44 protein-coding genes are annotated in these 42,383 nt (G+C 66.2%); 28 read left to right on the plus strand and 16 right to left on the minus strand.

What is annotated here, in order from left to right; translation table 11 throughout:
* Positions 1 to 11: 11 nt before the first annotated feature.
* Positions 12 to 626 (minus strand): hypothetical protein, encoded by a 615-nt coding sequence (locus KBY70_RS12570; protein ID WP_254988723.1) that lies wholly within the window; start codon positions 624 to 626, stop codon positions 12 to 14.
* A 249-nt stretch (positions 627 to 875) separates the two neighbouring features.
* Between KBY70_RS12570 and KBY70_RS12575 the strand changes: the two genes are divergently transcribed.
* The gene (locus tag KBY70_RS12575) at positions 876 to 1,127 is read left to right on the plus strand and encodes a helix-turn-helix domain-containing protein (protein ID WP_254988724.1); all 252 of its coding nucleotides are present in this window, start codon (positions 876 to 878) and stop codon (positions 1,125 to 1,127) included.
* 36 nt (positions 1,128 to 1,163) lie between these two features.
* Here the strand turns inward: KBY70_RS12575 and KBY70_RS12580 are convergent, their stop codons facing one another.
* A complete protein-coding gene (locus tag KBY70_RS12580; RefSeq protein WP_254988725.1) occupies positions 1,164 to 1,610 on the minus strand; it encodes a hypothetical protein in 447 nt (148 codons plus the stop codon).
* Positions 1,611 to 2,446: 836 nt separating this feature from the next.
* Here KBY70_RS12580 and KBY70_RS12585 point away from each other — a divergent pair.
* Entirely contained in the window at positions 2,447 to 2,662 is a 216-nt protein-coding gene (locus KBY70_RS12585; protein WP_254988726.1) for a hypothetical protein, read from the plus strand.
* A gap of 820 nt (positions 2,663 to 3,482) precedes the next feature.
* Here the strand turns inward: KBY70_RS12585 and argJ are convergent.
* Positions 3,483 to 4,724: a bifunctional glutamate N-acetyltransferase/amino-acid acetyltransferase ArgJ gene (gene argJ, locus KBY70_RS12595; RefSeq protein ID WP_409996065.1), complete on the minus strand. Its 1,242-nt coding sequence runs from the start codon at positions 4,722 to 4,724 to the stop codon at positions 3,483 to 3,485.
* Between the two features lie 3 nt (positions 4,725 to 4,727).
* Here argJ and coaE point away from each other — a divergent pair, with 3 nt between their 5' ends.
* Positions 4,728 to 5,297 (plus strand): dephospho-CoA kinase, encoded by a 570-nt coding sequence (gene coaE / locus KBY70_RS12600; protein WP_254988729.1) that lies wholly within the window; start codon positions 4,728 to 4,730, stop codon positions 5,295 to 5,297.
* On the opposite strand, the gene gatB is transcribed toward coaE, so the two are convergent.
* Positions 5,287 to 6,795 (minus strand): Asp-tRNA(Asn)/Glu-tRNA(Gln) amidotransferase subunit GatB, encoded by a 1,509-nt coding sequence (gatB, locus tag KBY70_RS12605; RefSeq protein WP_254988730.1) that lies wholly within the window; start codon positions 6,793 to 6,795, stop codon positions 5,287 to 5,289. The genes coaE and gatB overlap by 11 nt on opposite strands.
* Before the next feature lie 135 nt (positions 6,796 to 6,930).
* Between gatB and KBY70_RS12610 the strand changes: the two genes are divergently transcribed.
* From KBY70_RS12610 to KBY70_RS12620, 3 genes are read left to right on the plus strand one after another with little or no spacing between them, the layout of a single operon-like run.
* Positions 6,931 to 7,185, plus strand: coding sequence for a type II toxin-antitoxin system Phd/YefM family antitoxin (locus KBY70_RS12610; RefSeq protein ID WP_094561241.1), 255 nt, complete (start codon positions 6,931 to 6,933; stop codon positions 7,183 to 7,185).
* Positions 7,182 to 7,595, plus strand: coding sequence for a type II toxin-antitoxin system VapC family toxin (locus tag KBY70_RS12615; protein WP_094561242.1), 414 nt, complete (start codon positions 7,182 to 7,184; stop codon positions 7,593 to 7,595). Before KBY70_RS12610 ends, KBY70_RS12615 begins: the two co-directional genes overlap by 4 nt.
* Positions 7,592 to 8,701: an FAD-dependent oxidoreductase gene (locus KBY70_RS12620; protein WP_254988731.1), complete on the plus strand. Its 1,110-nt coding sequence runs from the start codon at positions 7,592 to 7,594 to the stop codon at positions 8,699 to 8,701. Before KBY70_RS12615 ends, KBY70_RS12620 begins: the two co-directional genes overlap by 4 nt.
* Before the next feature lie 13 nt (positions 8,702 to 8,714).
* On the opposite strand, the gene ndk is transcribed toward KBY70_RS12620, so the two are convergent.
* On the minus strand, positions 8,715 to 9,173 hold the full coding sequence (gene ndk, locus KBY70_RS12625) for a nucleoside-diphosphate kinase (RefSeq protein ID WP_254988753.1): 459 nt from the start codon (positions 9,171 to 9,173) through the stop codon (positions 8,715 to 8,717).
* A gap of 100 nt (positions 9,174 to 9,273) precedes the next feature.
* On the opposite strand from ndk, the gene KBY70_RS12630 reads away from it, so the two are divergent.
* The 3 genes from KBY70_RS12630 to speA are packed head-to-tail and all read left to right on the plus strand — an operon-like array spanning position 9,274 to position 11,893.
* Positions 9,274 to 9,531 carry a type II toxin-antitoxin system Phd/YefM family antitoxin gene (locus KBY70_RS12630; RefSeq protein WP_094561245.1) on the plus strand — a complete coding sequence of 86 codons (258 nt, stop codon included), beginning with the start codon at positions 9,274 to 9,276 and terminating at the stop codon, positions 9,529 to 9,531.
* Entirely contained in the window at positions 9,528 to 9,935 is a 408-nt protein-coding gene (locus tag KBY70_RS12635; protein WP_094561246.1) for a type II toxin-antitoxin system VapC family toxin, read from the plus strand. Before KBY70_RS12630 ends, KBY70_RS12635 begins: the two co-directional genes overlap by 4 nt.
* Positions 9,929 to 11,893 carry a biosynthetic arginine decarboxylase gene (speA, locus tag KBY70_RS12640; protein ID WP_254988754.1) on the plus strand — a complete coding sequence of 655 codons (1,965 nt, stop codon included), beginning with the start codon at positions 9,929 to 9,931 and terminating at the stop codon, positions 11,891 to 11,893. The genes KBY70_RS12635 and speA overlap by 7 nt, the downstream gene beginning before the upstream one ends.
* Here speA and KBY70_RS12645 read toward each other — a convergent pair.
* The 3 genes from KBY70_RS12645 to alaS form a co-directional block, all read right to left on the minus strand.
* Entirely contained in the window at positions 11,890 to 12,486 is a 597-nt protein-coding gene (locus tag KBY70_RS12645) for an SIMPL domain-containing protein (RefSeq protein WP_254988732.1), read from the minus strand. The genes speA and KBY70_RS12645 overlap by 4 nt on opposite strands.
* Positions 12,487 to 12,601: 115 nt before the next feature.
* Positions 12,602 to 12,790 (minus strand): hypothetical protein, encoded by a 189-nt coding sequence (locus KBY70_RS12650; protein WP_094561248.1) that lies wholly within the window; start codon positions 12,788 to 12,790, stop codon positions 12,602 to 12,604.
* An 89-nt stretch (positions 12,791 to 12,879) separates the two neighbouring features.
* On the minus strand, positions 12,880 to 15,564 hold the full coding sequence (gene alaS, locus KBY70_RS12655; protein WP_254988733.1) for an alanine--tRNA ligase: 2,685 nt from the start codon (positions 15,562 to 15,564) through the stop codon (positions 12,880 to 12,882).
* Between the two features lie 62 nt (positions 15,565 to 15,626).
* On the opposite strand from alaS, the gene KBY70_RS12660 reads away from it, so the two are divergent.
* The 13 genes from KBY70_RS12660 (at position 15,627) to KBY70_RS12725 (ending at position 29,467) form a co-directional block, all read left to right on the plus strand.
* Positions 15,627 to 16,070 (plus strand): hypothetical protein, encoded by a 444-nt coding sequence (locus KBY70_RS12660; protein WP_254988734.1) that lies wholly within the window; start codon positions 15,627 to 15,629, stop codon positions 16,068 to 16,070.
* A gap of 10 nt (positions 16,071 to 16,080) precedes the next feature.
* Positions 16,081 to 19,200 (plus strand): DEAD/DEAH box helicase, encoded by a 3,120-nt coding sequence (locus KBY70_RS12665; protein ID WP_254988735.1) that lies wholly within the window; start codon positions 16,081 to 16,083, stop codon positions 19,198 to 19,200.
* A gap of 94 nt (positions 19,201 to 19,294) precedes the next feature.
* Positions 19,295 to 19,576 carry a nucleotidyltransferase domain-containing protein gene (locus tag KBY70_RS12670; RefSeq protein ID WP_254988736.1) on the plus strand — a complete coding sequence of 94 codons (282 nt, stop codon included), beginning with the start codon at positions 19,295 to 19,297 and terminating at the stop codon, positions 19,574 to 19,576.
* Positions 19,573 to 20,481, plus strand: a complete 909-nt coding sequence (locus KBY70_RS12675) for an SWIM zinc finger family protein (RefSeq protein ID WP_254988737.1) — start codon at positions 19,573 to 19,575, stop codon at positions 20,479 to 20,481. The genes KBY70_RS12670 and KBY70_RS12675 overlap by 4 nt, the downstream gene beginning before the upstream one ends.
* The gene (locus KBY70_RS12680) at positions 20,471 to 20,989 is read left to right on the plus strand and encodes an MEKHLA domain-containing protein (RefSeq protein ID WP_254988738.1); all 519 of its coding nucleotides are present in this window, start codon (positions 20,471 to 20,473) and stop codon (positions 20,987 to 20,989) included. Before KBY70_RS12675 ends, KBY70_RS12680 begins: the two co-directional genes overlap by 11 nt.
* Positions 20,990 to 21,124: 135 nt before the next feature.
* The gene (locus KBY70_RS12685) at positions 21,125 to 21,574 is read left to right on the plus strand and encodes an Hsp20/alpha crystallin family protein (protein WP_094561255.1); all 450 of its coding nucleotides are present in this window, start codon (positions 21,125 to 21,127) and stop codon (positions 21,572 to 21,574) included.
* 111 nt (positions 21,575 to 21,685) lie between these two features.
* Positions 21,686 to 23,437: a diflavin flavoprotein gene (locus tag KBY70_RS12690; RefSeq protein WP_254988739.1), complete on the plus strand. Its 1,752-nt coding sequence runs from the start codon at positions 21,686 to 21,688 to the stop codon at positions 23,435 to 23,437.
* Positions 23,437 to 25,269: a diflavin flavoprotein gene (locus KBY70_RS12695; RefSeq protein WP_254988740.1), complete on the plus strand. Its 1,833-nt coding sequence runs from the start codon at positions 23,437 to 23,439 to the stop codon at positions 25,267 to 25,269. The genes KBY70_RS12690 and KBY70_RS12695 overlap by 1 nt, the downstream gene beginning before the upstream one ends.
* Positions 25,270 to 25,376: 107 nt before the next feature.
* The gene (locus KBY70_RS12700) at positions 25,377 to 26,369 is read left to right on the plus strand and encodes an efflux RND transporter periplasmic adaptor subunit (protein ID WP_254988741.1); all 993 of its coding nucleotides are present in this window, start codon (positions 25,377 to 25,379) and stop codon (positions 26,367 to 26,369) included.
* Complete coding sequence (gene devC, locus KBY70_RS12705; protein WP_254988742.1) at positions 26,366 to 27,529, plus strand: ABC transporter permease DevC; 1,164 nt, start codon at positions 26,366 to 26,368, stop codon at positions 27,527 to 27,529. Before KBY70_RS12700 ends, devC begins: the two co-directional genes overlap by 4 nt.
* Positions 27,529 to 28,230, plus strand: a complete 702-nt coding sequence (locus KBY70_RS12710; protein ID WP_254988743.1) for an ATP-binding cassette domain-containing protein — start codon at positions 27,529 to 27,531, stop codon at positions 28,228 to 28,230. The genes devC and KBY70_RS12710 overlap by 1 nt, the downstream gene beginning before the upstream one ends.
* 76 nt (positions 28,231 to 28,306) lie before the next feature.
* A complete protein-coding gene (locus KBY70_RS14420) occupies positions 28,307 to 29,020 on the plus strand; it encodes a rubrerythrin family protein (protein WP_261356135.1) in 714 nt (237 codons plus the stop codon).
* A gap of 225 nt (positions 29,021 to 29,245) precedes the next feature.
* Positions 29,246 to 29,467 carry a hypothetical protein gene (locus KBY70_RS12725; protein WP_254988744.1) on the plus strand — a complete coding sequence of 74 codons (222 nt, stop codon included), beginning with the start codon at positions 29,246 to 29,248 and terminating at the stop codon, positions 29,465 to 29,467.
* 14 nt (positions 29,468 to 29,481) lie between these two features.
* Here the strand turns inward: KBY70_RS12725 and KBY70_RS12730 are convergent, their stop codons facing one another.
* From KBY70_RS12730 to KBY70_RS12745, 4 genes are all read right to left on the minus strand, one after another.
* Entirely contained in the window at positions 29,482 to 29,694 is a 213-nt protein-coding gene (locus KBY70_RS12730; protein ID WP_094561260.1) for a hypothetical protein, read from the minus strand.
* A 108-nt stretch (positions 29,695 to 29,802) separates the two neighbouring features.
* Positions 29,803 to 32,781 carry an aminomethyl-transferring glycine dehydrogenase gene (gcvP, locus tag KBY70_RS12735; RefSeq protein ID WP_254988745.1) on the minus strand — a complete coding sequence of 993 codons (2,979 nt, stop codon included), beginning with the start codon at positions 32,779 to 32,781 and terminating at the stop codon, positions 29,803 to 29,805.
* Positions 32,781 to 33,170, minus strand: a complete 390-nt coding sequence (gene gcvH / locus KBY70_RS12740; protein ID WP_094561262.1) for a glycine cleavage system protein GcvH — start codon at positions 33,168 to 33,170, stop codon at positions 32,781 to 32,783. Before gcvH ends, gcvP begins: the two co-directional genes overlap by 1 nt.
* 109 nt (positions 33,171 to 33,279) lie before the next feature.
* Positions 33,280 to 34,554, minus strand: a complete 1,275-nt coding sequence (locus tag KBY70_RS12745) for an aminotransferase class I/II-fold pyridoxal phosphate-dependent enzyme (protein ID WP_094561263.1) — start codon at positions 34,552 to 34,554, stop codon at positions 33,280 to 33,282.
* Positions 34,555 to 34,800: 246 nt separating this feature from the next.
* On the opposite strand from KBY70_RS12745, the gene KBY70_RS12750 reads away from it, so the two are divergent.
* Entirely contained in the window at positions 34,801 to 35,667 is an 867-nt protein-coding gene (locus KBY70_RS12750) for an acyl-CoA desaturase (protein ID WP_369802053.1), read from the plus strand.
* On the opposite strand, the gene KBY70_RS12755 is transcribed toward KBY70_RS12750, so the two are convergent.
* A complete protein-coding gene (locus tag KBY70_RS12755) occupies positions 35,652 to 36,476 on the minus strand; it encodes a hypothetical protein (protein ID WP_094561264.1) in 825 nt (274 codons plus the stop codon). The genes KBY70_RS12750 and KBY70_RS12755 overlap by 16 nt on opposite strands.
* Before the next feature lie 54 nt (positions 36,477 to 36,530).
* Here KBY70_RS12755 and KBY70_RS12760 point away from each other — a divergent pair, with 54 nt between their 5' ends.
* The 5 genes from KBY70_RS12760 (at position 36,531) to KBY70_RS12785 (ending at position 40,962) form a co-directional block, all read left to right on the plus strand.
* On the plus strand, positions 36,531 to 37,517 hold the full coding sequence (locus tag KBY70_RS12760) for an acyl-CoA desaturase (RefSeq protein WP_254988746.1): 987 nt from the start codon (positions 36,531 to 36,533) through the stop codon (positions 37,515 to 37,517).
* A 36-nt stretch (positions 37,518 to 37,553) separates the two neighbouring features.
* Positions 37,554 to 37,763 carry a type II toxin-antitoxin system HicB family antitoxin gene (locus tag KBY70_RS12765; protein WP_094561266.1) on the plus strand — a complete coding sequence of 70 codons (210 nt, stop codon included), beginning with the start codon at positions 37,554 to 37,556 and terminating at the stop codon, positions 37,761 to 37,763.
* 440 nt (positions 37,764 to 38,203) lie between these two features.
* Positions 38,204 to 38,662, plus strand: a complete 459-nt coding sequence (gene rplI, locus KBY70_RS12775) for a 50S ribosomal protein L9 (protein ID WP_254988748.1) — start codon at positions 38,204 to 38,206, stop codon at positions 38,660 to 38,662.
* A 144-nt stretch (positions 38,663 to 38,806) separates the two neighbouring features.
* The gene (gene dnaB, locus KBY70_RS12780) at positions 38,807 to 40,216 is read left to right on the plus strand and encodes a replicative DNA helicase (protein WP_254988749.1); all 1,410 of its coding nucleotides are present in this window, start codon (positions 38,807 to 38,809) and stop codon (positions 40,214 to 40,216) included.
* Complete coding sequence (locus tag KBY70_RS12785; protein WP_254988750.1) at positions 40,216 to 40,962, plus strand: hypothetical protein; 747 nt, start codon at positions 40,216 to 40,218, stop codon at positions 40,960 to 40,962. Before dnaB ends, KBY70_RS12785 begins: the two co-directional genes overlap by 1 nt.
* Before the next feature lie 24 nt (positions 40,963 to 40,986).
* On the opposite strand, the gene KBY70_RS12790 is transcribed toward KBY70_RS12785, so the two are convergent.
* The 3 genes from KBY70_RS12790 to KBY70_RS12795 form a co-directional block, all read right to left on the minus strand.
* Entirely contained in the window at positions 40,987 to 41,544 is a 558-nt protein-coding gene (locus KBY70_RS12790; protein WP_254988751.1) for an AraC family transcriptional regulator, read from the minus strand.
* 289 nt (positions 41,545 to 41,833) lie between these two features.
* Entirely contained in the window at positions 41,834 to 41,971 is a 138-nt protein-coding gene (locus KBY70_RS14600; RefSeq protein WP_409996066.1) for an integrase core domain-containing protein, read from the minus strand.
* A 23-nt stretch (positions 41,972 to 41,994) separates the two neighbouring features.
* Positions 41,995 to 42,383 (minus strand): DDE-type integrase/transposase/recombinase (locus KBY70_RS12795; RefSeq protein ID WP_254988752.1); only part of this gene is annotated, 389 nt, incomplete at its 5' end.

Raw genomic sequence — 42,383 nt, forward strand, 5'->3', positions numbered from 1 at the left:
TCCAATACGAATCAATTTGCCAAAAATATTGTATTGCTTGAGCACTTATGATCTGCTGCGACGATGCCGAAAGGCATTTTTTTATGGTGATCAGAGGCTGGCAAATCTCGTAAATTTCGAGGTGCCCTTAAAGCGTTGCTTGCAGAGTTCTTTTTGCCTTTTGTTCTGTTGCATGATTCTTGCCCAGCTTTGTTGCTAAAAAACATCAGCAACAGAGACAAAGAAACTGCCGATGGGATCGACAATATTCCCAAATAAGAGCTAATTCCGTATTGGATAATTGGATAAGTGCTGACAGCATCCCACAGTGTTGAGCCTGCCATTAGGCTTGACGTATTTCGACAGCTTTGATCGAATTCCTGGGATGCACATGTTTTGCCCCTGAGGCTTGTCCCACTTGGCCAAAAGAATTCTCTCAGGCGACTACCAATTCCTTCATCCCGTGCGCTAACAGTTCTTCTGTTTGGTGTTTGAAACGCAATCTCTTGAGAGTCGCTATCATACCTTGCTTTTATTTTGTCTGCAGCTTCTCTTATGTAGCGGAGGTCTGGCGAGGTATCAATCCATTTGACAAGCGTGAGCGGAGAGAGTTCTACTACTGAACTGTCCTTGGAAGCCTCAGCCATGATCGTCACATTATTTCAGCACCTTAGCATCTCTAGCTGCCTGAGGCTATCGTTAGATATGTTTTGCTCGCAATTCTGGGATGCTTGACGGGATCTTGTTCATTGCCTTCGTTGCCCTGGTGGGATTTGCCGTGGTTCAGGTAGTGCTCTGGTTTGGTGTCTGACACTCTGCTATCTGTGCTAGGCATTGAGGCATAGGCATTCAAAACTGCTTTGCCTCTGTGGAGTGCTTGAGGTATCGTGCGCCTTATGGCAAAGCAAGTTCGTCTGACCCTCGCCAAGGCAATCGCCAAGGCAAATCTGCGTCGTGCGGAAGCGGGTGAGAAGGCAATCACGATGAACGCTCTGGCGGTTGCGGCAGGGGTGGCAGCAACCACAATCACCCGACTGGCACGGAACGATCAGAAGGCGGCATCCGCCCTGTCTCTGGATCTGGCATCCAAGATTGTGACGGTTCTGGATTGTGGGATTGAGGATCTGTTGGAGGTGGTTGAGGCGTAGTTCTCAATGAAAGAATGAATCAGTCCACCATTTTGCTTACAGCAGATATTTGTCATAGAAGATTCTCCACCCTAATTCTGTTGCCTCCTCGGAGAGTTCTTCTAATAGGTCGATGGTATCGTCAATCTCCAAACCCTGCCTGAACTCTGTGACTCCGCCTACGCAAAGTTCCTTGGGCAAGTCCATCGCGGCAAACTCCTTGGTTAGATGTAACGCAACCTGCTCAACTGCCCAGCAAAGTGCCCTCGGCATCTCTTTCGTCCACCAAACTTCTGTGTAGTCGCCTCGGGAACGCTTTTCTAAGTCGAACGCAATACCGATCTTCTCGCATGTTTGTGCCACTTCTACGAAGTAGAGGAGACTAGTTCTGTTGGCATATTCGGGATCTTCGGCATATGCTCGGTGCCCCTCGTTATGGAAATTGAGCGGACTCTGCTCTCGCATAAGACAACCGCAACTCCTTGTATTGCCAAACTTAACCATCGATACAGTGCTTATTGTTCTATTCCCACAGTCACAAAGAAACTCCCACTGTCTTTTTGCCTTGCCATTAGGGAACCTTGCGCCAACAACTGGTTTGATTGCGACTAGGCGCCCAAAGCGTTGCCCGCATATATCTATTGCGTGCCGTGCCGTAATTGCCTCTGCTATGCCGCACCCGCAACTAGTAGTATTCCCAGAGCGGAGACGATTTCCTTCTACAACTGTCTTTTCCCCGCAGTCGCATTGGCACAACCACATTAGGCGTGAACCGTGATCACCCCCTTTCCCTGCGGGACTGATTATGAGCAACTTCCCGTACCTTGTGCCTGCCACCTCAATTATTGACCGTCGCTCTGACAGTTGCTCTTTATGTAGGCAACCACATGATCTTGTTGTCCCTCTTATCAGAAGTTCCGTGATCACCCACTTTTCGTTTCCACAATCACATTTGCACAACCACGCTGCCGCTTCATTCCTGCTGCCCTTTCTGCGCTCTATCGCAACTAGTCGACCGAAGCGTTGATCTTTTAAATCAAGTGCCTTGGGCATTGAATCCTCTCGATGCTTCTAAACTCCGCACACCCTGGGACTGAGTATCCATCATTCAATTACAGGGTTTCCCGATGGTGCTCCTATCAGGGGGCAGCACCTCCAGCAGCAGATCCCCCAGATCCTCATCGCTTGCTTCGGATGTGCTGATGGTCGCTGAGTCAGTCACTGGGTCTGGTCGCTTCCGCCCATTCTCGCCTGCTGGACTGGGTTTTGCCCGTTATGCGGTGTGTGCATAGTTTCAGCGGATGCCTGTGGGAACACTGTGAGCAGTCGCTCCAGATCCGATGACCACCCTGACCACCGCTGCTCTTGCTACGGAGGTTCTTGAAGGCACCCTGCTGACGCTGGAGCAGATGACCACACGCCTCACCGTGCTCGCCCTGAATGCCTCAAGGAACCAAGAGCAGTCCCCAACAGTGCGGATACTCCTGGGTGACCTGCTGGCGGATATTCAGGCGTGTGAGGAGCAGTTGGGGACTTATGCCGCTATGGACGCCTGACACCTCTTGGTCCGCTGGTGCTGCCTGAACGTCCAGTGGTTGCCCTTTACGACCATTCCGCAATGCTCACAGGTGCTTGTGGGGACTTCTTTGATCCAGTTGGCGGGTCGTTCTCCCACCAGTTCCCGCCTGGATGGGTCTATGTCCCTTCCTTGCTGATAGCGGGTCAGGGCAGGGGCAGTCGTGACAAACCCAGTCTCCAGGCATCGGAACAGCAGGGACTGCCCGCGAAGGTTTTGGAGTTTGCGGGAAGGGACGCTCACTTCCTTGTGCCTGCTCTCGTGTCGATTGTCCCGTGCTCTGCCCGTTTTGCTTGATGGGTCAGTGAGCGAGGACTTGACCTCAACCCCTCGTCGCAACTAGTACAGGTGTTCTTACCTTGCTGCTGTGACCGCCTCTGCCGCTTTGACCCACCCAGAGGAGTGGGATGACCTGGAGTGGGATGTCCTGAAACCATCCCGCACGGGGTCTGTCTGCATCACCTGCCAGCACTTCCGCTACGAGGTTGGCAGGCACTGCGTCACCCTGCTGACCTGTCCGATTCACCAAGGTCTGATTCCTCAGGGGGAGCATCTGACCAAGCGGTGCTCTCAGTGGGTGGCACGGCAGGAGGTGCGGCAGGGGTGGTGTCCTGAGGGTGGGTGAGGTGCCTTGCTTACGGAAAGAATCCGCTTCTGCCAATGGATTTGAGAAAAAAGGATCGACTTGAACGTATCGAGTTTCAGTTGAGCACTGGGAATTACGTCTGTCTCCTCCGTAAGCGTTCCGTAAGCGTCACCCAGTCACCCCTCAGAACCCCTCCAGCGCAACGGGTTTGCCTCTACGTCGTGTAATCGGCGTTGATGCGGACATATTGATCCGATAGGTCGCAGCCCCAGGCCACGCCTGAGCCGGATCCGGCGCCCACCACAAGGCGGATCAGCACCGGGTCGTTGCGGAGGTAGCCGCTGGCGGCGGCGCGATCGAAGGCCAGGGGCTGGCCGGCGGCCATCAGCTGGTGCTCGCCCAGCCACAGGACGACGGCGCCGGGATCAAAGGGCACACCGGCGCGGCCGGCGGCGGCCACGATCCGGCCCCAGTTGGGGTCGTGGCCGTGCACGGCGCACTTCACCAGCGACGAACCGCACACAGTGCGGGCGATGGCGCGGGCGCCGGCGTCATCGGCCGTGCCCTCCACCTGCATCTCGATCAAACAGGTGGCGCCCTCGCCGTCACGGGCGATCGCCTTGGCCAGGTGTTGCGACACCGCCGTCAGGCCGGCCTCCAGCGCCTCGAAGTGCTCGGGGCTTAAGCGCTCGCCGGCTGCAAAGGCCAGGAACGTGTCGTTGGTGCTGGTGTCGCCGTCCACCGTGATCGCATTGAACGAGCGTTCCACCGCCCGCTTCACCATCGCCTGCCACACATCCGCCGGCACGCCGGCATCACAGGTGAGGGTGCCGAGCATCGTGGCCATGGTGGGGTGGATCATCCCCGACCCCTTGGCCATGCCGCCGATGCGCACCGTGCGGCCGCCGAGATCGGCCTCCAGGGCGATCTGCTTGTCAGTCAGATCGGTGGTGAGAATCGCCAGGGCCGCCGCCCCGCCACCCTCCGGGCTGAGGGCCGCCACCAGCGGATCCAGGCCCGCCAGCAGGGTGGGCATCGGGATCGGCACGCCGATCACGCCGGTGGAGCAGATCAGCACGGCCCCGGCGGCCAGCCCCAGGCGCTCGGCCACCGAGGCGGTGGCGGTGAGGCTGTCAGCCAGGCCGTGCTCTCCGGTGCAGGCATTGGCCTGGCCGGAATTGGTGAGCACGGCGCGGGCGTGGCCGCCGCTGATCGCCAGGCGCTCGGCGCAGAGGTCCACGCAGGCCGCCCGCACCAGGGAGGTGGTGAAGGTGCCGGCGCATACGGCGCCCTCGGGGGCCAGCAGCAGGGAGAGGTCGGGCTTGCCGGAGGCCTTCAGCCCCGCCGTGATCCCCGCCGCGAGGAAGCCTCTGGGGGCCGTGATGCCGCCGGGAATGGGGTGCCAGGGGTGGGTCAAGGCGCTGCGGCCACTGGCTGCATCCTGAACCACACTGATGCGATGGCCTCCACCCCCCAGCGCCGCATCGGCCTCACCGGCGGCATCGCCAGTGGCAAAAGCAGCGTTGGCCAGCTGTTGGCGGCGAGGGGGCTGCCGGTGCTGGATGCCGATGTCTATGCCCGCGAGGCGCTGGCACCCGGGAGCCCGGGGGCGCAGGCGGTGCTGGCGCGCTACGGCACGCTCGATCGCGCCGCACTGGGGCGGATCGTGTTTGCCGATGGGGCCGAGCGGCAGTGGCTGGAGCAGCTGGTGCATCCGCTGGTGCGGGCGCGCTTTGCGGCCGAGCTGGAGCGCCTCGCTGCGGCACCGGTGGTGGTGCTGATGATTCCGCTGCTGTTTGAGGCGGGCCTCGAAGCGCTCTGCAGCGAGGTGTGGCTGGTGGACTGCGAGGAGGCCCAGCAGCTGGCACGGCTGATGGCGCGCGATCAGCTCAGCGAAGCTGACGCCCGCGCGCGGATCGCCGCCCAATGGCCCCAGGCGCGCAAACGGGGGCTGGCGGATGTGGTGCTCAACAACCGCGTTGGGCCGCAGCAGCTGGAGCAGGAGGTGGAGCGGGCGCTCAACCCTTGAGCTTCTGGCTGAGGATCTGGTTGGCGAGCTTGGGATCGGCCTTGCCGCCGGTTTGCTTCATCAGCTGGCCGACAAAAAAACCCTGCAGCTTGGTTTTGCCGCCGCGGAAGGCCTCCACCTCCTCGGGGTGGGCCGCCAGCAGCGCCTCCACGATCGCCGTGATCGCCGCCGGGTCGCTGATCATGCCCAGCCCCCGCTGCTCCACGATCGCCTTGGCAGAACCGCCCCGCTCCAGCAGCTCCGGCAGGATCTCCTTGGCGATCTTGCCGCTGATCACACCGCCCTCGATCAGCTGCACCATCTCCGCCAGCTGATCGGGCCGGAGGGGCAACTCCGCGATCGGGAGCTTGTTGGCGTTCACATATGCTGCAATGTCGCCGGTAACCCAATTGGAAACGGCTTTGGCTTCGGCCCCGGCCGCCACGGCCGCCTCGAAGTACTCCGCCATCGGGCGTTCATCGGTGAGCACCCGGGCGTCGTAGATCGACAGCCCCAGCTGATCGGCGTAGCGGTGGCGCTTGGCGGCCGGCAGCTCCGGCAGCTCGGCGCGCCAGGCCTCGCGCTGCGCGGGGCTCACCTCGATCGGGCCCAGATCCGGGTCGGGGAAATAGCGGTAGTCGCTGGCACCCTCCTTGGAGCGCATGCTCTTGGTGAGCTGCTTGCCCTCATCCCAGAGGCGGGTTTCCTGCACCACCGGCTCGCCGGCCTCATAGGCCTTGATCTGGCGCTGAATCTCGAAATCGATCGCCTTCTGGATGGCGGAAAACGAGTTCATGTTCTTGATCTCCACCTTCGTGCCGAAGGGGGCATCAGGGCCACGCCGCACAGAGATGTTCACATCGCAGCGCAGGGAGCCCTCCTGCATGTTGCCGTCGCTCACACCCAGGTAGCGCATGATCCGGCGGATCTCCGAGGCGTATTCCGCGGCTTCGCGGCCGGTGCGCAGATCCGGCTTGCTGACGATCTCAGCCAGGGCCACACCAGCGCGGTTGTAGTCCACCAGCGAATGGGTGGAGCCAGCCAGGCGATCGCTGCCGGCGTGCACCAACTTGCCGGCGTCCTCCTCCATGTGCAGGCGCTCAATGCCGATGCGCTTGAGATAGGTGTCCTTGCCTTTTTCGGCCACCTCCACTTCGATCCAGCCGTCTTCGGCGATCGGCTCGTCGTATTGGGAGATCTGGTAGTTCTTGGGCAGGTCGGGATAGAAATATTGCTTGCGGTCGAATTTGCTGTGTTCAGCGATGTGGAGGTTGAGGGCCAGGCCCGCCTTCACCGCATACTCAAGCACCTTCTGATTCAGCACCGGCAAGGTGCCTGGCAGGCCGCACACCACCGGATCGATGTGGGTGTTGGGGTCGTCGCCGAAGCACGTGGAGGCGCCGCTGAAGATCTTGCTGGCGGTGCCCAGCTGCACGTGGGTCTCCAGGCCGATCACGGCTTCCCAAGGAGCCTGCTGGGATGTGGCTCGTGATGCTGGGGCTGCTGCCGCGCCTGCCATGGCCTGTATCAATGCCTCAGCCGATCCTATGGGGAGCCCCTGGACGCCGGCTTGACGGGGCGAGGGGGCTCCGGGGCGGGTCGTGATTGACGCTGGTTAGCTAAGCTAAAACTAAGTCCAGAAGTTTCTGCGGCCATGGCCTACCCGCCATTCCCCCCTGAGCCAACACCAAGCAACCGGCCCCAGCTGGTGAATGTGCATGAGGCCAAAACCCAGCTCTCGCGCCTTCTGCTCCAGGTGGAGCAGGGCGAGGAGATCTGGATCGCCAGAGCAGGCAAGCCGGTCGCCCGCCTCAGCGCCTGGGTACCAAGCCCCAGCGCCGCCCACGCACCAGGCGCCATGCGCCACGCCATTGCCATCGCCGCCAACTTCGACGCACCGCTGCAATGAAACGCCTGCTGCTCGACACCCAGGTGCTGCTCTGGTGGCTGGCGGACGACCCGCGCCTACCGGCCTGGGCCATCGCCGCCGTGCAGGCGCCGGGGGCCGAGGTGTTCGTGAGCCAGGTGAGCCTCTGGGAACTGGCCCTCAAGCAACGCCAAGGCCGGGTGCAGCTCGACCTGGCCCGCCTGGAGCAGGAGGTGACCCGTCAGCACTTCCACTGGCTGCCCCTGCTCAATGAGCACCTGCTGGCCTTGGCCGAGCTGGATAGCAGCGCCGCCCCCAGCGACCTCTTCGACCAGCTGCTGCTCGTGCAAAGCCGCCAGGAACCACTGCTACTCATCACCGCTGACGCTGCCCTGCGCTCCTGCGGGGCCACGGTGCTGGGGCTGGAGCCAGCGGCGCCAGCCCAGCCATGACTGCAGCCAAGGGGGCAACCATCACGGTGCTGGGGGGCGGCCTGATGGGCCTGGCCCTGGCCCACCAGCTGGCCCGCCGCGACGAGGCGGTGCTGGTGCTGAGCCGCCGCCGCAGTGAAGCCGCGGGCTTCGTGGCAGCGGGGATGCTGGCGCCCCACGCCGAAGGGCTCAGCGGCGACCTGCTGGCCCTGGGCCAGGCGAGCCTGGCGCGCATTCCCGCCTGGGTGGCGCAGATCGAAGCCGACAGCGGCCTGCGCTGCGGCCTGCGGCCCTGCGGCATCGTGGTGCCCTTCCCCAGCGCCGCGGAACGCGACGCCTACCCCACCGCCGCCTGGGGTGAAGCCCTGAATCGCCGCGGCCTGGAACAGGAGGTGCCCGGCATCGGCCCAAGCTGGCAGGCCGGGCTGCTGTTTGCCCAAGACGGCCAGATCGACAACCGCCGCCAGTTGATGCGGGCCCTGGAGCGGGCCTGCGTGGAGCTGGGGGTGACCTTCCAGGAGGGCACCCAGGTGCTGGGCCTCGAGCGCGACGGGGCCGGCACTCTCCAGGCGGTGCACCTACGCAATGCCGAAGGCGACGCCCAGCGGCTGCCGGCCCAGCGGGCGGCGCTCGCCTGCGGCGCCTGGAGCGCCAAGCTATTGCCCGAGCTGCCGGTTGTGCCGGTGAAGGGCCAGATGCTGTCGCTGCAGGGGCCGCGCCAGGCCCTGGGCCGGGTGATTTTTGGCCCAGGCACCTATCTGGTGCCGCGGGAGGACGGACTGCTGGTGGTGGGGGCGACCAGTGAGGCCGAGGCGGGGTTCAGCGAGGGGCTGACGCCTGCGGGCCAGCGCCAGCTGCAGGACGGCATCGCCGACCTGCTGCCCGAAGCAAGTGCCTGGCCGCCGATGGAGCGCTGGTGGGGCTTCCGCCCCTGCACCCCCGACGAGGGGCCGCTGCTGGGGAGAAGTCCGATTGCGGGGCTATGGCTGGCCACCGGCCACCACCGCAACGGCGTGCTGCTAGCCGCCATCACCGCCGAGCTGGTGGCAGCGGCCATCAAGGGCGAAGTGTCGGCTGAAGCACACCGCCAACTGGACGCCTTCAGCTGGCGGCGCTTCTCGCCTTAGCGGCCTGGGCGCCTCAGCCCTCGACGCGCCAGGTCTGATCGGCGGGGGTCCAATCGCTCAGCTCGGAGGGCTGGAACCAGAGGCCGATTTCGAAGGCGGCGGTTTCGGGGGCGTCGGAGCCGTGGATCACGTTGCGGCCGATGTTCACGGCCAGATCGCCGCGGATGGTGCCGGGCTCAGCCTCGAGCGGCTTGGTGGCACCGATCAGTTTGCGGGCGCTGGCGATCACGCCGTCGCCCTCCCACACCATCGCCACCACCGGGCCGGAGGTGATGAACTCCACCAGGCCGGCGAAGAAGGGGCGCTCGCGGTGCACGCCGTAGTGGCTTTCGGCCAGCTCACGGCTGGGGGTGAGCTGCTTGAGGCCCACCAGCTTGAAGCCCTTGCGCTCGAAGCGCCCCAGGATTTCGCCCACCAGGCCGCGCTGAACGCCGTCGGGCTTGATGGCAATGAAGGAGCGTTCGGTGGCCACAGGGTGCAAAAGCAAAGGTGGCGTCATCGTGTGCGGCAGGCCTGCCGCTTGGCAAGCACCCACGCTTCTGACTAGGGTCAGATGACTATGGGCTGAATGGATGCCGGGAGCCACCCCGCCCCGCTGGATCTCCAAATCCCAGTTCAAGGCCCATGCGCTGGCGCTGTTCCGCGACATCGAGACCAGTGGTCAACCGCTGGTGGTGACCGATCACGGCCGGCCGGCACTGGAGGTTCGCCCCTATCGCCCCGCCCCCAACCAAGCGTCCGACCCCCTGCAGCTCCTGCAGGGGGCAGTGCTGCACTACGACGACCCCTTCGCGCCCGTCGCCGAAGGCGATTGGGATGCGCTGGCGTGATCCTGCTCGACACCCATGCCCTGATCTGGTGGGTGAATGGCGATCTGGATCGCCTATCCCCCGCCGCCAAAGCGGCCATCGACGACGCCGGCACTAACCCGCTGGAGCCGGGCCTGCTGGTGTCGGCCATCAGCTGCTGGGAGGTGGCCATGCTGGTGAGTCGCGGGCGGCTTGCCCTCAGCATCAGTTGCGAGCGCTGGCTTGAGCTGCTGGGCTCGATCCCTGCACTCAGGCTGCTCCCCCTGGAGCCCCGGGTGGCCGTGGCCGCCACCAACCTTCCCGAACCCTTTCATCCCGATCCCGCCGACCGGTTCCTGGTGGCCCAGGCCCGCGAGCTGGCGATCCCCCTGGTGAGTGCAGACTCCAAAATCAGGACCTACCCCCACGTGCAGACCCTCTGGTGACCCTGACGAACAGCGACACCTGGACTGCTGCCGACAGCGCCGCCCTCTACGGGTTGGATCGCTGGGGTGATCCCTACTTCTCGGCGAGCGATCGCGGCCACGTGATGGTGCAGCCCCGCGGCGACCGCGGCGGCTCCCTCGATCTGGTGGAGCTGGTGCAGGAATTGCAGGGCCGCGACCTGTCGCTGCCGCTGCTGATCCGCTTCGACGACATCCTCGAAGACCGGCTGGAGCGGATCCACGGCGCCTTCGAACGCGCCATCGCTCAATACGGCTACGGCGGCCGCTACCAGGGCGTGTTTCCGGTGAAGTGCAACCAGCAGCGCCACGTGGTGGAGGAACTGGTGGCCTGCGGCAAGCGCTGGCATTTCGGCCTCGAGGCCGGCAGCAAGGCGGAGCTGCTGATTGCCCTCTCGCTGATTGACGACCCCGAGGCGCTGCTGATCTGCAACGGCTACAAGGACCAGCGCTACATCGAGACGGCGATCCTGGCGCGGCGGCTGGGCCGCCAGCCGGTGGTGGTGATCGAGCAGGCCGACGAGGTGGAGCGGATCATCGCCGCCAGCCAGGAGCTGGGCGCCGCTCCCCTGATCGGCATCCGCGCCAAGCTCTCAGCCCGCAGCACCGGCCGCTGGGGCAGCTCGGTGGGCGAAAGGGCCAAATTCGGGCTGTCGGTGCCCAACCTGCTCGCCACGGTGCAGGCGCTGCGGGCCGCCAACCTGCTCGGCGAGCTGCGGCTGCTGCACTTCCACGTGGGCAGCCAGATCAACGACATCGCCGTGCTCAAGGACGCCCTGCAGGAAGCCGGCCAGATCTACGGCGAGCTCACCCGGCTGGGGGCGCCGATGGGCTATCTGGATGTGGGCGGCGGCCTGGGCATCGACTACGACGGCAGCCGCACCGCCAGCGCTGCCTCCACCAACTACTCCCTGCAGAACTACGCCAACGACGTGGTGGCGACGGTAAAGGAGTGCTGCGCGCCCCACGGCATTCCCGTGCCCACCCTGGTGAGCGAAAGCGGCCGCGCCATCGCCAGCCATTTCTCGGTGCTGGTGTTTGACGTGCTCGGCGCCGGCAGCCTGCCCGGAGCCGTGCCGCCGCGACAGAACGACGAAGCGCTGATCCTGCGCAACCTGCGCGACACCTACGCCGCGATCACGGCAACTGAGGTCGCGGTGGAAGCCAGCGTTGAGGCGCTGCAGGAGGCCTGGAACGACGCCCTCAAGTTCAAGGACGACGCCCTGGCCGCCTTCCGCCTCGGCTACCTGGGCCTGCCGGAGCGGGGCCTGGCCGAGCAGCTCACCTGGGCCTGCTGCCAAGCCATCGCCGAGCGGCTGGCCCTGCTGCCGGCCGAAGCCGTGATCCCCGAGGAGCTGCGCGCCCTGCCGGCGGCCCTGGCCTCCACCTACTACGCCAACCTCTCGGTGTTCCGCTCGGCCCCCGACACCTGGGCCATCGACCAGCTGTTTCCGGTGCTGCCGATCCACCGGCTCGACGAACGGCCGCAGAGCCTGGGCAGCTTCGCCGACCTCACCTGCGATTCCGACGGCAAGATCGCCCGCTTCATTGATCCGGCCGGGCGCTCCGGGCGGGGCCAGGTGAAACCGCTGCTCGAGCTGCACAGCCTGCGCGCCGGCGAGCCCTACTGGATCGGGATGTTCCTCGGCGGGGCTTACCAGGAGGTGATGGGCAACCTGCACAACCTGTTCGGCAGCACCAACGCCGTGCACCTGCGGCTCAAGGCCAGCGGTGGCTACCAGCTCGACCACGTGGTGCGGGGCGACACCAACGCCGAGGTGCTGGAGGCGATGGAGCACAACCCGGAGCTGCTGCTGGAGCGGCTGCGGGTGGCCAGCGAAGAGGCGATCGGCCGCGGCCAGCTGCGCATCAGCGACGCCCGCCGCCTGATGGCCCACCTGGAGGCCAGCCTGCGCCAGACCACCTACCTGCAGAGCTAACGGGCGCAGAAGCGGGCCTGGAGGCTGAGGCGGTCCGTTTGTCCGGGGAGCTCGGCCGGATCAAAGGGGGGAACCGACCCATCCGCCAGCGCCATCGCCCGCAGCGGCACCGGTCGTGCCCCGCCATCGAGCTGCACCTCCAAGGGCTGAACCACCCGCAACCCCATGGCAGCCGCCACATCCTGGGCCTGCTGGAGCGCGTCCTGATAGGCCGCCCGCAACAACTGGCGGCGGGCGGAGCGGTCGCCGGCCCCATCGGCCTCAGGAGCCACGGGGGACAGACGCACGCCGGGCAAACCCCCCACCTGCCGCACCAGCGGCTGCAGCAGGGCAGGGGCCAGCTGGCCCGACACCTGGAGGCTGGCCTGAACCAGCTCAGGCAGACCCCGGCTTGCCGGCCGTTTCCAGGTGGACGGCGAGGTGACCTGCAGGTTGCTCACCTGCAGAGCCTGGAGACGGCGGCGAACCTCAGCCAAACGCCGTTGCAGGCTGGCGAGGGCCGCATCGCTGCTGGGCTCCTCCGCTTCCAGCGCCAAGGAGAAGCGCAGCCGCTGGGTGGGGCGCTTCAACTCGGCACTGCCGCGGGCTTCCACCACAGCGCCGCCACAGGAGAGCTGGATCTGGGCCTGGGCCCATCCCGGCAGGGGAACCTAGGCCAACACAGCGGGCAGCCACCAGACCACACTCCGGCCCATCGGTCCTCTGCGCCTACAAACAACAGCTTGGCTGGCGCATCAACTGATCAGCCACATCATGCGGCGTTTGGGTGGGATCCACCCAGGCACTGCAGCGGTTGGAGTCGCCGTCGCACCAGCCCTCCAGCTGCAGCCGGCTGCCCAGCAGCACCAGCTGGAAGGTCCAGTCGCGGCGGGCATGAATCACAAAGGTGCTGGCCATGGCGCAGCTCCTCACAGCACGAACTGACCCCACAGTTCCCACGCTGTGCCGCCACGCCAGCCGGCGGGAGCAGTTCCCCAGCTGGCCGCTCAGCTCAGCTTCGCCTCCAGCTCTGCGCGCGCCTGCGCCAGCGCCCCATCCAGGGCTGCGCCATCGCGCCCACCAGCCTGGGCCAGGTTGGGCCGGCCGCCGCCGCCGCCGCCGCAGGCTTTCGCCACCCCACCGATGAAGGCGCCGGCCTTCGGGCCGGCGGCGATCACCGCCTTGCCGAAGGCCGCCACCAGGATCACCTTGGCCAGATCCCCGGGATCGGGCAGACCGCCCAGCACCACCGCCGCCCCATCGCCAAGCTGGTCGGCCAGGCCCTGCGCTGCCGCCTGCAGCCCGGCGCCCTCCACGCCATCGAGGCGGGCCACCATCAGCTGGAAGGGAACGCCACCGGCGCCAGCCCCCACCGCTTGGGCCTGGGCCACAAGCGCTGCGGCCTTGGCCGCCGCCAGCTCAGCGCACGCTGCCGCCAGGGCCTTCTGCGTGGCCTTGAGCTCGTCGGCCAGCTGGCCCACCCGCTCCACGATCTCGCCGGGCTGGGCCTTGAAGCGCTCGGCCAAGGGCTTCACCACCGCCTCGCGCTCCTTCAGGTAGGCCAGCACCGCCGGGCCCGCCACCGCCTCAATGCGGCGGATGCCGGCGGCCACGCCGCTCTCGGCCACGATCTTGAACAGGCCGATCTCGGCGGTGTTGGCCACGTGGGTGCCGCCGCAGAGCTCCATCGACACGCCGGGCACGTCCACCACCCGCACCACATCGGCGTACTTCTCACCGAACATCGCCACGGCGCCGGCGGCCTTGGCCTGCTCGATCGCCATCTCCGCCACCTGCAGGGTGTGGGCCTCGCTGATCCAGCCGTTGATCAGGGCCTCGATCTGCTCGAGCTCTGCGGGGTTCACGGCGCGGGGGCAGTGGAAGTCGAAGCGCAGGCGGTCGAAATCCACCAGCGAGCCGGCCTGGCCGATGCCGGGATCCACCACCTGCTTGAGCGCCGCCTGCAGCAGGTGGGTGGCCGTGTGGTTGGCCTGGGCGCGGCGACGGCAGGCCCGATCCACCTGGGCATTGAGCAGATCGCCCACCGCCAGGCTGCCGCGCTCCACCCGGCCGCTGTGCACAAACACCGAGCGGTTGCGCGAGACCGCTTCGATGCTCACGATCACGCCGTCGCCGCCGGTGCCGGTGCCGCTCAGCACGCCGCGATCGCCCACCTGGCCGCCGCCCTCGCCATAGAAGGGGGTGGAATCGAGCACCAGCTGCACGCTGTCGCCGGCCACCGCGCGCTCCGCCGGTTCGCCGTTCACCACCAGGGCCAGCACGCAGCTGGGGTGCTCCAGGGCCTCGTAGCCCTTGAAGGCGGTGGCCTCGGCGGCGGCGGCCACCTGATCAATCGCCTCCTGCAGGGTGAGGTCGATGCTCACCGCCGCGGCCTTAGCTCGCTGGCGTTGGGCCTCCATCGCCGCCTCAAAGCCCGCCAGATCCACCGTGAGGCCGTGCTCCTCAGCGATCTCCTCGGTGAGCTCCAGCGGGAAGCCGTAGGTGTCGTAGAGCTCGAAGGCCTGGGCGCCGCTGATCTGGCGGGGCTTCGCCGCCAGCACATCCGCCAGCAGCTTCTCGCCCCGCTCCAGGGTTTCCAGGAAGCGGGCCTCCTCGCGCGCCAGCTCCGCCAGGATCACCTCGCGGCGCTCCACGAGCTGGGGGTAGGCGTCCTGCATCAAGGCGATCGACGCCTCGCCCATCGCCGTCAGAAACGGCTTGTCGATGCCGAGGAGCCGTCCGTGGCGCACGACGCGGCGCAACAGCCGGCGCAGGATGTAACCGCGGCCGAGATTAGAGGCCGTCACGCCGTCGCAGATCAGCTGGGTGATGGCGCGGCTGTGGTCGCCGATCACCTTGAGAGAGGTTTGGCCCTTGTCGTCGAGGGTGCGGTAGTCGACCCCCGCCAACCCCGCCGCCGTTTCGATCAGCGGATAGATCAGATCGGTTTCGTAATTGTTCGGCACCGCCTGCAGGATCTGGGCCATGCGCTCGAGGCCCATGCCGGTGTCGATGTTGCGATTGGCCAGCGGCGTGAGGGTGCCCTCCGCGTCGCGGTTGTACTGCATGAACACCAGGTTGTAGAACTCGATGAAACGGCTGTCGTCCTCCAGATCGATGCCGTCGTTGCCGAGCTCGGGCTTGAAGTCGTAGTAGATCTCCGAGCAGGGGCCGCAGGGGCCGGTCGGGCCTGAGGCCCAGAAGTTGTCGGCCTCATCCATGCGGATGATGCGCTTGGGGTTCACGCCCACCACGTCACGCCAGATCGCTTCGGCCTCGTCGTCTTCGCGGAAGACGCTCACCACGAGGTTGTTCGGCGAGAGCCCGAACACCCCGGTGCTCAGCTCCCAGGCCCACTGGATCGCCTGCTCCTTGAAGTAGTCGCCGAAAGAGAAGTTGCCGAGCATCTCGAAAAACGTGTGATGCCGCGCCGTGCGGCCCACGTTTTCGATGTCGTTGGTGCGGATGCACTTCTGAGAGCTGGTGGCCCGCGGCGCCGGCCGCGCCTGCTGCCCCAGAAACACCGGCTTGAAGGGCAGCATGCCGGCGATGGTGAGCAGCACCGTGGGGTCGTCGGGAATCAGTGAGGCGCTGGCCATCGGCTTGTGGCCCCGCTGCTCGTAGAAGTCGAGGAAGGCCGCGCGGATCTCGGCGCCGCTCTTGGGCAGTCCGGTGCGGGGATTGGCGGCCATGGCGGAGCAAAACAACCCTGAGCAGGGCATGATCGCCCAGCACTGGTCCGCGCCCGATCCCTGTGTCTGTGGCCGAAAGCGAGCCCCGCGCCCAGCTGCGGCTGCAATCGATCGGCTGGGCCCTGGCCGCAGGAGCCGTGGCCGGCTTGCTTGAGCTGCTGGCCACCGGGCTCGGTCCTGAGCTGAGCACCACCCTCGATCCCGCCTTGCGCTCGGCCGGTTGCGGCTTTTTCTATGGCCTGCTGGCCTTTCACCTGCAGCGGGTCGACCCCGATGACAGCCATCTGCAGGCCGGTTTGGTGGGCGCCGTGTGTGGCATCCGCAGCCTCGGCAGCCCCCTGGAGCTCGTCGCAACCCTGCCCACTGGGCTGATGGGCCTGTCAACTGTGATGATGGAGTTGATTCGCGGGTGGCTGCCCCTCTGGCTGCCGCTGATCGGCAGCGCCCTGGTGCTGCATTCAGCGCAGCGCCTGGCCCCACGCCTCCTGCCCGCCCGACGGCCTTGAGGCCGGCTTCATGAGTCTGCTGCACGCCACCTGGCTGTTTCCCCCCGAGGGTTCGGGTGGCCGCCTGTTTCTGTGGGCTGACACCTGGCGTGTGGCCACCCCCGCCGTGCCCAAGCTCGAGGCCCCCGAGCACCCCCTGGCCCTCAACGAAGACGATCTGGCCACCTGGCTCGACGACAACGGCCTCTGGACCGAGGCCCTGCGTCCGGCCCGGGCCACCCTGAGCCTGCCCAGCCGCAGCCAGGCCGCCAAGGGCCGCCGCACCAGCGCCAGCAGCTGGAGCGGCCTGCCGCTCCAGGCCGGTGAACCGATCCCGAAGCAGCTGGAGTGGTGGCCCTGGCAGGTGGAGGGCTGGGCCCTGGATTCGGCCAATGCGGGCGAATGGCTGAGCCAGCTGCCCCTGGCCGGCGAACACCCGGAGATGGCCGATGAGCTGCGCTGGTGGAGCCACCTGCAGCGCTGGGCCCTGAGCCTGATTGCCCGGGGCCGCTGGCTGCCGCAGATCGACGAAGGCAAAGCCCGCTGGCTGCCGCTGCTCAACCGGGAAGACGACCGCCGCCGCCTGGAAGACCTGGCTAGCGGCCTGCCCCAGGTGGCCACCTGCGCCCTGGCCGCCGGACCGCTGGGCGACCCGGCCCTGGCCTGCCGGCGCCCCGGCAGCGGCCGGCTGCGGGTGGCCAGCCTGCTGGAGGCCCTGCTCGATGGCCAGCTGCGGGCGGGCTTCAGCCCCAGCGCCGAAGGCCTCGATCCGCTGCTGGCGGCCTGGCAGAAGGCCCTGGGCAAGGGCGACGGCAGCCTCAACCTGGGCGAGGAAGAGCTGGAGCGCCTCAGCATCGCCACCCACCACTGGCGCGAGGGCGTGGCGGGCAAGGTGGAGCCGGCCCGCACCTGCCTGGAGCTGTTCACCCCCGCCGAAGGCGAGGAGCTCTGGGAGCTGCGCTTCGGCTTGCAGGCCGAGGCCGACCCGAGCCTGCGGGTGCCGGCGGCCGCCGTGTGGGCCGCCGGCGATCGGGGCCTGCAGATGGGCGAGATCGCCGTGCCCCAGCCCAGCGAGCTGCTGCTGGAGGGCATGGGCCGGGCCTTAACGGTGTTTGAACCAATCGAGCGGGGCCTGGATTCGGCCACCCCCGAGGCGATGCAGCTCACCCCGGCCGAGGCCTTCGTGCTGGTGCGCACCGGCGCGTCCCAGCTGCGGGACGTGGGCGTGGGCGTGGTGCTGCCCGCCAGCCTCTCCGGCGGCCTGGCGAGCCGGCTGGGCCTGGCGATCACGGCCGAGCTGCCGGAGAAATCGCGCGGCTTCACCTTGGGCGAATCGCTCAGCTTCAGCTGGGAATTCATGATCGGTGGGGTCACCCTCACCCTTCGCGATCTGGAGCGCCTGCAGGCCAAGCGCAGCCCGCTGGTGCAGCACAAGGGCGCCTGGATCGAGCTGCGCCCCGCCGACCTGCGCAACGCCGAGCGGTTCTGCGGCGCCGATCCAGGCCTCAGCCTCGACGATGCCCTGCGGCTCACCGCCAGCGACGGCGACACCTTCCACCGGCTGCCGGTGCACCGCTTCGACGCCGGTCCGCGGCTGCTGGCGGTGCTGGAGCAGTACCACCAGCAGAAGGCCCCCGATCCCCTACCCGCACCGCCGGGCTTCTCCGGGCAATTGCGGCCCTACCAGGAGCGGGGCCTGGGCTGGCTGGCCTTCCTGCACCGCTTCGACCAGGGCGCCTGCCTGGCCGACGACATGGGCCTGGGCAAAACGATCCAGTTGCTGGCCTTCCTGCAACACCTCAAGGCCGAAGAGGAACTGAAGCGGCCGGTGCTGCTGGTGGCGCCTACCTCGGTGCTCACCAACTGGAAGCGGGAGGCCCATGGCTTCACGCCGGAGCTCTCGGTGCGGGAGCACTACGGCCCGCGCCGTCCGTCCAGCCCCGAAGCCCTCAAAAAAGCCCTCAAGGGAGTCGATCTGGTGCTCACCAGCTATGGCCTGCTGCAGCGCGACAGCGAACTGCTGGAGAGCGTCGACTGGCAGGGGATGGTGATCGACGAGGCCCAGGCGATCAAGAACCCCAGCGCCAAGCAGAGCCAGGCGGCCCGCGACCTGGCACGCCCCGGCCGGCTCAGCAAAGGCGGCAGCCGCTTCCGGATCGCCCTGACCGGCACGCCGGTGGAAAACCGCGTCAGCGAGCTGTGGGCGCTGATGGACTTCCTCAACCCCAAGGTGCTGGGCGACGAGCCCTTCTTCCGCCAGCGCTACCGGCTGCCGATCGAGCGCTACGGCGACATGGCCTCGATGCGCGACCTCAAAGCCCGCGTCGGGCCCTTCATCCTGCGGCGCCTCAAAACCGATAAGTCGATCATTTCCGACCTGCCGGAGAAGGTGGAGCTGCACGAGTGGGTGGGCCTGGCCCCCGAGCAGAAGAAGCTCTACAACCGCACCGTCGACGAGAGCCTCGACGCCATCGCTCGGGCACCCCTGGGCCAGAAGCACGGCCAGGTGCTGGCCCTGCTCACCAAGCTCAAGCAGATCTGCAACCACCCGGCCCTGGCGCTCAAGGAAGACGCCGACGCCGTGCTCGCCGCCGGCAACGGCAGCTTCAGCAGCCGCAGCGCCAAGCTGCAGCGGCTCGAAGAGATCCTCGAAGAGGTGATCGAAGCAGGCGACCGGGCGCTGCTGTTCACCCAGTTCGCCGAATGGGGCCTGCTGCTCCAGGCCCACCTGCAGCGCAAATGGCGCCAGGAGGTGCCGTTCCTGTATGGCAGCACCAGCAAAACCGAACGCCAGGCGATGGTCGACCGCTTCCAGGACGACCCCCGCGGCCCCCAGCTGTTTCTGCTGTCACTCAAGGCCGGCGGCGTCGGCCTCAACCTCACCCGCGCCAGCCACGTGTTCCACATCGACCGCTGGTGGAACCCGGCCGTGGAAAACCAGGCCACCGACCGCGCCTACCGCATCGGCCAGCAGAACCGGGTGCTGGTGCACAAGTTCATCACCAGCGGCTCGGTGGAGGAGAAGATCGACCGCATGATCCAGGAGAAGTCGAAGCTGGCCGAGGAGATCGTCGGCTCCGGCGAAGACTGGCTCGGCGGCCTCGATGTGGGCCAGCTCAAAGACCTGGTCAGCCTCAGTGAGGAGGATTGAGGCGATGGCGGCGCTACCTGGCTGGCCTACAGCAACTGCACGATCTGTTCAGCATCAAGCTGGAGGAGAGCAGGTGATGCCAAACAACCCATTTGTGTCTGTGAAACAGGCTGTTGCACAAACCCAAAACGCTCCCCACCACAACAGCGCGCACCCGGCGCCAACAAGCCACGGGCTCAGCGAGCGCACGGCGACCGAGATCCGCCGCTGTCTGCAGGAGCAGTTTCCCCAATTGCACTGGGTGAAGCTCTACGGCTCACGGGCCATGGGCAAGCATTGGGCTGGCTCCGACATCGACCTGGCCTTCAGCGCCGACGCGGATTGCAGTGCTGCTCTGCGCGAGCACATCGAGCGCATCGGCATCCCCTTCCCATGACGATCACCCCGAGCCCCTACGCCAGCGGCGCCATCGCCACCCAACTGGGCGACCAGGGCCTGGCCCAGCAGCCCTGGTGGGTGGAGCAGTGGATGGAGCTGATCAACTCCTACCGCTACAAGAAGCGGCTGGAGCGCGCCTGGGAGTACGCCCGCTCCAGCAATGTCACCTCGATCCGCTTCGAGGGCCGGCGGGTGCATGCCCGGGTGCAGGGCACCGGCGAGGAGCCCTACAAGGTGAAGCTCTGGCTCGACGTGCTCAACGACGACGACTGGGGCTACGTGCTCGATGCCCTCACCCAGAAGGCCCGCTGGTCGGCCCAGCTGCTGGCCGGCGTCATGCCCCAGGACATCGAGCGCGCCTTCGCCGCCAGCGGCAAGCGCCTGTTCCCGTTCAAGTTGCAGGAGGTGCGCAGCGAGTGCAGCTGCCCCGACAAGGCCAACCCCTGCAAGCACGTCAGCGCTGTGTACTACCTGATGGGCGATCGCTTCAGCGAAGACCCCTTTGTGCTGTTCCAGATGCGCGGCCGCACCCGGGCCCAGCTGCTGGCCGACCTGGCCAAACGGCGGCGCAGGGCGTTGGCGAAACAGGCCAGGCAGGCTGCAGCCGCCAAGGGCTCGCAGCCGGTCGCCGAGGCCGTTACGCACCCGGTGCATGCCGCCATCAAGGACCCGAGCCGCTGGTGGCGCTACGGCGCAGCCCTGGATTCGGATCTGGTGGTGATCACCCCGGCCCTGGAGGGCGACACCGGCCTCGATGCCGCCGGGCCCCTGCCCCTGGCCGAAGAGCCCCGCTTCCCCGAGGCCAATCTCCACTTCCTGGAGCACCTCAAGGCCCACGGCCAGCAGATCGCCGCCCTGGCCATGGCCAAGGCGATGGGCCCCGTCAACGGTGATGACGGCTGAATCCCTGGAATCACCCCCATGGCTGGCGCCGGACGCCATAGCCCTGGCCGGCCGGCTGGTGTCCAGCCACCAGCAGGCCTTCGCCGCGCCGCTGATCGCCGGGCTGGCGGCCGATGCCTCGCCCCAGCTGCTGGCCCAGGAGCTGTTCGCCGCCGAGGTGGTGGTGCTGGCCCACGACGGCGCCGACCCCGCCGCCGATCCCGGCCCCCGGCTCACCTACGCCAACCGCGCCGCCCTGCGGCTGTGGCAGCGGTCCTGGGCCGCGATGGTGGGCATGCCGTCGCGGCTTACCGCGGAGCCGGCCGAGCGGGCCAGCCGCAGCCAGGCCCTGGTGGAGGCCCAGGCCCAGCACGCCCTGACGGGCTACCGAGGCATTCGCATCGACAGCCAGGGCCGCCGCTTCCAGATCGACGGCGCCCGCCTCTGGACCCTGCGCGACAGCAGCGGCCAACCCTGCGGCCAGGCGGCGGCCTTCAGCCGCTGGTGGCAACTCGCTGGTGGCACCTAGGGGGCTGCCGGTTGCCCGCACCAACCCGTGGTGCCAACCGAACAGGGCCGTGAGGGCCGTACCCGGCAGGGCGGTCTGCACCCTGTTGGCGCCCAGCAGGCCGCAGCACATTGGCGGTGTTCCGGAGAACCTCCGATGCTCACCATTCGCCAATCCCCCTTCGATCTGCTCCGCAGCGACCTGCTCGAAGCCGATCTGTTCAAGACCCTTGAGCGTCAGCTCAACAACGCCGACATGCAGAAGGCCGCGCGGGTTCCCGCCGCCGAGGTGCACGACGGCCCCGAGGCCTACACCATCGCCTTGGAACTGCCGGGGGTCGACAAGGCCTCGATCGACGTCAAGGCCACCGACCGCACCCTGGTGATCAGCGCCGAACGGCGCCAGCCCACCCAGAGCGAGCCAGACCAGGCCCAGCCGGCCCCCCTGATCAGCGAGATCCGCTACGGCACCTGGAGCCGCAGCTTCCGCTTCCCCGGCGGCATCAACCGCGATGGCCTCGAAGCCCACTACCGCGACGGCGTGCTCACCATCACGGCCCCGAAGGCCCAAACCCAAACCACCGTGCAGGTGCACGTGGAGGGTTGAACGGGCGGGGGCCCGACCACCGGCAGGAGACACGAGACCCCAGGCCCGGCCCCGTGCCGGGCCTTTTTTTGAGCGAAGCTTCCTACAGTTATTCCACTTGCTGATGGATCCATGGCTGGTGCCGTCGCGGCCAAACCCCGGCTCACCCTGCAGTGCGAGGCGATCGGGCCCGACACCACCACGATCCGCTCGCTCGACTGGGATCGCAGCCGCTTCGACATCGAATTCGGCCTGCGCAACGGCACCACCTACAACAGCTTTCTGGTGCGGGGCGAGCGCACTGCCCTGATCGACACCAGCCACCTCAAATTTGAAAGCAGCTGGCTGCCGCTGCTGCAGGAGCAGATCGATCCGAAGGCGATCGATCACCTGATCGTGTCCCACACCGAGCCCGACCACTCCGGCCTGATCGGCCACCTGCTCGATCTGAATCCGAACATCGAGATCGTCGCCTCGAAGGTGGCGATCCAGTTTCTGGAGGATCAGGTGCACCGCCCGTTCAAGAGCCGGGCGGTGAAGAGCGGCGAGGAGCTGGATCTGGGCACCAACCCCGCCAGTGGCGTGGCGCACCGCTTCGAGTTTCTGAGCGCGCCGAATCTGCACTGGCCCGACACGATCTTCTCGTTCGACCACGGCACCGGCATCCTTTACACCTGCGATGCCTTCGGCCTGCACTACTGCTCCGACGACGTCTTTGATGAGGATCCGGGGGCGATCGCGCCCGATTTCCGCTTCTACTACGACTGCCTGATGGGCCCCAACGCCCGCAGCGTGCTGCAGGCGATGAAGCGCATGGCTGCCCTGCCGGCGATCACCACCGTGGCCGTGGGCCATGGGCCCCTGCTGCGCCGCCACCTGGGCCTGTGGCTGGACGACTACCGCTCCTGGAGTGAAGGCCGCAGCAGCACCGAGGCCTATGCCGCCGTCTGCTACCTGAGCCAATACGGCTTCTGCGATCGCCTCAGCCAGGCGATCGCCCGCGGCATCGGCAAGGCCGGCGCCCAGGTGCAGCTGGTGGATCTGCGCGCCACCGACCCCCAGGAGCTCAGCGCCCTGGTGGGCGAGGCCAGCGCCGTAGTGGTGCCCACCTGGCCCACCAACCCCGATGCCGAGCTGCAGGCCTCGATCGGCACCCTGCTGGCCGCCCTCAAGCCGAAGCAGTGGGTGGGCAGCTACGACGCCTTCGGCGGCGACGATGAGCCGATCGACACGGTGGCCAACCAGCTGCGCAGCCTCGGCCAGAAGACCGCCTTTGAACCGCTGCGCATCCGCCAGGTGCCAGGCGGCCCGGATTATCAACGCTGCGAGGAAGCCGGCACCGACCTGGGCCAGTTGCTCACCAAGGCGAAGACGATCGCCGCCATGAAGGCCCTCGATGGCGATCTCGACAAGGCGCTCGGACGGCTCAGCGGTGGCCTCTATGTGGTGACCGCCCGCCAGGACACACCCGAAGGCAGCCGCAGCTCGGCCATGGTGGCCAGCTGGGTGAGCCAGGCCAGCTTCGAACCGCCCGGCCTCACCGTGGCCGTGGCCAAAGACCGCGCCATCGAAGCGCTGCTGCAGGTGGGCGACCGCTTCGTGCTCAACATCCTGCGGGAGGACAACCACCAGGAGTTGCTGCGCCACTTCCTCAAGCGCTTCCCGCCCGGGGCCGATCGCTTCGCCGGCATAGCCACCCTCGAAGGCGCCGCCGCCGGCGGTCCGGTGCTGGGCGATGCCCTGGCCTACCTGGGCTGCCGCGTGACGCAGCGGATGGAAGGGCCTGATCACTGGATCATCTACGCCGAAGTGGAGCAGGGCAACGTGGCCGACACCGAGGCCAGCACCGCCGTGCACCACCGCAAAGTGGGGAACCACTACTGATGGGCAGTTCGGCCGACCCCAGCAGCGCCCGACGCGTCATCCAGCTGCCCCTCGAGCCTGGCCTGATCTGCCTCAAGGGGCTCAGCCCCACCCGGCTGCGCTTTGAGGTGGAGTACGGCCTGGAGCGGGGCACCACCGCCAACAGCTTCCTGTTTCCGGCAGCGGCGCTGCTGGTGCACCCTCCCGGTGCCTCGTTCGCCGAGCCCTTCCTGACGGAGCTGGCCGCCCTGGTTCCCAGCGACGCCCCACTCAAGGTGGTGGTGGGCGATGTCAACCCCAACCGGGTGGCCCTGCTGCATCAGCTGGCGGCCCGCTGGCCCAACACGCTGCTGGTGAGCTCCAACGCCGGCGCCCGCCTGCTGGAGGAGCTCTGGAGCCAGCAAAAACCCTCCAAACCTGCCGAGGGCGGCAGCCCCAACGACGCCCCCCCGGCGGCGATCCCGCCACCCCCGCCGGCCCTGCCACCGATCGAGGTGGTGAAACAGGAGACCAGCCAAGCCCTGGGCGATGGCCACGTGCTGCGCCTGATGCCCACGCCCACCCCCCGCTGGCCCGGGGGGCTGATGGCCTTTGAGGAAACCACGGGCCTGCTGATGAGCGGCAAATTTTTTGCCGCCCACCTCTGCAGCGAGAGCTTCGCTGAAGCCAACCGCAGCAGCAGCGAGGAAGACCGCCGCTACTTCTACGACTGCCTGATGGCCCCGATGGCCCGGCAGGTGGACGCGGTGGTGGAACGGCTCGAAGAGCTCGACATCCGCACGATCGCCCCCGGCCACGGACCGGCGATCAGCGAGAGCTGGCGCAGCCTGCTCAACGACTACCACCGCTGGGGGGCGAGCCAGGAGCGGGCGCGGCTGTCGGTGGCGCTGCTGTTTGCCAGCGCCTATGGCAACACCGCCGCCATCGCCGACGGCCTGGCCCAGGGGGTGGGTCGCACCGGCGTGCGGGTGGAGAGCATCAACTGTGAATTCACGCCGCCCGAGCAGCTGCTGGCGGCGATCCGCTCCTGCGACGCGATCCTGATCGGCTCGCCCACCCTCGGCGGCCATGCCCCCACACCGATCGTCTCGGCCCTGGGCACAGTTTTAGCCGAGGGCGACCGCAGCAAGCCGGTGGGCGTGTTCGGCAGCTTCGGCTGGAGCGGCGAAGCCCTGGATCTGCTGGAGAGCAAGCTGCGCGATGGCGGCTTCCGCTTTGCCTTCGAGCCGATCAAGGTGAAATTCAGCCCGGATGCGGCCACCCTCAAAACCATCGAGGAAACCGGCACCGCCCTCGGCCGCCAGCTGCAGGCCGAGCAGCGCAAGGCCCAACGGCGCAGCGCCAGCGGCGGCCTCAGCGAAAGCCGCAGCAACCCTGCCGTGCAGGCCCTGGGCCGGGTGGTGGGCTCCCTGTGCGTGCTCACCACCAGCAAAGGGGAAGGCAGCGGCCGCCTCAGCAGCGCCATGGTGGCCAGCTGGGTGAGCCAGGCCAGCTTCTCGCCGCCGGGCTTCACCGTGGCCGTGGCCAAGGATCGGGCGGTGGAGGCGCTGCTCCACATCGGTGATCGCTTCGCCCTCAACGTGCTGGCCGCCGGGCGCGAAACCGGGCCGATGAAGCAGTTCCTGCAGCCCTTTGCGCCAGGGGCCGATCGCTTTGCCGGACTGGAGCTCGACGAGAGCCCCAGCGGCCAGCCGATCCTGCCGGAGGCCCTGGCCTGGCTCGAGGCCACGGTGCAGCAGCGAATGGAATGCGGCGACCACTGGCTGCTGTACGCCCAGGTAAGCCACGGGAGCGTGCTGGATGGCAGCGGCACCACGGCCGTGCACCAACGCCGCAGCGGCGCCAACTACTAACGGGTGCCAACGACTTGACAGGGCACCTGGGAACAGTTCCCCCTGGGCCTCGCTGAGTGCAACCTGCTCCATCCTCGGCCATACTTCGATCACTGCCTTGGGCATGGATGAGTCGCCGTTTGTCGCTATCACTCTCCCTCCTATTGGTGGGTGGAGTTCTGGCAGGGTGTAACGGTTCCCAAAATCCGCCCCAATCTGAGTCGGCGCTCCTGCCCAGACAGATTTCCGCCATCGGGCGCATTGAGCCACTCGAAGGCGTCAGCAAGGTCTCCGTTCCAAGCTCGCTGATCAACGATCCTGTCCGTGAAATTCTGATTCAAGAGGGGGATCGCGTCGAGGCCGGGCAACCTCTGGCCATCCTCGAAAGCATTGATCCCCTCAGTGCAACGGTGCGTAAATCCGAGGCTTCCCTGCAGGTTGCCCAACGCAAACTCTCAGCCCAGGAAAGCGTGATCCGGCGCTACCGCGCAAACCTGGGCCAGGCCGAGGCTGAAGCACGCCGAGCCCGTGAGTTGTTTGCTTCTGGGGCCACCAGCGCGAACAGAATGGAATCCAAAGTAGCCGAAGCCGAGAGCGCCAGCGCCCAGCTCGAACAGGCGATCGCTGATCGGGCAACCCTGGATGCCGAACTTGTCGAAAGCCGGGCCAACCTGGCGAAAGACCGAAGTGAACTAGCCAAGGCCACCATACGGGCACCCTATGCAGGCACTATCTTTAAAATCAATGCGCGCGCCGGCGATAAAGTTGGAGACTCAGGGCTTGTCGAGATGGGAAACACCAAACAAATGGGGGTGATCGCTGAGGTTTATCAAACGGACCTACCAGAAATACGTTTGGGCCAGGAGGCAACCATCACTGCCGATGGATTCCCAGGCAAGACCGGCCGAGGACGCGTCACAGAAATTTCCCGCCAGATCAGCCGCCAAAGTGTATTTAGTGGGGAATCGGGTGAAAACGTCGACCGCCGGGTTGTCGAAGTCAAGATCGCCCTTCCCGAAAACGCGATTGCAAAAGCCAGTCGGGTCAATTACCTGCAGGTGAATGTGCTGTTCGCGCCCCTAACAGCAGCGCAGCGACAGATGAGGCCGACGCAGTTATGAACCTGCTGGGCAGTCGCACACCTGTGGCATGGCTTCAACTCAGCCACCGCCCCCTCCGGCTTCTGGCCGCTATCGCTGGGGTAAGTTTCGCCAATGTGCTGGTCTTCTTCCAGCTCGGATTATCAGGTTCGCTCTACGACAGCCAAAAACGGCCCATCGATCAAATCAGTGGCCAACTGGTCCTCGTCCCGAAGCGATACACCAACCTGGGCGAACCCCTCAATTTCTCCAGGGCCCAACTCGTTCGGGTCAGAGGGGTTAAAGGTGTTGCTGGTGTCACACCTCTGTATATCGGTAAAGCCGACTGGCTCAACAGAGATACCCGTCAGAGTAAGCAAGCACTTGTCTTTGGGGTCACCCCAGAGAATCCAGCTCTGAAGCTGCCTATCCTCCAACAAAACAAAGCACTGCTCAAGCAGCCAAACACCCTCTTCTTCGATTCAGCATCAAAAAAAGCAGCTGGATCAGTCGTGCAGACCCTGGCAACAGGCAACAGCTATCTGACTGAATTGCGTGGCCAACAGGCCAAGGTGGTGGGGATCTTCAAACTCGGACTCACCTTTGCCGCCGACATCAACCTGATCATGTCTGCAGCCAACTTTCAGACCTACTTCCCTGAAAAGAGCAACGATGACATCCAATTAGGCGTGATCCAGCTCAGTGCTGGCGCTAATGAAGCCCAGGTCCAGGCAACGATCTCCAGGTTTTTGGATCCCTCACTCCAGGTGCTGACGATCCAGCAGCTCAAAGAGCGTGAAATGAGCCATTGGCAGCGCAATACCTCCTTTGGCTTGATCTTCAACCTGGGCGTGCTTGTTGGCCTAGCTGTTGGGGCAATCATTGTCTATCAGATTCTCTACTCGGACGTGGGTGATCACCTCAGCGAGTACGCCACCATGAAAGCCATCGGCTATGGCGACAACTTCGTTGTGGGGATCATTCTTCAAGAGTCCCTGCTCCTGGCAACCGTGGCCTTCTTACCCAGCGTGTTGCTTTCGATGCTGCTGTATCAAGTCCTGGTGCGTGCCACAGGGCTCCTGGTGGCCATGACCCTTGGCCGGGCCCTGTTTGTTTTTTGCCTCACCCTTGTGCTGTGCAGCGCCTCCGGATGGCTCGCCACAGGGAAGCTGCGGCGTCTTGATCCTGCCGAGGTTTTTTGATGGCCACCTCAGGGGAAAAACCCCTCGTGGAAATTGCAGGCCTAAACCATTGGTTTGAAGAGGCGGGCAGACCCAAACAGGTGCTGCGCAACATCAACCTCAGCGTGCATCCTGGGGAAATTTTGATCTTGACTGGACCCTCAGGTTCAGGCAAAACCACCCTGCTAACCATGGTGGGAGCCCTACGGGCAGCCCAAGAGGGCAGCTTGCAGATATTTGGCCAAGAGCTAAGGCAGGCGTCAAGCCAACAGCTCACGCAGTTGAGGCGCCAGGTGGGCTTCATCTTTCAAGCCCACAATCTGATGCCCTATCTCTCAGCCCTCCAAAACGTCCGGCTCGGCTTGGAGGTGCTGCCGGACTGGCTGCGGCAGGGTCGCTCCGCCATGGATGCACGTTGCCAGCAAGGGCTCGAGCAAGTGGGCCTGGGCCATCGCCTCCACTACGGCCCCGCAAAACTTTCGGGCGGCCAAAAACAACGGGTCGCCATTGCCCGGGCCTTGGTAGCGGGGCCCAAGTTGTTGCTGGCCGACGAACCCACCGCCGCCTTAGATCGCCAATCCGGCAGGGATGTGGTGGATCTGTTCCAACGCCTTGCAAAGGAGCAGCAAGCAGGAATTGTGATGGTGACCCACGACAACAAAGTGCTGGATATTGCCGATCGCATCGTGGCCCTAGAAGCCGGCGCCTTGGTGGAAGACTGACCCCAACAGCCACGCACGCCTCCAACTCATACCGAGTCCGACTTAGCCTATACTGGTTGAGCAGCCCTCCCGTGCCATGGACATCGCCAAGCCCAGCACCGCCGCCAACCTCGAGGCCGCCTTCGGCGGCGAGAGCATGGCCAACCGCAAATACCTGTTCTTCGCGGAGGTGGCCAAGCAGGTCGGCAACGCTGAGCTCGCCAAGCTGTTTCGCGACACCGCCGCCCAGGAAACCGAGCACGCCTTCGCCCACTTCCGGCTGCTCCACCCCGAGCTGGTGATCGACGATCCCGCCAGCCTCTCAGAGGCGCAGAAGCAAGCCCTGCTGAGCCGCTGCCTGGAGCTGGCGATCGAGGGCGAAACCTACGAATACACCACCATGTACCCGGAGTTCGCCGCCCAGGCCCGGGCCGACCGCGACTCCGGCGCCGAGGCGGAATTCGACGGGCAGATCGATGAATCGAAGCAGCACGCCGGCATCTTCCGCACAGCCGCCAAAAACTTCGGCCTGCTGGAGCCGATCGAGCAGCATCACGCCGAGCGCTACGGCGTCGCCCTGGAAGCTCTGCAGGGCAAGGGTGTGGCCGGCGAAGCGGCCGAGCCGGTGGCGGGCAAGTGGATCTGCAAGCTCTGCTCGATGATCTACGACCCGGCCGTGGGCGATCCCGATTCCGGCCTGGCCCCGGGCACGCCGTTTGAGGCCATCCCCGACGACTGGCGCTGCCCGATCTGTGGAGCCCGCAAGGCCAGCTTCGTGCCCTACCGCGAGCCGGAACTCCTCGCGGCCTGAGAATGCACAACTGGGCTGCACTTGTTGTAGCCCAGCACACTAAAACAACCCTTTGTCACATCTGAATCCCCTAACGAAAGCCGCCGCCCGGGTCAGTCATACCAAGCTCTTGGCGGGGCTACAGCGGATCCCTTTCGAGCTGTAACGGCAAAACGGAAACCAATCGGTAGAGACCCGGGATTGCGCATCAAGGACGCTCCAATGGCTGGAGCACGATTCGTCCGAATGACCAGCCAAGCCACGATCCGCACCTCCAGCGGTCACCACCCCCGTGGGGCGAGAGTGGCGGTGCGCTATCGCGGCTTTGTGCTGATTCCCCAGCCCGATCTCACCTGGTTGGTGCGGCCGGAGCGCAGCCCCATGCCCGTGCTTCCCTTCCGGACGCCGGCCAGCTCCCTGGAGGATGTCAAAGCCCTGATCGATTGGCGCCTGGGCGACGTGGCCTGAACGCCAGAGCAGAGTCAGGCAGCCTGGGGCGGGGGCGTGGGGTCACTGTGACCCTGGAAGGGCAGCACCAGCGTGGCCCAGTGGTCCGGACGCTGGGGGCGAACACGCCGGGCATGGCGCACACCGAACGGAACCCGCACCACGTTGGTGCCTTCAACCCTCAGGGTCTGGCCCCCGCCCGAACCGGCGTCGCCTCCGGGTCCAAAACCGTCGTTACTGCCCTTCATGATCCCCAAAATGAATGGCGCTGGCGCTGATTGTGTTGGCAAAGCGGAAATTGGCAACCCCGCCAGCCAACTCCGCGTCAAGTTGTCACAGTGTGAGGCACAACGGGATCACGGAACAGTGGCCGTTGGCACCGCTTGGGCCAGTTCCTCAACTGATGGGCAGGTGCACACCAGATGGCGGTCGCCAAAGGCGTTGTCAATCCGGGCCGCCGCCGGCCAAAACTTGCGCTGCCGTTGGGCGTCTCCAGCGGGAAACGCCGCCTGCTGGCGCGTATAAGGCCGGTCCCAGTGATCGGCGGTCACGGCGGCCACGGTGTGGGGGGCGCGCTTGAGAGGGTTGTTGAGGGGATCGGCGGCGCCGGCCTCGATCGCTGCCGCCTCCAGTCGAATCGCCACCATGGCCCCGCAGAAGCGATCGAGCTCAGCCAGCGACTCACTTTCGGTGGGCTCCACCATCACCGTGCCCGCCACGGGCCAACTCACAGTGGGGGCATGGAAGCCATAGTCCATCAGGCGCTTGGCCAGGTCGTCGACCTCCAGGCCACAGCTGCGCTTGAGCGGCCGCAGATCGAGAATGCACTCGTGGGCGACGCGTCCCCCCACACCCCGGTAGAGCACCGGAAAGTGGGGCTCGAGCCGATCGGCGATCAGGTTGGCCGCCAGCAGCGCCACCTGGCTGGCCTGGCGCAGCCCCGCACCCCCCATCATGCGGACGTACATCCAGCTGATCGGCAGGATGCTGGCGCTGCCCAGCGGTGCCGCCGCCACCGGACCCACCGCAGCCCCGCTCTGGCCTGAAGCTCCGGGCAGAAAGGGCACCAGATGCTCCGCCACCGCGATCGGCCCCACCCCCGGGCCGCCGCCGCCATGGGGAATGCAGAAGGTCTTGTGCAGGTTGAGGTGGCACACATCAGCCCCGTAGAGGCCGGGCTTGCACAGGCCCACCTGGGCGTTGAGGTTGGCGCCATCCAGATACACCTGACCGCCGCGGGCGTGCACCAGCTCGCAGATGCGGCGGATGGCCGGCTCAAACACCCCATGGGTGGAGGGATAGGTGACCATCAACGCCGCCAGGCGCTCGGCGTGGGCCTCGGCCTTGGTCTCCAGGTCGGCCAGATCAATGTTGCCCTGGTCATCGCAGGCCACCGGCACCACCTGCAGTCCGGCCATCACCGCACTGGCGGGGTTGGTGCCATGGGCGCTGGTGGGGATCAGGCACACCGTGCGATGGGCGTCGCCGCGGCTGCGATGCCAGGCCCGGATCGCCAGCAGGCCGGCGTACTCCCCCTGGGAGCCGGCGTTGGGCTGCAGCGAGACACCCGCAAAGCCGGTGATCGCGGCGAGCCAGCGCTCCAGGTCGGCCGCCAGGTGCCGATAGCCGGCGGTCTGATCAGACGGTGCCAGGGGGTGCAGCTGGCTGAAGGCCGGCCAGCTCACCGGCGCCAGCTCGGCGGCGGCATTGAGCTTCATGGTGCAGCTGCCCAGGGGAATCATCCCGTGCACCAGGGAGAGATCCTGGGCCACCAGCTGCTGGATGTAGCGCAGAAGCTCGGTTTCGCTGCGGTAGCGCTGGAAGGGCTCCTGCTGCAGCCAGGCCCCCTGGCGGAGGGGGATGCCGGAGACGGATGCAGGGCTGTTTGCGCATTCAAGGTTGTGCAACGTGCTGTTGCACAGCTCCCGGGCCTGGTCCACCCGAGCCTGAGCCGCGGCGCCCCCGTCGCCCAAGGCCAGCGCCGCGAGCAGCCGATCCAGCTCCTCAGCGTTGCTGCATTCATCGAGGCTGATGCCCACACCGCCTTCGGCCTGGTGCAGGTTGAAGCCCGCCGCCAGGGCGCCCGCCAGCAGCGCCTCGGCCTGGGCTGGCGGCACCGGCAGCCACAGCGTGTCGAAGCCAGCACCCGCCAGCAACGGCAGCCCCAGGGCTTCCAGCCCGGCGGCCAGGGCCTGACGCAGCCCCTGGATGCGGCGGGCGATCGCCTCCAACCCCTCAGGGCCGTGGTGCACGGCGTAGAAACCGGCCATCACCGCCAGCAACACCTGGGCGGTGCAGATGTTGCTGGTGGCTTTGTCGCGGCGGATGTGCTGCTCGCGGGTTTGCAGCGCCAACCGCAAAGCGGGCCGGCCCTCGGCATCCACGGAGCGGCCCACCAGCCGTCCGGGGATCTGGCGCTTGTAGGCCTCGCGGGTGGCGAAGAACGCGGCATGGGGCCCACCAAACCCCACCGGCACCCCCAGGCGCTGGGTGCTGCCAATGGCGATGTCGGCCCCCAGCTCGCCTACCGGCGCCAGCAGCACTTGGGCCAGGGGATCCACCCCCACCGCACTGATCACGCCCAGCTCTGCGGCGGCGCACAACAGGGGCTGGGGATCCCAGAGGCGACCGCGCCGGCCCGGCAGCTGGATCAGCAGGCCAAAGACATCCTCGGGAACCACATCGGCCGCAGCGGCACCGGCAGCCAGCTGCTGGGCCACGGCCTCGGCCGCCACCAATTCCAGGCTGAGGCCTAGTGGCTCGGCCCGGGTTTGCAGCACCGCCAGGGTTTGAGGAAACACCTCGGCATCAACCCAGAAGCGCCGCGCCTGGCTGCGGCGTCCCACCGCCAGCGCCAGCGCCATCGCTTCGGCAGCAGCCGTGGCCTCATCCAGCAGGGAGGCGTTGGCGATCGGCAAGCCGGTGAGCTCGCTGATCAGGGTTTGAAAATTGAGCAGGGCCTCGAGGCGCCCCTGGGCGATCTCGGCCTGGTAGGGCGTGTAGGCGGTGTACCAGGCGGGATTTTCGAACACCTGCCGCTGAATCACCGCTGGCGTGGCGGTGGCGTAGTAGCCCTGGCCAATCAAGGAGCGCAGCACAGTGTTGCCGCCGGCAATCGCCGTCAGCTCCGCCAGGGCCTGGGCCTCACTGCAGGGCTGCGGCAGCCCTTGCAACGCCACCTCGGGGGGGAGCAGCAGATCGGCGGGCACCACCTGGGCTGAGAGGTCTTCGATGCTGGCGGCGCCCAGCTCCGCCAGCATCCGCCGCAGCTCCTCAGCACTGGGGCCGATGTGGCGCCCCACAAAGGACAGATCTGCGTCCAGCGTGCCTCCCATTAGGCTCCCTGCAGCTTAGCGGCGTAGGTGGCCGCATCCATCAAGCCATCGAGCTGGCCGGGATCACTGGGCTCGAGCATCAGCAGCCAGCCCTCGCCGTAGGGGTCGTTCTGCAACTCCTCCGGACTGGCCAACACCGCTTCATTGCGGGCCACCACAACGCCGCTCACCGGCGCCAGCAGATCCTCCACGGCCTTCACCGACTCGACACTGCCGAAGCTGACACCCTGCTGCAGGCTGGCGCCCACCTCGGGAAGCTCCACAAACACGATGTCGCCGAGCTGGTCGATGGCAAAGGCACTCAGGCCCAGCCGCAGCCGCCCCCCCTCGGGGCACACGGTTTCGTGGCTGTCGGCGTAGCGGCGATCGTCGGGATAGCTGAGCGCCATCGCGGAAACGGAAAGTGGCCCCAGTTTGTCCGACCTGGCGCGATCGAGCGCGGCGAGGTCTGCACCCACTGGCACAGCGCTCCCCAATTCCGTACAAGTTGTACGGAATTCAGACGCTCCTTTCGCGAAGGGTTGGTGCATCCAACAGCCCAACCCCGTGAAGCGCCAGCAGGGCTCGGTCCAGGGCGATCTGGGCATGGGCCCGGTGGGTGCCGCCCTGGGCGAAAAGCACATAGGGCTCCCGCAGCGGTGCATCGGCCGACCACTCGCTGGTGCTGCCATCGATGAAGGTGCCGCCGGCCATCACCAGATCGCTGGCATAACCAGGCATCGGCGCCGGCACCGGATCGAGATAGGCGCCCACCGGCGAGGCGGCCTGAAAGGCCCGACACACCACCTTGAGCCGCTCGGGATCGCCCAGCCGCACCGCCTGGATCACATCGCTGCGGGGTGCACCGGGCAGGGGGTTCACCGCATAGCCCAGATCGCTGAACACCTGGGCCACCAGCTCACTGCAGATCAGGGCCTCCGCCACCATCTGAGGAGCCAGAAACAGCCCCTGAAACAACAGGCGGTTGAGGTCGAAGCTGGTGCCGCCCTCGCCACCGATGCCCGGGGCGGTGAGGCGGCAGCAGGCCTGCTCCACCAGCTCAGCCCGGCCCGCCACATAGCCGCCGGTGGGGGCGATGGTGCCGCCGAGATTTTTGATCAGAGAGCCGGCGATCAGATCGGCACCCACCGCCGTGGGCTCCTGGTCTTCGACCAGCTCGCCATAGCAGTTGTCCACAAACACCACGCAGCCAGGCTGCAGCGCCTTGACCCGGGCGCACAGCCTGCCGATCTCCGCCACCGACAGCGACGGCCGCCAGCTGTAGCCGCAGCTGCGCTGAATCAGCACCATGCGCGTAGGCGGCGCCAGGGCCGCCTCGAGCCCGGCGTCATCCACAAGGCCCGCCGCGGTGAGGGGCAGTTCGTCGTAGGTGATGCCGAACTCCGCCAGGGATCCCTGGCCGCTGCCACGGATGCCGATCACTTCCTCAAGGGTGTCGTAGGGGCGGCCGGTGAGGGCCAGCAGGCGATCGCCGGGGCGCAGCACACCAAACAGCGCCGCCGCGATGGCGTGGGTGCCGCTGACGAACTGGAGCCGCACCGCCGCGGCTTCCGCCTGCAGCACCCGGGCCGCCACCCGATCCAACACCTCCCGGCCCTGGTCGCCATGGCCGTAGCCGCTCACCGACGCAAAGTGCTGCACCCCCAGCCGCTCGGCGGCGAAGGCCTCCAGCACCCGGGCCAGCCGCGGCTGCACGGCATCGGTGTGGCGGGCAGCGGCGCTGGCCGTGGCAGCAACCGCAGCGGCCACCCGTTCTGCAGCCCAGTCGGTCATCCCCTTGCCATGCGGCCAGGCTCCATGTTGCCGGGCACTGCGCAGTTAGATTTCTCGCCGCTGTCCCACGGCGCCATTGCCAAGGCGTTACCGGGCATGCATCACCCGGAGAATGCGTTGGTTCTGAGTACTGATCCGGCCCGCCACAACCGTGACACCAACGGTGCAGCGCCAGGCCTGAATGCCCAGGTTCTGAAGGTCGAAGCCCCCAGCACCGCAGCCCCCAGCAGTCAGGACGAGCTCCGCATCCGTGCGTCGCTGGTTTCTGCACGCGATCCCCTGCCGCCGCGGCAACGCAAATTCAAGACCGGCACCACCGGCTTCATGCTGGCGATGCACGTGGGGGCGGTGTTTGCCCTGCTGCCGCGCTTCTGGAGCTGGCAGGCCGTGGTGGTGCTGGCCGTTCTGTATTGGACGACCGTGCTGGGCGTGACCCTGGGCCTGCACCGGCTGGTGACCCACCGCAGCTTCAGCGCCCCCCAATGGCTGGAGCGCCTGCTGGTGCTGATGGGAGCCCTGGCCTGTCAGAGCGGCCCGATCGAGTGGGTGGGGCTGCACCGCCACCACCACAAGTATTCCGACCAACCCAACGACCACCACGACGCCGGCCGCGGCCTGTGGTGGGCCCACAGCGCCTGGATGCTGCATGAGATTCCGGCCCTGCAGCACGTGCAGCGGCTCACCGGCGACCTGCAGCGCGACCCCTTCTACCGCTGGCTCGACCGCTGGTTTCTGCTGCTGCAGCTTCCCCTCGCCGCCGGCCTCTACTGGTATGGCAACGCTGCCCAGGTGCACGGCGGTGGCCTGGGCCTGGTGCTCTGGGCGATCCCACTGCGGCTTGTGATCGTGTATCACGTCACCTGGCTGGTGAATTCCGCCACCCACTTCTGCGGCTACCGCAACTTCGACTGCCCCGACCGCTCCCGCAATTGCTGGTGGGTGGCGATCCTCAGCTTCGGCGAGGGCTGGCACAACAACCACCACGCCTTCCCCCATTCGGCGCGCCACGGCCTGCGCTGGTTTGAATTCGACATCACCTGGCAGCACATCAAGCTGCTGCGGGCTCTGGGCTGGGCCAAGCGGATGCGGGTGGCCAGCTACCGGTCGTCCTGAAGGCCGCCACTCAACAGGCTGCAGCCCGGATCGCGCAACTGCTGCCGGATCGCCGCCGCCAGATCCAGCTGACCGCGGCCGGTCTCGCCCACCACGCCCATGGCCCGCGCCTGCTGGCGCAGCAACTCCAGAAACTGATCCGGCCCCAGATCTCCCTCACCCGTCGCCCCGAGCCGGGCCAGGGTGCGGCGCAGATCGGGGAGTTCGCTGTCGAGTTCGGCGGCCGAAAAATCTCGCTGGCCGGCCATCACCTCGGCGAAACGCTCCCGCCGCTGGCGCTTCTCCACCGGATAGGCCGCCATCAGTTGATCGCGGCAGAGGCGCCAGGGCTGACCAGCCGTGAACAACTGGGACAGCGCCGCACTCAACGGCCCTGCCTCGTCGCTGGTAATGCGCAGGTCGAAGGCCACCGGCGGCTGGCGCAGCCCCACAAACACCTCCAGCAGCTCGCCCGGGCCCAGCACCGGAGCGCCCTCATCCTGAACAGGAAGGGCCGAGGTTTCCAGAGCCAGCACCAGTTCGGGGCTATCGGCCAGCCGCTGGCGCAGGCCTTCACCCAGGGTGCCCCCCCGCACCTCAGCGGCGAGCAACTGGTTGATGCGGCCCAGCGCCAGGAACACCTCCGGCCCCGGGGACGCCAACTTGCCGTTGCGCAACATCGACAGCTGGGAGTTGTGGACCCGGCCCAGATCCAGGGCCTCCGCCAGGGCCGGCAAGACCCGATGCGACCAGCCGTTGCGCTCGTGCCACACCTTGATCAGATGGGCGAACGCAACCCTGCCGGAGAGGAGATCTTCCCGATATCCCACGCGATACGGATCCGTATTGCTACTATTGTAGCGATCAGTTCGGAGTCGGTCCGCATGGCCGCGCCAGTTAAGCCAGCCGCACCAGTTAAGCCAGCCACCTATCGCCTGGCCACCCGCAAGCCTGCCCTCATCAATAAGGGCGTCAGCGGGCAAAGGCGGGCCGAGGCCCTGCACCGGCCGCGCCATCGCGACGCCGTCAGCAGCCAGGGGTCGAAAACCACCCCCTGGGTCACCATCGGCTTCATGGCCGTCATCCACGTGCTGGCGGTGGTGGCCCTGCTGCCCCAGTTCTGGAGCGTGCCGGCCCTGGCCAGCTTCCTGGTGCTCTATTGGGTCACCGCCTGCCTGGGCGTGACCATCGGCTACCACCGGCTGCTCAGCCACCGCGCCTTCCGCGTGCCCCAGTGGCTGGAGCGCTTCTTCGCCACCTGCGGCGCCCTCAGCTGCCAGCACGGCCCGATCGACTGGGTGGGCCTGCACCGGCACCACCACAAGTTTTCTGATACCGACGTGGATCACCACACCAGCCTCAAGGGCTTCTGGTGGAGCCACATGGGCTGGATGTTTGCCCCCATCCCCGCCATGGGGGCGGTGCCCCGCCTCACCGGCGACCTGGCCAAGGATCCCTACTACCGCTGGCTGAACAACAACTTCCTGCTGCTGCAGATCCCCCTGGCCGCCCTGCTCTTCTGGATCGGCACCGCCACGGGTGCCGGCGGCTGGGGCCTGGTGCTGTGGGGCATCCCCTTGCGCCTGGTGATCGTCTACCACTGCACCTGGCTGGTGAATTCGGCCACCCACCTCTGGGGTGAGGTGAGCCACGACAGCGGCGACGGCTCCCGCAACAACGCCTGGGTGGCGGCGCTCACCTTCGGCGAGGGCTGGCACAACAACCACCACGCCTATCCCCATTCGGCCCGCCACGGCTTCGGCCGACAGATCGATCTCACCTGGCAGCACATCCGGCTGATGCGGGCCCTGGGCCTGGCTCACCAGGTGCGCCTGCCCGCTGCGGCCGCCAGAGCGGGAAGCAGGGGCTGAGACCTTCATAGAATGCATGGATGAAGGGTGATTCCCATGCAGTTCACGCTTGAGGTCGAAAGGGAAGCAGACGGCCGCTGGCTTGCTGAGGTTGCTCAGCTGCCAGGCGCGCTCGCTTACGGGGCCTCAGCAGATGAAGCAATGACGAAAGCCGAAGCCCTCGCCCTGCGAGCCCTGGCCGAGCAACTTGAGCATGGGGAAGCTGTGCCTCGCGACATCAGCATCGTGGTCCCAACTGCGGCATGAGCCAGTGGCCGTCGGTCAAAGCCAGGAGAGTTTTGGCGGCCTTGATGAACCTTGGCTGGAGGGTCAAACGCCAGAGCGGTTCGCATCAAACCTTGTGCCGTGAAGGCTAGTCCGACGTCGTTTTTGCCTTCCACGATGGGGAGGAAATCGGTCCTCGCATGCTCGCCAGGATTGCCAAACACACTGGACTGAAACCCGAACACCTTTAATGCGCTAGTGGCCCCACTCCAGCTGAAGGTCCAGGGCCCACAGCTCAAGGGGACACGACGGAAGGATTCACGCCGGTAGCGCCGGAGAGATCGGCGTAGCGCTTGTTCAGCGCAGCGATTCGGCCTCAGTCATCAGCGGGCATGGGCACCGCTGGGAGATGGCGGCACAGGGGGGCCACACACACTGATCTAATCTGAGAGGTCGCATCCCGTTAAATCGTCAGTTATCCCATGGCCAAGCGCGTTCAAGTCGTCCTCAACGCAGACGTTCTCAGCCTGGGTAAGGACGGGGATCTGGTGGACGTGGCCCCGGGTTATGCCCGCAACTTCCTGGTGCCCACCGGCAAGGCCGTGCCCGTCACCGCCGCGGTGCTGCGCCAGGTGGAGGCCCGCCGGGCCAAGGAAGCGGAGCGTCAGGCTGCCCTCAAAGCTGAAGCGGTTGCCTTCCGCACCGCCCTCGACACCATCGGCCGCTTCACCGTCAAGAAGCAAACCGGTGGCGACGACGTGCTGTTCGGCACCGTGACCAACGGCGACGTGGCCGAAGCCATCGAAGCCGCCACCAAGAAAGAAGTGGATCGCCGCGACATCCTGGTGCCGGAGATCCACCGCACCGGCGCCTACAAGGTGCAGGTCAAGCTCCACCCTGAAGTCACCGCCGAGATCAACCTGGAAGTGGTCAGCCACTAACGCCCCCAGCCTCCTAGGCGTCCGAGCCACCCCACCCGTGGGGTGGCTTTTTGCTGAACACCCCAGCGGCAGCGCCCAATCGCTGGTCAAACCACGCCTAACCCGGCAGGATGGACAACCCGGCGTTCCTGCCCTCCAAAGCCGATGGTGAGCGTTCCCCTCAACCCGCCCGGCCGCGAGCGCGCCGGTAGTCCCAAGGGCGGGCGCAACGGCGATGCCGAGGCGCGCTTTGAGGCCCTGCCCGACTCCGTGCCCCCCCAGAACCTGGAGGCCGAGGAGGCCGTGCTGGGCGGAATCCTGCTCGACCCCGATGCCATCGGCCGCGTGGCCGACGTGCTGCAGCCGGAAGCCTTCTACCTCTCCGCCCACCGCGAGATCTACCGCACAGCGGTGATGCTGCACAGCCAGGGCAAGCCCACAGACCTGACGGCCATGTGCGCCTGGTTGGCCGACACCGGCGCCCTCGAAAAAGTGGGCGGCCAGGGCCGGCTGGTGGAGCTCGTGGAGCGGATCACCTCCACCGCCTCGATCGACCAGGTGGCCCGCCTGGTGATGGACAAGTTTCTGCGGCGCCAGCTGATCCGCTCCGGCAACGAGGTGATCGCCCTGGGCTTCGACCAGAGCAAGCCGATGGAGCAGGTGCTCGATGAGGCCGAGCAGAAGATCTTCGCCATCAGCCAGGAGAAACCCAGCACGGGTCTCACCCCCACCGCCGAGATCCTCACCAGCACCTTCAACGAGATCGAGAGCCGCTCGCTGGGCACCGCCGTCGCTGGCATCCCCTGCAACTTCTACGACCTCGATGCCATCACCCAGGGACTGCAGCGCAGCGACCTGATCATCGTGGCGGGCCGGCCGGCGATGGGCAAAACCTCGATCGTGCTCAACATCGCCAAGAACGTCGCCCAGATCCACGCCCTGCCGGTGTGCGTGTTCTCGCTGGAGATGAGCAAGGAGCAGCTCACCTATCGCCTGCTGTCGATGGAGGTGGGGATCGAGAGCGGCCGGCTGCGCACCGGCCGGTTGCAACAGGAGGAATGGCCCCTGCTGGGCCAGGGCATCAACAGCCTCGGCCAACTTCCCCTGTTCCTCGACGACAAACCCAACTCCGGCGTGCTGGAGATGCGCTCGCTCTGCCGCCGGCTGATGGCCGAAACCGGCAAGGAGCTGGGCCTGATCGTGATCGACTACCTGCAGCTGATGGAGGGCTCCACCCCCGACAACCGGGTGCAGGAGCTCTCGCGCATCACCCGGGGCCTCAAGGGCATGGCCCGCGAGCTCAACGTGCCGGTGATCGCCCTATCCCAGCTGAGCCGCGGCGTCGAATCGCGCACCAACAAGCGACCTATGCTGAGCGATCTACGCGAATCGGGGTCGATCGAGCAGGACGCCGACCTGGTGCTGATGATCTACCGCGACGAGTACTACAACCCCGAAACCGCCGACCGGGGCATCACCGAAGTGATCGTGACCAAGCACCGCAACGGACCGGTGGGCACCGTGAAACTGCTGTTTGAGCCCCAGTTCACCCGGTTCCGCAATCTGGCTGCGTAATGACCATCCCCGTATTCACCGTATTCAGCGGTCATACCTATCGGCCGATCTACGTCGAGCGGCTTCAGCGCATGCTGACGCGCCACATGCCAGCGGATCATCATCTCACCGTGCTTTGCGACGCGGCGACCCAGCCAGCTGTTGCGAATCTCGGATTGCCACATTGCCGCCTTGAAGAACGGGGCCTCAAGGGGTTCTGCAGCAAGATCCAGCTTTTCAATCCAGACCTCACCGGCACAACACCCTTCCTCTATTTCGACATCACGCTGGTGGTGCGCTCCAGCCTTGAGCCACTTCTGCACTTCGCTTCCACCAGCAAATTTGACGTAATCGGCGTACGTGACTGGAACTACCCAACCCTCAACTCCTGCCTGATGCACCTGCGTCCCGGAGCCGCCACTGCACGCGTGTGGCAGTCGTATCTGGAGGGCGAAAATCACGGAACCCCTGGCCCGAACCAGAACTTCATCTACCGAGTGCTGCAACAACACTGCCCTGAAACAATCGGCTTCTGGCCCGAGGGCCTTGTGGCTTCCTACCGGGAGCTACGCAAGAAAGCCCGTCACGATCCCAGCACCGCGGAACAGGCCCATCTAGCCGCGTGCGTGCTCAAGTTTCACGGGCGACCGCGCCCCCACGAGGTGCTGAGCCCTTGGCGCCATCCATCGCAGACAGTGCTCAAGCACCCCTTCCGACCAGATCTCTGGAGCTACCTGGCCGACGACATCCACGCCCACTGGTGTTGAGGCCTGCTGGGCTGAGCACCTGGCTCAAGCCAGCCGCCGCAAATCCACCGAGGGCGCACAGCCAAACTCCTGGCGGTAATCCCGGCTGAAACTGGAAAAATTGATGTAGCCGCAAGCCAGGCTCACCTGCTGAACCGTGGTGCCGGGAGGGGCCTCCAGCAGCGTCTGCCGGGCCTTGGTGAGCCGCCTGCGCCTCACCCATTGCATCGGCCCGCAGCCAAAACGCTTGTTGAAGGCGTATTGCAGGGCGCGCCGGCTGTAGCGGCTGCGCTCCTCCAGTTCGCTCAAGCCGAGAGCACGGAGGCAGTTGGCATCAATCCACTCAAGCAATTGCTCAAACCACGACTCCTGCCCCAAGGAGCGCGCCGCGGGCACCACCAGCGCCTCCCCCAGGCCCGGCAGCATCAGCAACAACAACTGCCGCACGAGCAGATCATCGAGTCGCAGGATCTCCGGCACCGTCGGCTGCATCTGCAGCACCGATTCCACAAACCCGAAGAAGCGATAAAGGCCGTTGAGGATGGGGCCACCGTGGCGATCGCTGGTGCAAAGAGGCGCGGTGATCTGCAGAGCCGACGCCAACGATGTCTGCGGCACACGACCTCACCCATGACGCTGGCCGTTCTCAGCAGCAGGGGGGCCGGAACCAACAGGGAGAGCCCCGCCAACAAGGGCGACTGCGACTGCAGCTGCCAGCCCACAGGCGGGATGTGCAGGATGTTTGCGCCGTAGGAGTTGCTGTAGGGCTTGCCCTCGATGCTGTAGGCCCCAACGCAATCCTGATAGGGGAGCATGAAGGTGGACTGCTCCACCGCCTCAGCTGACGTGACCCCCTTTACTGGTCCAGTTCTTATGAGAGCTGATGGGGTGATCAAGCCGCTTTCCATTGCTGGAGGACTTCCAGGGGCGTACGCCCCTGGAGAGCCGAATGCGGTCTGTAGACGTTGTACTCGATTCGGTGCTGTCCTGCCAACAGCCTGGCTTCCTGCACCGTGGTGAACAGTTCGATGTATGGCCTCCGGCCGGCTTCGCCTACAGGAACTCGTCCCTAAATCGGCCGTTGAACGACTCCACAAATGGGTTCTCCCAGGGTGAGCCCGGCGGGATATACGCCGTTCCCATACCACTGCCTGTGCACCACTCCTGCAGGGCATGGGCAATGAACTCAGGTCCATTGTCCATCCGCAGGTGGGTGGGCGGTGGATACAGCTTGAGCAGCTCCTCGATCGTGTCGATCACATCCACAGCCTGACAGCGGCGGCCCACCCGAATCGCCAGGCAGACACGGCTGTACTCGTCGATCACGTTCAGGAACTTGAGCGTGCGGCCATCCATCGTCTGGTCGAACTGGAAGTCGATCGCCCACACGTGGTGCGGGTATTCGGCCCTCAGGAGATCTCTGGATCCGTCTGTGGGCCTTG

The sequence above is a fragment of the Cyanobium sp. ATX 6E8 genome (assembly GCF_024346335.1).
Taxonomy (GTDB): domain Bacteria; phylum Cyanobacteriota; class Cyanobacteriia; order PCC-6307; family Cyanobiaceae; genus Cyanobium_A.

What these genes read in the sequence shown, in the direction of transcription:
- gcvP (WP_254988745.1), bottom strand. Translation starts at nt 32,781, where the DNA reads ATGGGAGGCACGCTGGACGCAGATCTGTCCTTTGTGGGGCGCCACATC.
- KBY70_RS12690 (WP_254988739.1), top strand. Translation starts at nt 21,686, where the DNA reads ATGGCTGGTGCCGTCGCGGCCAAACCCCGGCTCACCCTGCAGTGCGAG.
- devC (WP_254988742.1), top strand. Translation starts at nt 26,366, where the DNA reads ATGAACCTGCTGGGCAGTCGCACACCTGTGGCATGGCTTCAACTCAGC.
- rplI (WP_254988748.1), top strand. Translation starts at nt 38,204, where the DNA reads ATGGCCAAGCGCGTTCAAGTCGTCCTCAACGCAGACGTTCTCAGCCTG.
- KBY70_RS12785 (WP_254988750.1), top strand. Translation starts at nt 40,216, where the DNA reads ATGACCATCCCCGTATTCACCGTATTCAGCGGTCATACCTATCGGCCG.
- KBY70_RS12695 (WP_254988740.1), top strand. Translation starts at nt 23,437, where the DNA reads ATGGGCAGTTCGGCCGACCCCAGCAGCGCCCGACGCGTCATCCAGCTG.
- gcvH (WP_094561262.1), bottom strand. Translation starts at nt 33,170, where the DNA reads ATGGCGCTCAGCTATCCCGACGATCGCCGCTACGCCGACAGCCACGAA.
- KBY70_RS12665 (WP_254988735.1), top strand. Translation starts at nt 16,081, where the DNA reads ATGAGTCTGCTGCACGCCACCTGGCTGTTTCCCCCCGAGGGTTCGGGT.
- KBY70_RS12620 (WP_254988731.1), top strand. Translation starts at nt 7,592, where the DNA reads ATGACTGCAGCCAAGGGGGCAACCATCACGGTGCTGGGGGGCGGCCTG.
- KBY70_RS12700 (WP_254988741.1), top strand. Translation starts at nt 25,377, where the DNA reads ATGAGTCGCCGTTTGTCGCTATCACTCTCCCTCCTATTGGTGGGTGGA.
- KBY70_RS12745 (WP_094561263.1), bottom strand. Translation starts at nt 34,554, where the DNA reads ATGACCGACTGGGCTGCAGAACGGGTGGCCGCTGCGGTTGCTGCCACG.
- KBY70_RS12630 (WP_094561245.1), top strand. Translation starts at nt 9,274, where the DNA reads ATGCCGGGAGCCACCCCGCCCCGCTGGATCTCCAAATCCCAGTTCAAG.
- KBY70_RS14420 (WP_261356135.1), top strand. Translation starts at nt 28,307, where the DNA reads ATGGACATCGCCAAGCCCAGCACCGCCGCCAACCTCGAGGCCGCCTTC.
- KBY70_RS12585 (WP_254988726.1), top strand. Translation starts at nt 2,447, where the DNA reads ATGACCACCCTGACCACCGCTGCTCTTGCTACGGAGGTTCTTGAAGGC.
- coaE (WP_254988729.1), top strand. Translation starts at nt 4,728, where the DNA reads ATGGCCTCCACCCCCCAGCGCCGCATCGGCCTCACCGGCGGCATCGCC.
- KBY70_RS12650 (WP_094561248.1), bottom strand. Translation starts at nt 12,790, where the DNA reads ATGGCCAGCACCTTTGTGATTCATGCCCGCCGCGACTGGACCTTCCAG.
- KBY70_RS12725 (WP_254988744.1), top strand. Translation starts at nt 29,246, where the DNA reads ATGACCAGCCAAGCCACGATCCGCACCTCCAGCGGTCACCACCCCCGT.
- KBY70_RS12580 (WP_254988725.1), bottom strand. Translation starts at nt 1,610, where the DNA reads ATGGTTAAGTTTGGCAATACAAGGAGTTGCGGTTGTCTTATGCGAGAG.
- KBY70_RS12765 (WP_094561266.1), top strand. Translation starts at nt 37,554, where the DNA reads ATGCAGTTCACGCTTGAGGTCGAAAGGGAAGCAGACGGCCGCTGGCTT.
- KBY70_RS12575 (WP_254988724.1), top strand. Translation starts at nt 876, where the DNA reads ATGGCAAAGCAAGTTCGTCTGACCCTCGCCAAGGCAATCGCCAAGGCA.
- KBY70_RS12685 (WP_094561255.1), top strand. Translation starts at nt 21,125, where the DNA reads ATGCTCACCATTCGCCAATCCCCCTTCGATCTGCTCCGCAGCGACCTG.
- KBY70_RS12570 (WP_254988723.1), bottom strand. Translation starts at nt 626, where the DNA reads ATGGCTGAGGCTTCCAAGGACAGTTCAGTAGTAGAACTCTCTCCGCTC.
- KBY70_RS12615 (WP_094561242.1), top strand. Translation starts at nt 7,182, where the DNA reads ATGAAACGCCTGCTGCTCGACACCCAGGTGCTGCTCTGGTGGCTGGCG.
- KBY70_RS12760 (WP_254988746.1), top strand. Translation starts at nt 36,531, where the DNA reads ATGGCCGCGCCAGTTAAGCCAGCCGCACCAGTTAAGCCAGCCACCTAT.
- gatB (WP_254988730.1), bottom strand. Translation starts at nt 6,795, where the DNA reads ATGGCAGGCGCGGCAGCAGCCCCAGCATCACGAGCCACATCCCAGCAG.
- KBY70_RS12680 (WP_254988738.1), top strand. Translation starts at nt 20,471, where the DNA reads ATGACGGCTGAATCCCTGGAATCACCCCCATGGCTGGCGCCGGACGCC.
- KBY70_RS12610 (WP_094561241.1), top strand. Translation starts at nt 6,931, where the DNA reads ATGGCCTACCCGCCATTCCCCCCTGAGCCAACACCAAGCAACCGGCCC.
- KBY70_RS12730 (WP_094561260.1), bottom strand. Translation starts at nt 29,694, where the DNA reads ATGAAGGGCAGTAACGACGGTTTTGGACCCGGAGGCGACGCCGGTTCG.
- dnaB (WP_254988749.1), top strand. Translation starts at nt 38,807, where the DNA reads ATGGTGAGCGTTCCCCTCAACCCGCCCGGCCGCGAGCGCGCCGGTAGT.
- KBY70_RS12675 (WP_254988737.1), top strand. Translation starts at nt 19,573, where the DNA reads ATGACGATCACCCCGAGCCCCTACGCCAGCGGCGCCATCGCCACCCAA.
- alaS (WP_254988733.1), bottom strand. Translation starts at nt 15,564, where the DNA reads ATGGCCGCCAATCCCCGCACCGGACTGCCCAAGAGCGGCGCCGAGATC.
- KBY70_RS12710 (WP_254988743.1), top strand. Translation starts at nt 27,529, where the DNA reads ATGGCCACCTCAGGGGAAAAACCCCTCGTGGAAATTGCAGGCCTAAAC.